Raw genomic sequence first — 41,267 nt, 5'->3', positions numbered from 1 at the left:
GGGGCTCACCTCTTCCCATTCCGAACAGAGAAGTTAAGCCCGTTAGCGCAGATGGTACTGCTATCTTGTGGGAGAGTATGTCGCCGCCTTTTTTTAAAGCCTCAACAGCAATGTTGAGGCTTTTTTTTTGGAGTAAATTTAAACCTGGAAACGGATCTCAGCTCCCTCCTTTGAAAGGGAGGGAAAGTCCGCAGGATAGGGAGGGTGTGGAGCCTCCCATCCCGATGCTTCGAAAATACTGCTATCTTGTGGAGTCCCGATAGCTATCGGGGAGGCCTGTCCTGAGCAAAGTCGAAGGAACGCCGCCCCTGAAGAGGGGTGTCCGGAGGTCGGGGTGGGTCTTACTCTGCATACTTTATATAAGATCTGGAAAGAATATTCAGCTAAGGTCCTTAATGAGGAGATTTTAGAAGCTTTAAGTTCCGGAAATTCTCTATTAATTAAACTTCCTGGCAAGTCTCTCAGCCTTTCAACCTCTGGATTACAACCAAGGTATAGGTAATTTAAACCTGCCAAAAGGGTTTACTCTTTTGAATTTATTCGACAGTGTAAGTCAAGAAATCCGTTTCCGATAACCGGAAATATCCAAAAGCATAATTCTCAGGATTCGTGGTGTTGACAATATTGCCTCTTACAATTGTAGGCTGAGTCTGGAAGGGCCCGCCCGCAGTGCCAGATTGAGACCTAAGGATAAACAGGTATTCGTAAAACCTTTGTGATATACCCTGAATCTCAAAACCCACCTTGTCTCCAGGTTCAATGTCCTCTTCACTAAAAAAGGCAAAAGTACGATTGCCGTCGGTGAATTCATCATCATAGATCTGTAATACCAGGTCATCATGGAAAAAACGGAAGAGGTAAAAATTCTCTTCCCCGGCAGGATCTGTATAAAACAACCTGAATTCAGTTTCATCTCCTGAAAAGCCCCGGTCATTTAATTGAACTACCTCTTCGATCCCCGGCGTTTGGACGAATTCCTCAGTCGCCCGATATTCCTGATCATTATAAATCACTAGCAGTTCAAAAACTCCTTCCGCAGAGGGAGAAATTTCGTCATTGATATAAATCCCGGGGTCTGATTCCTCAAAAGAATATTCCCTGCCGTCCGGACCAAAGACAGATACCAAAGCACCTTCTGCGGGTGGTACCTCTTCTTCGAAATATGGAGCTGTAGTAGTTAGCCGTATATACTGAGTGTCATTTTCTTCCTCTTTGGTCCAGAGCAGCGATGCTTCGATCACTAACCTTGGAGCTGACTGTTCAAGTTCAACTTCTACTACCTCCTCACAGGACAACAGGGGTAAAAAAAGGAATATAAAAAACAGCTTTTTCATACCTTAAAATTTGAAGTTATAGGTTACCGATGGAACAATTCCGAAAAGAGAAAGTCTTAAAGCTTCATTTCTTCCTGTATCCTCATTATTTCTGAAAGACATGGAAACGGCATTCTTTCTAGCGTATAAATTATAGATCCCAAAATTCCAGGAAGATTGGTAGTTCCTGTTATTATTTTTCCCAGGAGTATATGTAGCTGAAATATCCAGCCTGTGATAATCTGGTAGCCGATTGCTATTGCGGCGCGAGTAAACCGGGATGGTAAGATTTTCAAATTTATATTGCGCTGTAGGAAAAGTGGTGGGCAGCCCGGTTTGATAAACAAAATTGGCGCTAAATTCCCATTTCTCATTGAGTTCATAATTTCCGGTCAATGAAAAGTCGTGAGGTTTGTCATACGCAGTGGAATACCATTTTGAATTATTGATGCCTGGTTCGGTTTTTGTTCTTCCGGGTGTTCGTTGTTCAGAAGTAGAGAGGGTGTAGGCCAGCCAACCGGTCAAGCGACCGTTATTTTTCCGAAGTAAAATTTCCAGACCATATGCTCGCGCTTCGCCGGTAAGGATCACCTGCTCAATGGCGTTGTTCGCGATAAGGTTTGCGCCGTCTATATAGTCAAGCCTGTTGGTTATATCTTTGTAAAAGGTTTCTACTTCAAGAGAATAGTTTTGCGAAAATGTTTGAAAATACCCTGCTGCCACCTGGTCCAGTTGCTGTGGCTCAATGTATCTTCCGCTTGGTGTCCAGACATCCAGGGGAGTTGGAGAACTTGTGTTAGTGATCAAATGAAGATACTGGGTCATTCTGTTATAACTTAGCTTCACAGATTGCTTCTCATTAAATGAATATGCAAGGGCTAAGCGAGGCTCGAGATTGTCAAATGACTTTTCAACTTTTCCGTGGCTCAGTCTTTTTGTGCCTGTGGGTTCTGCTTTTTCATAAATGCCAAAGGTGTCGTTGTAATTGACAGCCTGTTCATTGGGGTAAAGATTCAGTTCGTCCTGACCTAATCTTAAGAAATTGCTGTATCTGATGCCGTATTCTGCTGAAAATGCTTCTGAAAAAGTGTGTTCCATTGAAAAATAGATGGCATTTTCAAAAGCATATTTTTTTGTCAGTTCAGACGGGCTGATGCCGGAACTTTCCGAATTCGGTTCGATCTCCCCAGGATTAAATTCATACCAGGTGCTTTGAAGGCCGTAGTCAAGGTTTATCTTTTCATTTATGAAATGGTCAATATCATATTTGAAATTGAGATTTTTGATGCCGCTGTTCCAGTTGAAACCTACAAAATCCAAAGTAAGACCGTAGTAATAACCACTGTAGATCATGGAAAGGTTGCTAAAGATATTATCCTTCAGGATCTTATTCCATCTTAAGTTGAAAACCGCGTTTCCGTAGACGTTGTTGAAACTTTCACTGATCTTAAATACATCTCTTCCAAAATATCCTGAGAAAAGCAGGGTATTCCTGTCGTTAAGCTTAAAGGTGAGCTTCGTGTTTAAATCGTAAAAGTAAGCTGTGTTTTCGTTGTCTGTAAGCTTCAAAAAGAGATGTGCATAAGAACTTCTTCCACCTACGAGAAAGGAACTTTTATTTTTTTGGATTGGGCCCTGTGCAAGAAGCCTGCTGGAGATCAGGCCTATCCCGCCATTAACTTCAAAATTCCTGCTGTTGCCGTCCTTTTGGTAAATGTCCAGCACAGAGGATACCCTTCCCCCGTAATTAGCCGGAATTCCTCCCTTGTATAGCTTGAGGTTCTTAATGGCGTCCGGATTGAATACAGAAAATAGTCCGAACAAATGACTCGAATTATAGAGCGTTGCTTCATCAAGCAGGATAAGGTTCTGGTCCACAGCCCCACCCCGAACATTGAAACCCGAAGAAGCCTCCCCGGCATTGGATACCCCAGGCAGTAAAAGAAGGGATTTGATCACATCCACTTCTCCAAACACGACCGGCAACTTCTGTATCGTTTCTATTTCCAGCTTGTTTACGCTCATTTCAGGCTTCCGGATATTCAGGCGTTCCAGGTCTTCAGAAATAACTATCTCCTCCAGGTCTTCGGCAGCAGCGATGAGTTCAAAATCCATGTGCAGGTCACTGTTGATATCCACTTCCGTAGAGATCGTGGCAAAACCCAGGTAGGAGATCAGAATCCGGTGCTTTCCTTGGGGTAGCTTGATAGAATAAAATCCATATTCGTTGGTGACGGTGCCCCTTTGCAGCTCGGGAAACAGGATGTTTACCCCGTTAAGAGTTTCATTGTTTTCTGCCTCTTTTACCACTCCATTCAGTACATAAAATTCTTCCTGAGCATGGAGAAAGGAAAAAACAAAGAGAAAAAATACAAGAAGGATCTTTCTCATTATACCCTGATTAAATGGTTCGATTTGCAAATGTTGGATACGAGAGGTAATCAGTCTTTGTCGAACATGGACTTCATAACCGTATTGATCCCCTTGAACATAAGGAAGATCGCTGCGGCCATGGCCAGGAGTGAGAAAATCAAAACCGGGATGAACCAAAAATGCTCCTGATTTTTAAAAGAACTGAACATGACTACCGGTCCAATAAAGGATAAGGGTAAAGCGCCGGCAAGGTATTTCAGTCCGGTCATGAGCTGTGATCTGTTCGTGTGTTTCATTCTGTCGATTAAAACCCAAAGATACTGATTCTTCTGTTGTTTTTGTTTGTTTAAGAATTACTGGTATTTCCTAAAATTTACTTTAATGCATTTTATCTAAATAAAAATCTTTATCTTCAAAAGACCTGCCTAATTTATTGTATACTAATATGATAAAATATAATAATGCAAAATTAAAATGAAATTAACAGTTAGTAAATAAATTTATGTTTAAGTTTGAATAAAAAGAATTAAACAGTGGATCAGTTTTCTATCAGCCAGCTTTCTCAATTTTCCGGTATAAAGCCGCATACCATTCGCATTTGGGAACAGCGGTACAATGCTCTACAGCCTAAACGCAGTGAAGGCAATACCCGCTATTATGATGGCGCCCAACTTCGCAGGCTCTTGAATATTGTAAGCCTTAGCAAAGCACGGTTAAAGATCTCTCAGCTTTGTACCAGGACCGATGAAGAACTTTTTACTCTTTTAAAGGAATACTATCCTACTGCAGACGAACAAAATGATTACGATTATTTTGTGAACCGGCTTGTCTCAAGCGGAATGAGTTATGATGAAATTGCTTTTACCAGGCTCTTCTCCCATTGCCTTTTAAGGTTTGGTCTTGAAACAACTTATATAAAGATCATTTACCCTATGCTCAATCGGGTGGGGCTAATGTGGTCCAGTAATACCATGCCTCCATCCCAGGAGCATTACATTACCAACCTTGTAAGGCAAAAACTTTTTACCTCTATAGACTCTATCACTGCGGAAAGTGGGGAGTCGGAGAAATGGTTGCTCTTTCTTCCTGAAAATGAATTCCATGAGATCGGGTTATTGTTCGCGGCATATTTACTGAAGAGCAAAGGAAAGCAAGTGGTATACCTGGGGAGTAATGTTCCCCTTAATTCTGTAAATGACTGCCTGAAGGATACAGGCGCAGATAACCTTTTGCTGTTTCTGGTTCATAAAGATCTTCCCGAGAATATTTCTGCCTACCTGGAAGAACTTTCAGAATTAGTAAAACCTGGAAGAACGTATATCGCCTGCAATAAGGAACTTACAGGTAGTGTTGTTCCAAAAACATCATTTAAATTTTTACACTCAGTTGACGATCTTGAACAGGAGATCGAGAGGCAGAAGAGATTGAATTCAACCGCTTAAAATGGCAAGAATTGCAGTAATAGGATCAGGGTTTTCCGGCATAAGTGCAGCGGCATATTTAGGTGCGGCAGGACATGAAGTTCAGGTTTATGAAAAGAACGCAACTCCCGGAGGGCGGGCGAGGCAACTCCATACCCATAACGGATATACTTTTGACATGGGCCCCAGCTGGTACTGGATGCCCGATGTTTTTGAGAAGTTCTTCGGGGATTTCGGTTTTAAAGTGAAAGATCTTTACGATTTACAGCTTTTGGATCCATCGTTTGATGTGGTTTTTGGGAGGAACGATAAAGTGAGTGTGCCTGAAAATTATGGAGAACTGAAAAGGCTTTTTGAAAGAATTGAACCCGGAAGCGGAGTCCAGCTGGACAGGTTCATGGAAGAGGCGCGCTATAAATATGAACAGGGAATGCAAAAGCTGGTTTACATGCCCGGTTTATCCCTGAATGAATTCATTGATATTGATCTTGTAAAAGGGGCTTTACGACTGCAGGTATTCTCTTCTTTCAGCAAACACGTAAGGAAATTTTTCAAACATCCCAAGCTGATCGCTCTTATGGAATTTCCCGTGCTTTTTCTTGGGGCAATGCCGCAGGATACGCCCGCTCTCTACAGTTTAATGAACTACGCCGGATTAAAACTGGGAACCTGGTATCCGCAGGGTGGCTTTGGCAGTGTCATTCAGGCTATGGTAAAGGTTGCTGAAAAGCAGGGCGTAAGATTCCATTTTCAAGCCCCGGTAGAAAAGATCGCAATTGCGGAGAAGGAAGTAAAGGGGCTGATGTTTTCTGATGGGCAGTTTCAGGAATTTGATGCAGTGGTGGGCGCAGCCGATTATCAACATATCGAAGAAAGGTTGTTGCCACCTGATTTCAGGAATTACCAGGAGGCATATTGGCAAAAGAAGACTTTCGCTCCTTCCTGTCTTATCTATTACCTGGGTTTTTCTGAAAAGATCCCTGAGCTGGAACATCATACCCTGTTTTTTGACGAGGATCTTTATGAACATTCTGTAGAGATCTATAAAGATCCAAAGTGGCCTGAAAAACCTTTGTTTTACGCATGTTGTCCTTCCAGGACCGATGCTATGGTTGCTCCAGAAGGCCATGAGAACCTGTTCCTGTTGATGCCGCTGGCTCCCGGCCTTGAGGATGCTGAAGAGATAAGGGAAAAATTTTTCGGTGTTATGATGGACCGTCTCGAAAACCAGATTGGTAGAAAGATAAGGCGCTATATTGATTATAAACAAAGTTATTGTGTTTCAGACTTTGTTGCCGATTATAATTCTTACAATGGAAACGCTTATGGCCTTGCCAATACCCTACAGCAAACCGCCATATTAAAACCCAAGATCAGGAATAAAAAATTGTCAAATCTCTTTTATGCGGGTCAGCTTACCGTGCCCGGCCCGGGAGTGCCGCCTTCCCTGATCTCGGGGAAGATCGCTGCTGAACAGGTTGTGAAAGAACTTAAAAAGAAGAAGCATGAAGTCAATTTATGACAAATTATCTATTGAGGTGAGCCGGAACACCACCCGCTCCTACAGTACCAGTTTTTCTCTTGGGATTTACTTTCTGCACGACCGCCTGCGAGATCCTATCTATTCAATATATGGATTTGTGAGAGTAGCCGATGAGATAGTGGACTCCTTTGAAGGTTACGACCAGGCTTTCCTGCTTGAGAAATTCAAGAAGGATACTTACGAGGCCATTGAGCAGGGAATTTCCACTAATCCGGTTCTCAATTCCTTTCAGCAGGTGGTAAGGGATTATAATATAGATCTTGAACTGGTCGAGACTTTTTTAGAGAGCATGAAAATGGATCTTGAAAAAGTTGATTATACCGATGAGAAATACCAGAAGTACATTTTAGGATCGGCGGAAGTGGTAGGGCTTATGTGCCTCCATGTTTTTACCGAAGGTGACCTTGAAGAATTTCAAAAGTTGAAACCATATGCCATGAAACTGGGTGCAGCCTTTCAAAAAGTCAATTTCTTGAGAGATCTTAAAGATGATTATCAGGTGCTGGGGAGAACCTATTTCCCGGGGGTAGATGTGAGTAATTTTTCGGCTGCAGCCAAAAAACAGATCGAAAAAGACATTGAAGAGGATTTCAGAATAGCATTAAAGGGGATCAAGATGCTGCCGGCATCTTCAAAAGGCGGAGTTTACCTCGCCTATGTTTACTATCAGTCTCTTTTCAAAAAGATCAAAAAGTTACCTGCTCAACGCATCCTCTCCGGAAGGATAAGGATCAATAACGGCCGAAAATTCGGACTCATGATCAACAGCCTGGTGGAATGCAAAATGAACCTGGTATGATGAAAATTTTGCTGATATTTTTATTACTACTCCCTTTTCCGCAGAATGAAGAGCTTTTCGAGATCAGGAATTTATATCAAATGGCTGCTGAAGAAGAGTCGGCTGCAAAAAAGTTGCTGAAGATGACTGATGAGGGTTCAGTAGAACAACCGGTCTTTTTCGGTTATAAAGGGGCAGGACATATGATGATGGCTAAACATGTGATCAATCCTATTTCCAAAATGTCGCATTTCAACAAAGGCAAAAAGATCTTCACAGCTGCCATTGAAAAAGCTCCGTCTAATCTGGAGCTGCGGTTTCTAAGGTTTGCAGTGCAATCTGAAGCTCCCGGATTCCTGGGCTATAAAGAGAATATTGAAGAAGACAAAGCACTTTTATTAAAAGGTGTATGGAATATAAAAGATGGTCAGCTTCAAAAAATGATCGCAGACTATTTAATGTCTTCAGAAGAGGTAAGCGCTATTGAAAAAGCAGGCTTACGTGAAAAAAATCATTGAAATTCAGTAAATTACTAAGCGAGAATTAGAAAAACAGGAAGATGGAAAGCGTAGTTTTGAATATACTTATTGTTTTGGCCACTTTTCTGGCCATGGAAGGCGTGGCGTGGTTCACCCACAAATATGTAATGCACGGGCTGCTTTGGACCCTTCACAAAGACCATCACAAAAAAGAATCTTCGGGGTTCTTTGAGCACAATGACTTTTTCTTTCTCATTTTCGCTATACCCGGCATCACTACGTTGTACTTCGGGATGCAGGCAGGATATAATTTTTTGTTTTTCATTGGCCTGGGCATCACCCTGTACGGGATGGCTTACTTTTTTGTGCATGATATCTTCATACACCAGCGGTTCAAATTTCTGCGGAAGACCGATAATTTCTACTTCAGGGCAATAAGGCGGGCTCATAAAATGCATCATAAGCATCTGGGGCCTGAGGACGGGGAATGCTTCGGGATGCTGTGGGTGCCGTTAAAGTATTTCAAGGATCAAAGAAAAAGAGTCTGATGCAGTATACCTATCTCCTGGTGAATTTTTTCACCATCCTCATTCCGTTCCTGTTCTCCTTTCATCCAAAACTGCAATTTCATAAAACCTGGAAAGCTTTCTTCCCTGCTGTATTTCTAACGGGGCTTATCTTCATTTTGTGGGACATGTATTTTACACATTTGGAAGTGTGGGGCTTCAATGACCGCTACCTTACCGGAATTGAAATAGGAAACCTGCCCCTGGAAGAGGTGTTGTTCTTTTTTTGTATTCCTTACGCCTGTGTTTTTACCTTTCACTGCCTTAGTTTGTTCATGTCAAAGAGAACCAATTACAGGAAACAGAAGAATTTTACTGTTTTTCTGGTGACCGTGCTGCTGGTGGTGGGCATCATGAACATAAGATATCTGTATACTTCCACAACTTTTATCAGCCTGGCCATTTTGTTGCTGCTTTCCCATTTTGTCTGGAAGCTGCGGTGGCTTAACAGGTTCTATATTGTCTACGGCGTGCTTCTTATTCCATTTTTTATTGTGAACGGTGTATTGACAGGAACCGGCCTTGAAGAAGAAGTGGTGTGGTATAACTCTACCGAATTTCTGAACATTCGTTTGAATACCATCCCCATTGAAGACATTTTCTACGGAATGGAACTCATCCTTGCCAACCTTTTGATCTACAAGTTCCTGTTGAGCAGGAAAAAGGTGGCACGTCCTACCTTTAATAATGAACTTCATGAAAAAGTGATGAGATGAAAAAGATCCTGCAGGTGCTTAACATTGTTGCATTCCTGGTGGTGTTGGCGGTGAACTATATTTCCAATACAGGAGCCATAGCCGGGGAGACCATGGCTACGGTCTCTGCCAAATATGAGAACCTTTTTACTCCTGCCGGTTACGCTTTTTCTATCTGGGGTGTGATCTACCTTTTACTTTTGGGTTTTGTGGTATATCAGGCGCGCGATCTTTTCAGCAAAAAAGATAAGGAGAACGTGGCTTTAAAGATTGGGTGGTGGTTTGTTATTTCCTGTGTGGCCAATGTGTTCTGGATATTCGCCTGGCTGAATGAATACCTGTTGACCTCTGTGCTGATCATGCTGGTGCTGCTGTTTTCCCTGATCAAGATCGTATTAAATACCCGGATGGAACTGGACGATGAGCCGCTACGGGTGATCGCCTTTGTTTGGTGGCCTTTTTGTTTTTATTCCGGATGGATAAGTGTTGCCGTTATTGCCAATATGGCGGCCTATCTCACTTCTTTGAACTGGAACGCCTTCGGAATTTCGGAAGTTACCTGGACCATCATCATGATCCTAGTAGCAGGAACTATTAGCCTAATCATCACCTGGACCAGGAACATGCGGGAATTTGCTTTGGTCGGAGTTTGGGCGCTGGTAGCTATTGCGGTGGCTAACTGGAATGAACATTCCGAAGTAGTATTTACCGCTCTGGCGGTAGCGGCAGTACTTTTTGTTAGCAGCAGCATACACGGGTACCAAAACCGGGAATACAGTCCATGGAAAAAATTATAGATAAGAAAATATCGATTTGTTGGCTGCGGAGGGATTTGCGGTTGTTTGATAATGCCGCACTGAAAGAGGCTATAAAAAGCCCTTTTCGGGTGCTTGTTATCTTTATTTTTGACCGGAATATCCTGGATCAACTTCCGGACTCCAAAGACAAAAGGCTTGTCTTTATTCACCGGCAGCTAGAAAAGATCAACAGGGAGCTTCAGGAAAAAGGCTCAGAACTAATGGTTTTTAATGCCACTCCAAAAAAGGCATTTCAGCAGCTATTTTCAGAATACGATGTTCAGGGCATTTATACAAATCGCGATTATGAACCTTACGCGATCTCCAGAGATCGCGAGATCGCAAAAATGGCTGAAGAAAACAGCGTGGAATTCCACATTTTTAAAGATCAGGTGATCTTTGAGAAGGATGAGATCCTAAAACCCGATGGAGATCCATACACGGTTTTTACGCCGTATTCAAAAAGGTGGAAGGAGAACTTTTTTAAGGAATCCAGAGAAGAGTTTGATATTGCTCTGAGATCAAAGGGATTTTTTCCGCTTCCGAAGAAAAAGATCCCTTCGTTACAGGAAATAGGATTTGAAGACCTGGATTTTCAGATTCCTCCAGCGGATATTTCCGAAGAAATGCTCAGGAACTATAAAAAGACGCGAGACCTTCCGGCAGTAGACGGCACCAGCCATTTGGGTATCCACCTCAGGTTTGGAACAGTGAGTATAAGACAGGTGGTGGAAAAAGCTTTGAGATTCAGCGAAACCTTTCTGAACGAGCTGATCTGGAGGGAATTCTTTATGATGATCCTGTATCATTTTCCTCATGTGGTAGATCACAATTTCAGAAGCAAATATGACCGGCTGCACTGGCGCAACAATGAAAAGGAATTCGAATTGTGGTGCAGGGGAGAGACCGGTTATCCTATGGTAGATGCAGGGATGAGGCAACTGAATGAAACAGGCTGGATGCACAACCGTGTGCGGATGATCACCGCCGGTTTTCTTACCAAACATCTGTTGATTGACTGGAGGTGGGGAGAAGCTTATTTTGCCGAAAAGCTGTTGGATTATGAGCTGGCTTCCAATAACGGCAATTGGCAATGGGCAGCCGGCACGGGTTGTGATGCAGCTCCATATTTCAGAATTTTTAATCCGGAGACCCAGCTTAAAAAATTTGACCCAAGGCTGGAATATGTGAAAACCTGGATCAAAGATTATAAGCCCGGATATCTGGAGCCTCTGGTGGAACATAAATTCGCCCGTGAACGAGCTCTGGAGGCTTACAAAAAGGCGGTAAATTCTTAATTATTCGATGATTTCCACATCAAGGTAGATGTTCTGCAACGGCCATTCTCCCTGGTCAACTTTCACCTGCGCGATACTGTCAACAACATCCATCCCATCGGTCACGCGGCCAAAAACGGTGTGCTCATTATCAAGATGGTGAGCGCCTGTTTCGCTTTGCACGATGAAAAATTCATAAGGAGAGGAGGCCTTGCTCACGTTTTGTTCGGCATATTTTGCTGCGGAAAACGCGCCCCGAACATGCTTGTGGCCGGCATCAAACTCACTGGGAATAAGGTAATCTCCTATGTAGTGGCGTTTTTTGTTGGTGGAAGGAAGATCAGAGTTTCCACCCTGCACCACAAAGCCTTCTGCTACGCGGTGAAAGAAGGTGTAGTCAAAATAATCGTGTTTCACCAGAAAGATAAAATTGGCGCGGTGAAGCGGGGTGTCGTGAAACAGCTCTACTTCAATATTTCCAAAGCGGGTTTTGATCCTCACCTTATCCTCGGGATTTTCCTTGCCGTATTGTGTTAGGTCGGGGATAAGTTCTTCCTGTACTAAAAGTGGACCTTCAGGCCTCTTTTTTCGTTGCTCAGCTTCCTTTTCTTTTGCGGTTTTTTCTTTTACAGGTTCTTTTTTTTCTGTTACTTCAGGAGTTGGAGTCTCAGCATTTTCTGAGGCAGATTTCCTATCTTCACAGGAGGTAAAGATCAGAACGGTGAAAAGGATAAAAAGGTGACGTGTCATGGATTTTGAACAATTTCTGAATAGAAGTCCGAAATTAAGAAAAATTAAACTTCCGGGAGAGGAGGCCCACACTAAATTGGCCCCTTTGCTGCGCCTTCGCGAGCTGGAAAATCTTGACATTGAACAAAAAAAACCGAAACAGGCGGCTGTCATGGCCGTATTTTATCCAGGCTTGCAGGAAGAAACTCGCTTTGTGCTTATTCTTCGAAAAACGTATCGGGGCGTACATTCTAACCAGATAGGATTTCCCGGCGGCAGGGTAGAGGAGCATGATGAGGACCTAATGCAAACTGCGCTTCGGGAGACCGAGGAGGAGGTAGGCATCCCCAGAAGCGAAGTGACCGTGCTAAGGGAATTGACGCGGCTCTACATTCCGCCGAGCAACTTTTGGGTACAGCCTTACATGGGCCTAATGCAGCGCACCCCCCAACTGGTACCGCAAGAAGAAGAAGTTGAGTCGGTACTGGAGATAGATCTCGATGAATTCATGAGCGAATCCTGTTTGACCACCCAGACTCTTAGTACCTCATATGCCAAAGACATCAGCGTTCCCGCTTTTCTGCTTAGCGGCCACGTGGTTTGGGGCGCTACCGCCATGATGTTAAGTGAAATGAAAGATATCCTAAAGCAGACGCTGTAACCGCAGAAATAAGTATCTTTGCAGCCTTGAATAAAATGTAAGGGAAATATGGGATTGCTGAAGAAGAATCCTTTTGGACATTATCTTTTTTTTAAAAAATGGCTCATTCGTCTTTTTGGTGTGCTGTCGCACAGGCGATACAGGGGCTTCAACGAACTGAAAATTGAAGGCTCAGAGATCATTAAGAACCTGCCGGATACCAATGTGCTCTTTGTTTCCAACCATCAAACCTATTTTGCCGATGTTACCGCCATGTTCCACGTCTTTAATGCAGCCCTTAGCGGCCGGGTAGACAACATCAGGAATGTGGGCTACCTATGGCAGCCCAAGCTCAACATGTATTACGTAGCCGCAAAAGAGACTATGAGGGCGGGCTTACTCACACGATTAATGGCTTATGCCGGGGCGGTTTCTGTGGAAAGGACCTGGCGAGAGAAAGGAAAGGAAGTGCAGCGGGAAGTGAACCCGGGAGATACAAAGAATATAGGGATCGCTTTAAAGGATGGCTGGGTGATCACCTTTCCGCAAGGAACAACTAAACCCTTCAAACCCATTAGAAAAGGAACTGCGCACATCATTAAGCAATATAAACCCATAGTAATTCCCATTGTCATTGACGGTTTCCGAAGGTCTTTTGACAAAAAAGGTTTGCGCATCAAGAAAAGAGGAATTTTACAGTCGTTCCAGATAAAGGAGCCGCTTGTTATTGACTATGAGAACGAGACGGTAGAAGAGATCGTTGAGAAACTGGAATATGCCATCGAACAACATCCGTCATTTTTAAAGGTGATCCCGCAGGAAGAACTGCAGGCGATGGAAGAATTGAACCGCACCCGAAAATGGGATATTGAGGGAGAGGTCTAAACCTGTTCTTTTTGTCAGTACTTTAAGATCTGTTTATTTTTCTGCTTTTTTATCAAGGTATACCCCGTAGAAAGAACCTATCGCCATTCCCAAAGGCAGGCCTATGCCAATGAAGGAGATTTTGCCCGTAAGTGCTGAGATTGCTACCCTGATAGGCAGTCCAAAAACCGACATTCCCAGGGGCATCCAAAGGGTGGCGTAGTATTTTTCGGGCACCAGCTTTTGTTTTTCTGAAGGATCTCCAAAACCTCTTTTTTTAACCTTCTTTAGTTCCTTGACGAAACTTTTTGAAGAACCTTCCCAGGCATTCAAATGATTTACTTTATTCTGAACCTTTTCGGCAGTTTCCGAAGAAAGAGCTTTGGAATTGATGGCATTGATCAATTCCTGAAAATCCCGGATGTTTCCCTTTTCCTTTTCAGGAAGAATGAGTTTAGGCTTTGAGCCGGAAATTTCCATTTATACCTCAAGTTTTTTCAGTTCCCGGTAATTAGCTCTTAACCTTCTAAGGAGAATTCCGTAGATAAGCTTATAGAACAACCACAGGGCGCATAAAAAAGCTCCAAGGATCACCAACCCACCCACGACAAGTTTGACCCAATCCAGCATATCAAAGGCGTATTTTGAGGTATCTTCGGCTGTCGCGAACATTTGATGATTTCTTAACGTGAAGACAGCGATGATCACTGCAGTAAGTCCCGAAGAAATAAGGACGAACGCGATGTAGGTTTTCACGGTTCTGCGGGTCTTAAGGATGTTCCTCATCAATGTGGCCGCATCATCGGTCGCAGAGATCTTTCTGTAATTCCTGTAGAACCTGTAAATGAAATAGAAGGTCACACTATAGCTGACGATGTATAGGCCAATAGTAAAATTCTTCAGGTGGATCTGCTCCATTTCTGCCCAGTATTCGGCATCGGCAAGGCCAATGCTTAACAGGGTAGAAAGCAAAAGCTCCAGTATGCTGATCACAAAGATCCATTTGACGATGGATGAGGATTTCTTCCAAAGCATTTTGTAGATCTGGTCGTAGGATAGCCTTGGAAGATCTTCTTCCTGCTTTTTCCAGTTCTGTTTTAAAATATCCAGTTCATCCATTCCGGTTACGGATTAATTATACTTTTTAATGCCTTTTTTATCCTGTTCATTTTTACTCTGGCATTGACTTCTGTGATACCCAGGGTCTCTGAAATATCCCTGTAAGATTGATCCTCCAAATATAAAAAGACCAGCGCCTTGTCAATATCATTTAACTCTTTTACTGCTTTATACATAAGTTTAAGCTGCTGTTCTGTTTCATCGTCATAATCATGAGCCTTTATTTTAAAGCTAACCTCGTCATAATTCTGCGTCTTTATATCTCTTTTGGACTTCCGGTAAAGAGTGATGGCCGTGTTCAATGCCACCCGGTACATCCAGGTGCTGAACTTGGCATCTCCCCTGAACTTGGGATACGCCTTCCACAGCTGAATTGTGATCTCCTGGAAAAGATCATTGTGCGAATCCTGGTCATTGGTGTACATACGACATATCTTATGCACAATGTTCTGGTGCTTTTCCAGATTCGACACGAATTGATGTTCCAGTTCTTTCTTCACAATGATAGTTAGCCCCTATAGGTAGAAGATCTAAGATACTTGTTACAAAAAGGCTAAAATTATTTTCTTTTCCCTCACTTGGTTTTAAAACTATAACTTTGGAAAAATAAGCTTTTTAACATGAATATTCCAATATCTGAAAATCCGAGGGTGGTGATCGTTGGCGGTGGGTTTGCAGGAATTTCATTGGCCAAGCACCTGCTAAAGGAAAAACTGCAGGTGGTATTGCTTGACCGTAATAATTACCATACATTTCAGCCCTTGCTGTACCAGGTCTCAACCTCTGGGTTGGAGCCCGATTCTATTGCCTATCCGCTCCGGAAGATCACCCGGCACAGCAAAGACGGGTATTTTCGCCTGGCCGAAGTGCAGCAGATCGTTCCTGAGGAGAACCTGATCAAAACCTCAATTGGTGACCTTTCCTATGACTATCTTGTGCTGGCCACGGGTTCCAAGACGAATTTCTTCGGAAATGAGAGCATTGAAGAACACGGCATGTGGATGAAGACCATTCCGCAGGCGCTAAACATACGTAGCCTTATCCTGGAAAACCTGGAGCAGGCGGTGATCACCGAAGACCCCGTAAAACGGAAGGCGCTCTTAAATTTTGTCGTTGCCGGTGCAGGCCCTACGGGGGTAGAGCTGTGCGGAGCCATAGCTGAAGTAAGGAATCATATCGTTCCGCGCGATTTTCGGGATCTTGATACCAATGAAATACAAATTCATCTTATTGAGGGGCTTGACAGGGTTTTACCACCTATGAGTGAAAAAGCCTCTGAAAAAGCCTATAAATTTTTGAAAGAGCTGGGGGTGGAGATCCACCTTAATACCATGGTGCAGGAATATAACGGAGAAACCGTCACCACAAATAAGGAAGGATTGAACTTCAAGACCGCTACCTTTATCTGGGCCGCGGGAGTGGCAGGCGCACCTGTTGAAGGATTGAATGCCTCAGCAGTGGTGGACAAGGCAGATCGCTATGAAGTGAATGTTTTTAACCAGGTTACCGGTTACGAAAATATATTTGCCATAGGCGATATCGCGCTCATGAGAAACGAGAAATATCCCAAAGGACACCCTATGGTAGCTCAGCCAGCCATACAACAAGGAAGGAACCTGGCAAAGAATATCAAGCGCCTGCTTAAAAAGGAAGAACTTGTGCCTTTTGAATATAACGATAAAGGAACCATGGCTACAGTGGGAAGAAATAAAGCCGTGGTGGATCTTGGAAAAATGCGGTTCGGTGGCTTTTTTGCCTGGTTCCTCTGGATGTTCATCCACTTGTATTTCCTTGTAGGCTTTAGAAACCGTATCGTTACATTTTTCAACTGGATCTATAATTACGTGAACTACGACAAAGCTTCAAGGCTCATCATAAGGCCTTTTAAAAGCAACAAGAAGAACCTGGAGGTAGATCAAAAGAAGGTGTAACCGAAAATTGCATTTTTGTCCAAAGAAAAAGTCCCAAAAGTATGAGCTTTTGGGACTTTTAATTTTAATTGGTTATAGGTATTACTGCTTGATCACTCCGCAGCCTACTCTTGTACCTGCGGCACCGCTTGGCTGTGAAGTAAAGTCATCGGCTCCGTCATGAACGATAACTGCTTTATTCAGAATGTTCTTTTTCTCATCGTCACATCCTATACACCACTGGTCGGTGGTGAAAGTGATGCTTCCTTTTCCTTCGGCATTCACATCAAAGTTCCCAATGTCTCCACGGTGGTAGCCTTTTTCGCTGCCCCATTCCCCGTGATCTTCAAAAGTAGGGTTCCAGTGACCTCCGGCTGAAGTTCCGTCCTCAGCAGAACAATCAGCTTTCTCATGCAGGTGAATGGCATGCATACCTTCTTTTAAACCTGTGAATTCTGCCGTCATGGTAACTTCCCCGTTCTCTTCAGTAAAGGTTACGGTTCCGGTAAGGTCACTCTTGCTCTTTGGTTCCATTTGAACAGTGATTTCCTTCATTTCTTCCTCCATCTCCATATCTTCCGCGGCAGTTTCCTGGGTAGCATCCACGTTCTCTTCCACTCTGTCTTCAGCAGTGGTGTTTTCATTTTTACAACCTGTGAAGAAGATTGCGGCGGAGAATAATAGTGATAAATAGATACGTTTCATAGTATGTGTAAAATTAGTTAGTGCGACTAAAGTATAGAGAATGCCTGCATTTGCCAAATTATTAAGCTTAGCTTAACAAAGGAAAGCGGTTTCTTTATTTCTTGCCAAGCCTGGTGTTAATTTCTATTTTGTTGTGCAAGGTTCGGTGTACCGGACATTTATTGGCGATCTCCAGCACCTTTTGTTGCTGTTCCTCATCCAAATTACCCTCCAGAATTATTTCCCTCTCAAAAACATCGATCTTGGAAGTATTTCTTTCGCAGTTGTTACAGTCATCCACATGTGTCTTGTTGTGATTTACATGCGTTTCAATATTCACAAGAGGCCATTTCTTCCGGCGCACATACATTTGTACTGTCATTGAAGTACAGGCAGCAAGAGCGGCCGAAAGAAAATCGTACGGAGTAGGACCAAAATCACTGCCGCCCACACTTTTGGGTTCGTCAGAGGTGAAGTAATGTTTGCCGGCCCGCAATTGTGTGGTAAAACCTTCCTCGCCCAGGTTTGCTACCACCTGATGGTCTGTTGAAAGTATCTTTTGTTCCGGGATGCTTAGATACCTCGAAGCCCAGGCAGCGATCACTTCTCCGGCATATGTAGAGTCTTTAGTGTTTGTAAGCAGATGGTCTGCCCCGTTAAGCGTTACGAAGCTCTTTGGATGCCGGGCAGCCACATAGAGCTCTTCGGCATTCTTGATCTCTACCACAGGATCTTGAGGCGAATGTAAAATGAGCAGTGCGGCATCAAGTTCTGCGACCATTTTTTGAACTTCCCTGCCGTTAAGGTCATTCAGGAACTCTTCTTTTATCTTGAAATTTCTGCCTCCTACATTCACTTCAGCAATTCCTTTTTCTTTGATCTCTTCAATTTCTGAACGCATGATGTGGGTAACGTGCTGCGGAGTAGAGGGAGCGCCAATAGTAGCTACCGCTTTCACCGAAGGCAACTGTTTGGCTGCCAGTATCACTGCTGCGCCACCTAAAGAATGGCCTACGAGCAGGGAAGGAGCAGCATGTTCTTTTTCCAGAAAGTCTGCTGCAGAGAGTAGATCTTCAACATTCCCTGAAAAAGTGGTGTCAGAGAAATCTCCTTCACTTTCACCCAGTCCCGTAAAATCGAATCTAAGGACTCCGTAGCCTTTGGCCGAAAGAGCCCTGGCCACATTTTTGACAGCGAAGAAATTCTTATTGCAGGTAAAACAGTGGGCGAACAGCACAAAACTGTGCGGCTCTTTATTGAGCGGCAACTCCAGGTATCCTGAAAGTTCATTTCCCTTTTTGTTCCTAAAAAATACTTTTTTATAGTTCATGATAGCATTTTAAAATTGAAAAAAGGGAAACCCTTTGGTTTCCCTTCTATTCTCTAGATGAGGTCACTACCTGCGATACTTATCGCGATCAAATTCACCCCTGTCATAAAAAGAGTCATCATCGGGGATTCGTCCTCTTTGTCTTCTTTCTTCGTAAGTTCCGCTGTCATCGTCTAAAAGCTCATCTTTGTCGCTCATGCGGCTTCTTTCATACTCATCAAGATCCCTTTTTGGGTTAGCAGTGGTTTCACGGTCACGATAATCACTGTCCCCAGTTCTTTCGCCACGATCCAGATCTCTGTTGTAAGATTCTAAAACCACAACTTCATAATCCCGGTCAATGTCTGCACCGGCTTCCATTCTTTTGGTTTCGGCAAAAGTTCGGTGATTGATCTTGTCCGTATAGACATATTTTTCATCTCGATTAAGCCGGGCCAATCCAATAGGAATGATGAGGTGGTTCTCCCCATCCTTATTGATGAATTCATGAACATCGGCACTGGCAGGTTTGCCGTAGGGATCGTGATTGGCGTCGATGATAGAGCTGTCAACCTCTACATCAAGGTATACCACTCTTTTCCGGGCTTTGCTTACCAGTAAGTTATCGACTTTTCCTATAACCCGGTTGTCGACGTCCTTGACCTTCCAGCCTCTTACATCTGGATCGTCACTGTCAACTTTATAGTCTGATAATTCGTTTAAATAATATAAATGCTTTTCCTTGTCTTTCATAGTCTTGGTTTTTTATTAGCTCATTTTTCTTAGAACGTCTGCTGCTTCATTAAAGAACTTATTGATCTGGTCTTTCTGTTGCAGGGTTTGCACAGAACCGTCAATATTGTTCGCAGCTGTTTTCATTTCTTCAACATCGGTGGCCAGGTCAGGATAATTTTGTTGCTGCATCTTTTGAAGAATGTTAGCCAGTTTTGTTCCTGCCTGCTTGATCTTGTTGGCATGGTTCATACTGGAAGGATCATCTTGGATGGCTTTAGCATCCTGTCTCACTGCCTGCATATCTGCCTCTATGTTGAAGTTTATTTCACGGGCTTTGGCCTGCACTGCGTTCATCAACTCTATGAGCGCATTATTGGTGTAGGTATGATCAACTCCCATTTTTGAAGCATCAGAAATGTAGGTGAGATAACCAGAAACCCCTGCAGCGCCAAGAGTGTCACTTTCTGTAGCCCAATCGGTCGTATCGGTTTCATTTTCCCAGGAAGTGGTGTCTTCATCTTCCCAACCCATTTCGTCCTCAATTTGTTCTGTGTCATCCATATCATCCATCTCGTCTCTGTCGTCATCATCTGCGAAAACCAGGAAGTACAAGATGGCAAGGATAATCAGGACCAAAATGATCCAGGGCCAAATCGGTTTTTTCTTTTCAATCTTAATCTCTGCCATAATTGTTCTTTTTAGTTAGTTTTTAGTTAGACTGATTTACACTAAATTACTGATTTCAAGAGGGTTTTCAATTAAAGTATTGTTAATTAAGGATTAAAAAGCATCTATGTTTAAAAAAGCTTCAGGGCTTTAACTTTATTTCCGCTTTTTTTTGAGGAACAGCAATTTTGATCTTTACCGGAGAAATTACAGCATGTACTTTTTTTACCTCACCGCGATACTCCCCGTCTATTTGGAACGGCACTTTCCTGGTACATTCTATGATCACTTCGGAAGCTGAAAAGATCTCCAGAAAGTCCTTGCTTAATTCCACTTTTTCCCTGAAGGTTTTTAGGATCTCCGGAATATTGAATTCCTTAAAGACAAGAACCTCAAAAAGCCCATCGTCATATTTTCCTTTGGGGTTGATGGTAGAACCGGTACCGTATTTACGGGCATTCGCAATGGCCAGAAGTACGGCATTACGGTGCAGGGTCCTGCCCTCAACTTCGATCTTAAAATGGAATGGAAAATCACTTTTTATTAGAGTAGGTATGGACTGAATGATATAACCCAATTTTCCTCTTATGTTCCCTTCCTGGTAATTTTTGATCAAAGCTGCATTAAGGCCCACATCACTAATATGCAGACAAAGTTCATTATTGATGGAGATGGTATCAAGCTCTACGAAATTATCGCTTAACGCGATCTGGGTTAATTCGGAATTATTGGTAGGCAGGTTGAGGTTTTCTGCCAGCCCGTTGGCAGAACCTGCAGGAAAGATTCCCAATGGCACCTTGTCGTCTTTCAGAATCTCGGCCATTAGCTTAATGGTTCCGTCACCACCCACGATCAGAACCCTGGTAGGTTGGTAATCATTTACCACCTTGTAGAGGTTTTCCTTATCATGCTCTCCTCTTGTCTCATAGATGTGCAGATCATCGCCTCTTTGCATAATGGTTTTCCGTACCTCATCTATGATAGGAGTTTTATCCTTACCGCCTGAAATTGGGTTGACTACCAGTAAGACCCTTTTATTTGTGGACATTCTGCTTGAGCTTGTTGCTAAAAATAAGTATTTTGGGAAGGAATCTCAGTTAACGAAATGTAAAGATGAGGCTAGATATTAAACTGTACAGGGGGTATGTGAATGACCAGGAATTGATCGTTTTCGGACATGTTTTCAGCTCCCTTGCCCCCGATAAATATGAAATAGACAGGCGTGGCTATCGTCATGCCAAGTCAGTTATCAAGATGTTCACCATCAGCCCCATCAAAAACGCCGAAGTCACCTTGCATTTTAGAGAGCTTGAGGTAAGGACCCGCACCCTGAACGACGGTTATTTCAGGTTCACCATTCCCTATAATGAATTCCTGGAGAGCGGGTGGCATAAATATTCAGTTTCCTGTAAAGTGGGTGATAAGGGAATAGTGGAGCAAGGAGAGCTGTTGAAACCCTTCAAGAGCAGGCTGGGGATCATCTCAGATATTGACGATACTTTTCTCATTTCTCACACCCACAACTTCTTTAAAAAATTGTATGTGATCCTTACCAGGAATATCGACAACCGAGAGGTTTTTGATGATGTGGTACCTCATTACCAGGCGCTGAGCCGGGCAGGACAGGAAGGAGAGGGGACATTTAATTCCTTTTTTTATGTTTCGAGCAGTGAATGGAACCTGTACCAGTTCATTTTGCAATTTGCCAGGATGCATGACCTTCCAAAAGCCATTATCAAATTGAAAAAGATCAAGACAGGCCTGGCTGATTTTCTTTTTACGGGCAGGGGAGGGCATGACCACAAGTTCATAAAGATCAAGGATATCATTTCTTTTTATCCGCAATTGCAGTATGTGTTAATGGGAGACGATTCCCAGCACGATCCGCAGTTATATGAACGGATCTGTAAAGTATTTCCCGTCAATGTGAAAGCTGTTTATATACGGCAGACCAAGAGCCGACAAAAAGAGAAGGTCCTCAAAATTCTTCGGAATCTCGAGGACCTTGGTGTTGCTACTTGTTATTTCAAGGACAGCGGGAAAGCGATCGACCATTCCCGAAAGATCGGGATCGTTTAATCCCTGAAGGTTTCAGAAGGGAAAACCACCACGCTTTCGTTGCCGTTCTTTCCTACCGCGGCTACTCCAAAAAAGTAATTGTCTATCACTATTCCTTCCAGGGTGAAATTGTCAACATTACCCACATAGCGGGAATATTGCCATTGAGGTGCCGTAGTATCTCGCCAGTAGATCTTGTATCCTGCGACATTTTCGTCGTCAGACTTTTCCCAACGAAGTTTTGCAGAGGCTTCTACGATCCCGCCAATCGAAACCTTTTTGGGAGCAGGCGGAGCCCACGCCAGACTGGCCATTGAAATGGCGTTCACTGCTGTAAGTTTCTTTGCATAATCAAAATTAACATGTTCTACTACATCGCCGTATTCAATGCCATCTTCGGTGCGGATGTCCTGGTGTTGCTGAGTGTAGTTCTCATGGGCTTCCATGATCCTGATTCCTGGGAAGCCAAGGTCATTGAACGGCCGGTGGTGACCGCCACGTCCAAACCTGTCCAGGCGATAAACCATCATAGGGTTCATTTCGGGCATGTAAGTTTCTGTGGTTTCATGGACGTACCTTGCCAGTTGTCGGGAAATACCATCAACCTCTCCGCCATAAAATCTTCTCATCATCCTCTCCCTTTCAGTTTCGGTAGGAGGAACAGGTTCGGAAAAGATCCTGAAGGTGCGGTTGTCGATGACCCCGTCAACGCCTTTGATATTTCCTATCATGTCATTGTTCAATACTCCGATGATCTCCCAGCCTTTTTCCTTGGCCATTTCGGCGAAGCCTTTGCCCCCAAAAAGGCCCTGTTCTTCTCCTGAAAGGCCCAGGTAGATGATGCTGCTGTCAAATTCATACTTAGAAAGCACCCTGGCCGCTTCCATGGTTCCCGCCATGCCGCTGGCATTGTCGTTGGCTCCCGGGGCATCTGTGGTAAAGTCCATGGTATTGCTGGCGCGGGAATCAATATCCCCGCTCATTATGACATAACGGTTAGGGTATTTTTTACCTTTTTGAACCGCTACCACGTTCACTACCCAGGCATCTTTTGGTACCCGGTCATTGCCTTCTTTGGTCACAAAATCCTTCTGGTAGAAAACATCAAGACAATTGCCGCAATTCTTAGAGATCTTGTCAAAATCAGCTTTTATGAAGCGCCGGGCTGCGCCAATTCCACGAGTGTCTGAAATGGTATCGCTAAAGGTATTTCTTGTGCCAAAACCCGCAAGTCTTCGGATATCGGCCTCAATGCTATCGGCTGAGACGGCTTCAATGATGTCATAAATTCTAAGGTCGACCTGGGGAGGTGCCTGTTCCTGGGAAATTCCGCTAAGGGAAGTTAACAATAAGGAGGAAAAAAGCAGTTTTTTCAGCATGTTCCGGATATATTTTTGGTTAAAAGCCCAAAGTACTAAAATTCCACAAAAAAAGCTGCTCAATGGAGCAGCTCTTGATTTTGTCAACGAGAAAAGAACCTAATAGATGATCTTGTCATCACCATCCATTTTGGCCTCCATTCTCTTGCCTTTTCCTCTGACCTTTGATTTCACTGAATCATAGCGGTGAGAGATATTGTCGGCAAGATCGTTGAACTTGCTTTTGGTTTCATACATATATTCATTGCTTCTGTCGGCAATGCTTTTTCGGGTATCCTTTCCTTTTTTGGGAGCGAACAATATTCCGGCTGCAGCGCCAAGAGCAGCTCCGGAAAGAACACCAAGTAAGATTTTTCCTGCTTTCATTTGTTAGAATTTTGGGTTGTTTTTATTTCTGTTTCCTAAATTTAAATATACCTCGTTTTTCACTACCTCCCGGTCTACTTGTAGTTAACTTTGAATTAAAATTTGTAGCAAATTAGCTGATTTTTAACACAAAAAACTTTCAATGCGTCAGGCTCAGGAATTGGGATAGCAGTTCCCTTACATCCCGTGAATTCCTGATGAAGTATTTGGCATTAGTGGCCGTGGTCCCTACTTTAAAGGTCATGGTCTTGCGCGGAAGTTCCGTGAACAGGTACTCGTCAGTATAATCATCGCCGATAGCCATAATGAGGTCATACTTTTCTTCCAGCAGCTTGTTTGCTGCCTTGCCTTTGGTCACGCCGCTGTTCTTTATCTCCAGCACTTTATTGCCCTGCAGTACGGTGAGTCCGTGGTTGGAGATGAGATCTCGTAAAACGGTAGAAAGCTCGTTGGCTCTGACCTCTCCCAATTCGGGATTGGCCTTGCGGTAATGCCAGGCGAGGGAATAATTCTTTTCTTCGATAAAAGTTCCGGGGGTGCGATCCACAAAGGTTTCCAATACCGGCCTTATCTTTTCCATCCAGCTGCAATCGAGATTCTCGGTTAGTTCCCATTCTCCGGAAGAATTTCTTACCCATACTCCATGTTCGGCAATAAGTTCGACAGAGTGGTTCTTCCACCAGTCTCCTATGGTTTCTTTATCTCTACCGCTGATGAGGATCACCCTGGTATTTTTCTGCTTTGCGAGGTTTTCTACCAGGTGTAGCAGTTCAGGTGAGGGTTCGGCATCTTCGGGTTTGTCTACATAATTGACCAAAGTGCCGTCATAATCCAGGAACAGGATCCTTCTGCGGGCCGAACTATACCGCTCGAAAAGGTCTTTTTTGATGTTCTGTGTCACCTCAAGGGTCTTGATCTCATTGCGGGTAATAGTGGTTTGCTTCAGACTCTTCATGAACTCTCTTGCCCATTTCTCGACATTATAGCGTTTTAGTCTTTTTTGCATCACCTTGTTGCGTCTAACCTGCTCTTCTTTAGACATTTCAAGCGCCTGCTTTATAGAGTCTACGATCTGATCAAAATTGTTGGGGTTGATGAGCAGGGCTTCGTTGAGTTCATGAGCCGAGCCGGCCATCTCACTTAAAATGAGGACTCCCGTGTGATCTGTGCGGGTAGCGATATATTCCTTGGCCACCAAATTCATCCCGTCCCTGATGGGCGTGATCAATGCCACATCACTGGCAGAATACAGGTCGATAAGATTATCAAAAGGCATGGAGCGGTAGAAATACCAAATGGGTGTCCAGTTCACGGTGGCGAACCTCCCGTTAATACGGCCAACCAGTTCATCGATCTCCTTTTTCAGTAACTGGTACTGCGGAACATTGGTCCTTGAAGGTACGGCCAGCATGACAAGCCGTACTTTTTCCTGATACTCGGGGTATTTTTCCAAAAAGTAGCCATAAGCCCTTATTCGATTGGCGATCCCTTTTGTGTAATCTAGCCGGTCAATGGACAGGATAAGGGGAGTACCCCTGGAAACATATTTATGATAATCCAGTTTTTTCTGAATTTCGGTATTTTCACTGCTGGGCTGGCGCTGGTGTTCGAGCGCGGCATTCCGGAATTTATTATAGTCGATTCCCATTGGAAAAGAGCCGGCCTTCACGATACGGTCCCCCAGGTTAACTGCGTTGAAATTTATATCGTAGTAAAGTATCCTGTTTACAGACCTTAAAAAATGCCTTTCATAATCGTAAGTATGAAAGCCTATGAGATCTGCCCCCAGCATCCCGGTGAGGATCTCTTCCCGCCAGGGAAGCGTTCTGAAAACCTCGTAAGAAGGAAAAGGGATATGATTGAAAAATCCGATGGTTACGTTAGGGTTTTTGTCCCTTATCATCTGCGGCAGTAGCAACAGCTGGTAATCATGAACCCAAATAGTATCCCCGTCTTCTACTCGCTCCAGGACAGCATCGGCATATTTTTGATTTACCTGCTTGTAAGCTTCCCAATGTTCAGGGTCAAATTCAGTGTATTCCATAAAGTAATGGAACAGCGGCCAAATGGTCCTGTTGCTGAAGCCGTAGTAGAATTTTTCAATTTCTTCAGTAGTAAGAGAAACTGCAACACATCTTTGTTCTTTGGCTTTTTCTGCCACCTGTGGTTCCAGTTCATCGGGGATCTCTTCCGCCGCAAGTCCGGTCCAGCCAATCCATATACTGTCCCCTTCCTGATGAAAGGACTTTAATCCGGTGGCCAGGCCTCCAACACTGGGGGAAACTTCAAGATCATTTTCAGAAATATGTATTTGCAAGGGTAGTCTGTTGGAAATAATTATCGTTTTCCCCATAACATTTTTTCAGCACGTGTATCTAATTGATTTTGCTTAAATTTCCGAAATTTTACAGAGGGAGACCACCACTTTAAAAGAACTTTAAGACTATATGGATTCGTTAGATTACGGGATAATTGGGAACTGTAAAAGCTCAGCTTTGGTGTCGAAGAATGGCTCGATTGACTGGTGTTGCCTACCCAATTTCAACTCTGCTTCGGTATTCGCGAAATTGCTGGATGAGCACAAAGGAGGACACTTCTCTTTTGAGGTAGATGATAGTTACTCGATCTCTCAAAAATACCTTTGGAAGACCAATATTTTATGTACCACATATTCCAATGAGAATGCCGCCTTTCAGGTGATAGATTTTATGCCTCGCTACCCAAAGGAGAACGGGAATGGCGGCTTTTATTCCCCGCCAGATATTATAAGATACATATATCTTTTACATGGAAATCCTACCATGAGGGTAAATTATAATCCTAAACTGGATTATGCCAAGGAGAAGACCTATACAGAAAACCACCGGTATTACCTGAAGAGCTTTACCAAAGAAGGAAAATACGATTCCCTTTACCTCTATACCAGTCTTGATCTCGACATGGTCATGAACGGGGAAGAGATCACCCTTACCGGGAATGAATATTTCTTGATGGGGTATCATGAAAAACTGGTGGAGCAGAACCTGGAGAGGGCTTATCTTAAATTTCAGCGTACCAAGACCTACTGGATGAACTGGGTTGAAAAGACCACCAAATTTCCGCATTATAACGAGGAGATCACCAGAAGTGCTTTGGTTCTTAAAGCGCTCACCTTTGAAAAAACCGGCGCGGTTCTGGCCGCGGCTACAACTTCTTTACCGGAAACCATAGGAGAGGTGCGCAACTGGGACTACCGTTTCTGCTGGATTCGGGATGCCTCCATGGTTATAAAGGTCATGGCCGGCCTGGGACATTTAGGATCGGCTCATAATTTCCTGCAGTTCATCATTGACATTATCCCTAATAAGGATGAAAAAATGCAGATCATGTATGGCATCAGCGGCGAAAAGGAGCTTACCGAGCACATTCTTGACCATCTTGACGGCTACAAAGGTTCAAAACCGGTAAGGATAGGAAACGCGGCTTATGTTCAAAAGCAGAATGATATTTACGGGATCCTAATGGAAGTGATCTTCCAGCAGTTCCTGCAGTTCGAAACCACCCTGGAAAACAGTGAGGAACTTTGGACCATCGTTCGGGGAATCGTTCGAATCGTGGAAGAACACTGGAAACAACCCGATAAAGGCATCTGGGAATTCAGGACAGAGGAGCGGCATTTCACCTTTTCAAAATTGCTTTGCTGGGTCGCTGTTGATCGGGCGGTGAAGATCGGTGAGATCCTTAGAAAAGGAATAAAAGACCAGAAATGGAAGGCGCTGCGCCAGGAGATCTACGAAGATATTTACAAGAATGCATGGAACGAAGAAAAACAGGCTTACACCCAGTCCTATGGTTCCAGCGATCTTGACGCTTCCACTTTGCTGATGGAAACCTACGGTTTTATCAAGGCCAAGGATCCACGCTTTATAAGTACCGTACAGGCGACGGAAAGAGAATTGTGTTATAACGGACTCATGTTCCGCTATAAGAATAAAGATGATTTCGGAATTCCTTCTTCCTCTTTCACCATTTGTACCTTCTGGCTTATCAATAGTCTGTATAAGATCGGAGAAAAGGACCGGGCGATCGGCATGTTCAATGAGTTGCTTTCGTACAGCAACCACCTGGGGCTGTTCAGTGAGGATATAGATTTTGAATCGAAGAGGTTGCTGGGGAATTTTCCGCAGGCCTATTCCCACCTGGCCTTAATTGAAACAGCCATGAATTTCTCTCATAGCCTTACTTCTGAAGAGGATCTTCTGAAGATGTTGCAGACCGAGGATTTTCTTTAAGAATAACCCTTGACCTGGGAAGACTGTTTGGATAATTTTCTTTGATGAAGTCCACCAGTTTTTCCCTGATGTAGACCCGAAGGTCCCAGGCAGTGGGGGAGTCTTTGGCGCTCACCAGCGCCCGCAGTTCCATGGTCTTTTCGCTGAGATCTGTCACCTGTATCACATTGACTTTCCCGTCCCAGAGATCGGTTGATTTTAAGAGGCGGGTAAGTTCTTCGCGCAGGGCGTCTACAGGAAGGTCATAGTCGGTGTAGATGAAGACCGTTCCCAAAATATCTGAAGAGCTGCGGGTCCAGTTCTGAAAAGGTTTCTCAATGAAGTAGGTGGTAGGCAGTACCAGTCGCCTTTTGTCCCAGATGTTGATCACCACATAAGTGAGTTTGATCTCTTCCACACGGCCCCATTCGCCTTCCACAATGACCACATCATCTATTCTGATAGGTTGCGCTATAGCGATCTGTATTCCGGCAAAGATGGTTCCGAAAACTTTTTGGGCAGAAAGACCCAGAATAATTCCCGCGATCCCGGCTGAAGTCAAAATGCTCACACCAATTTCCTGAACTCCTTCAAAGGTCAGCAATGAAATTCCCACTGCCACAAGGATGACGATGAAAATTGCAATCCTCTCAATAATATTGAACTGCGTGTAGAATTTCCGGGCCCGGAGATTATCTTTTGTGGTCACATCAAATCTGCGTAAAAGTTGTTTTTTGGTGATGTGTATGGCGACAATGACAAACCAGGTAACGCTAAAGATCAACAGCAGCGATCGTACCTGTTGAAAAAAATGGACATAGGTCTCATCTGTAATGATCTCCTCTTTAATCAGTCCTGCCTGGATGCCAACGGCCAGCAAAAGAGCAATAACAGGGATCTTTAATCTGGAGGCTATGTTCCGCGGAAGGATATTATGAGGATCTTTTCCCAGCTTTTTCAGTAACAGGAATACTATGAAATAAGCTGTCAAAAGGATACCTACCGTTATAAGAACGTATTGTTGTAGAGTGTTCATGAGAACTCGTGCCGTTTCGGTTCCCTGAAAGCTAAAAAAACTCCCCCGCTTTTCCTGTTAAAGGAATATGAAAAAGGCCACCTTTACAGGTGGCCCGACAGATTTAATCCTTGCGAATTAAGATCTTTAAAATGGATATTTATTCTCACTAATCACTTTCTCTGCAATCGTGTTTCTTAATTCAACCACATTGGGGTGGTTCTGGTATTTGGTAAAACGTTTCAAGCCCATAAGCATCATTCGCTGCTCATCACCTTCGGCAAAGGATATGATTCCCTCTTTAGCGCGGGAATTGATAGTGTCTACGGCATGGTAGAGGTAAAGTTTTGCCATGGCGATCTGCTCTTTTTGACTGTCTTCTCCAAAACGCTTCGCATTCTTTTCGGTTCTCAGAATGGCAGATTCAGCCATATATATCTCGATAAGAATATCTGCTGAAGCCAATAACAGCTGCTGATGATCTTCCAGCTGAGGTCCATACTTCTGAACAGCACTTCCGGCAACCATAAGGAAAACCTTTTTCAGCTTCGCGATCATTTCCTTTTCTTCAGCGAAAAGTTCAGAATAATCGGGAGTTTCGAAAGATGGAATTCCTGTAAGTTCGTCGGCTACCTTTGTGGCAGGGCCTAACAGGTCAACATGGCCCTTCATGGCCTTTTTGATCAGCATTCCCACGCAGAGCATGCGGTTGATCTCGTTGGTACCTTCATAGATACGGGTAATTCGGGCGTCTCTCCAGGCAGATTCCATAGGAGCGTCGGCTGAGAAGCCCATTCCCCCGTAGATCTGGATCCCTTCATCTGTACAATTCTGAAGGTCTTCAGAAACAGCCACTTTTAAAATGGAACATTCAATGGCATATTCTTCCACTCCTTTTAGTTCTGCCTCCTGGTGAGAAGCTCCTGCCTCCTGGCGAATGTTGATCCTGTCCTCAATATCTTTGGCCGCACGGTAAGATGCAGATTCGCCAACATAAGCTGAAGTAGCCATTTCTGCGATTTTTGATTTGATCGCTCCGAACTTAGCGATTGGTGTTTTAAACTGCACACGGTCATTGGCATAGTTCACGGCCGAAGTGATCACTCTTCGCTGTGCATCAAGACAGGCACCTGCTAGTTTTATGCGGCCTACGTTCAAAGCGTTCATGGCGATCTTAAAGCCATTCCCTCTTTCTGAAAGCATATTTTCTACCGGTACCTTTGTTTCATTAAAAAAGACCTGGCGGGTAGAAGAGGAGTGGATCCCAAGTTTCTTTTCTTCCTCACCCATGGAGATTCCATTTTCGGGATCGTTCTCCACAATAAATCCTGTGATGTTCTTGTCGTCTTCAATCCGGGCGAAAACGATCATAAGGTCACAGAAACCTGCGTTGGAGATCCACATTTTTTGTCCGTTGATGCTGTAGTACTTTCCGTCATCCGAAAGTACAGCTTTTGTTTTTCCGGAGTTGGCATCACTACCTGCACCCGGTTCGGTAAGGGCATAAGCGCCAAACCATTCTCCGGTTGCCAGTTTAGGAACGTACTTTTGTTTTTGTTCTTCGGTTCCGTAGAGAGTGATGGGTAAAGTTCCTATCCCGGTATGGGCACCAAAAGCCGTGGAAAATGAACCGGTGGCTCCAGAGATATGGTCCACTACCAGCATAGTGGTCACGAATCCCATTCCGAGCCCATCATATTCTTCAGGGACAGAAACACCTAAAAGCCCCAGTTCAGCTGCCTTTTTCATCAGCTCTTCGGTAAGTTCATAATTCTTTTTCTCGAATTCCTCTTTTCTTGGCCAGATCTCTCGATCTACGAATTCTCTTACCGAATCGCGCATCATTTTTTGCTCCTCGTTGAAATCTTCAGGAGTAAATACATTTTCAGCACTGGTTTCCTTTACCAGGAACTGCCCTCCGCGAAGGAGGTCTTTTTGGGTTTTAGTTTCGTCATTCATTGTGTTATTCTTTAGTTGATTTTTGTGAAAGAACAGACAAGAGAGAAGAGAAAAGAGAAAAAAGAAATTTTATAGGCCATTTTGGAATCCCATGGTCATTTTTTGAAACTCTTCAATTTTTTCTTCCAGTTTTTCCAGCTCTTGCTGATCAATATATTTTCTGTGTCGCGCTACCAATAATTGGGTTCCAAGCTCAAAAGAGGAACCTAAAGAAACATCGAGAAAGTGGCTAAAAGATTTGTCTGATCTTGCTGAGCCTTCGGCAATGTTGCTCGGCATTGAAACCGAACACTTGCTCATTTGTGAGCTCAGATCATAAACTTCATGTTTCGGAAATTTCACAAGAAGATCTGACACATCATTCGCAATCTCTAGCCCCAGTTTCCAAATTTTTAGATTTTTATAATTATGTCTTTTTCTGGAACTCATCGTTTATTTCTCGTTGTCTCTGCTCTATAGTCTCTTTTCTTTATTCTTTATTCTCTTCTCTGTAATTTCTATGAGAGGAACTCATAAACCCCCGCAGCCCCTTGGCCTGTTCCCACACACATGGTGACCATGGCATATTTGTTCTTTAGGTCGCGCTTGCGCATCTCGTCAAAGATCTGGACAGAAAGCTTAGCCCCGGTACAACCCAGCGGGTGCCCCATGGAGATCGCGCCTCCGTTTGGATTTACCCTATCGGGATCAAGTCCCAGTTCTCTTATCACTGCCAAGGACTGAGAAGCGAATGCTTCATTCAATTCAATTAATTCGATATCGTTCAATTGTAAGCCGGCCTGTTTTACTGCCTTTGGGATAGCATCTACCGGTCCAATACCCATAATGCGTGGCTCCACTCCAACTGCGGAATAGCTCACCAGTCTTGCGATAGGCTCAACATTCAGTTCTTTGACCATCTCTTCGCTCATTACCATAACAAAGGCAGCTCCGTCACTCATTTGGGAAGAGTTTCCTGCAGTTACACTTCCGCCTTCAGCAAAGACAGGGCGAAGTTTGCCAAGCACCTCTTTAGAAGTATCGGCACGAGGCCCTTCATCCTTGTTCACGGTGTAAGAGCGGGTTTGTTTTTTCCCGTTTTCATCCACGTAGGTCTGATCGATCTTGATAGGCACGATCTGATCCTGAAAACGGTCTTCTTTTTGCGCTTTTAGAGACTTCTGGTGTGAATTAAACGCAAATTCATCCTGGTCTTCGCGGCTTACTTTATACTTGTTGGCTACGGCTTCCGCAGTTAATCCCATTCCCCAGTAATAATCTTCATGGCCTTCTTTAGCCAGTTTATAATCGGGTACGGGTTTGTATCCACCCATTGGAATGTAGCTCATGCTTTCTGCACCTCCTGCAATGATACAATCTGCCATTCCGCTCTGGATCTTGGAAGTCGCGATGGCGATGGTTTCCAAACCTGATGCACAGTATCTGTTAACGGTCATTCCCGGCACGTCTTTGATGTTAAGACCCATCAGGGAGATAAATCGCCCCATATTAAGACCTTGTTCAGCTTCGGGCATCGCGTTTCCAACGATCACGTCGTCGATTCGCTTTTTGTCAAATTCCGGCAGTTTATCCATCATATACTGGATAGTTTCCGCAGCAAGCTCATCAGGCCTTTTAAATCTGAAAACTCCTCGTGGTGCTTTTCCCACTGCGGTTCTGTATGCTTTTACTATGTATGCTGTTTTATTCATTGTATGTTGTATTTTGTATAATGTATATTGTCTTTTTGTTGGTTACAATGTAGATTGCAGTTTAATGATCATGTTCTGAATATGATGAACTTCTTTCTCGAGATATTCAAAATCCTGCTCCGAAAGAAACTGAAGATTTCTGCAAATGATCAATTGAGTTTCAAATTCAAATGCAGATCCTAAAGCGACTCCGAGAAAATTAGCAAAGTCCTTATTGGTTTTGCGCCCACAACCTTCAGCAATGTTAGAAGGAATGGAGACTGCAGATCTCCTAATTTGTGATGTTAGACCATATAACTCCTCTTTTGGAAAAGCAGCACTCTTTAGGTAGGTTTTTGTTACCAGATCAATTGCTTTTTGCCAAACCTTTAATTCTTTGAAATAGTTCATAATCTTTTTCAGTTTTACAGTATACAATCTACACTATACACTATACGATTAGTTCCTAAGCGGCTTCCCTTTCTTCAACATGTGCTGCAACCTTTCCAAAGTCTTTCTTTCACCGGTGAGGGAAAGGAAAGCTTCACGTTCCAGGTCAAGCAGGTATTGTTCACTTACATAAGAGTTTTCTGAAAGATCTCCTCCGGCCATTACATAAGCCAGTTTATTGGCGATCTTTTTGTCGTGTTCGCTGATGTATTTTCCGGCCATCATCTGGTCAGTGCCCACGTAGAAAGCACCCAATGCCTGTTTTCCGAGTACTTTAATATCTGTTCTGTGAATAGGTTTGGTGTAGCCATTCTCAGCCATCAATAAAGCGTGCTTTTTAGCGATGGCTATCTGACGGTCCGGATTTACAACAACGATGTCCTTTCCTTTCTGAAGGATATTCGTATCAAAAGCTTCGTATGCTGAGGTGGATACCTTCGCCATTCCAATTGTTAAGAAGTGTTCGCGCAGGCGGTTCAGTTCCACATCGTCTTTTTGGAAAGTATCAGAAGCTCTTACCGTCATCTCCTTGGAGCCACCCCCGCCGGGGATCACTCCGACACCGAATTCTACAAGTCCGATGTAAGTTTCGGCGGCGGCTACCACTTTGTCGGCATGAAGCGAAAGTTCACATCCGCCTCCAAGGGTCATGGCATGAGGCGCAGCTACTGTTGGAATAGAAGAGTAGCGCATTCTCATCATGGTGTCCTGGAAATACTTTACGGCCATGTTGAGCTCGTCATATTCCTGCTCAACCGCCATCATGAAGATCATCCCGATATTGGCACCTACAGAGAAGTTCTTTCCATTATTGGCTACTACCAGTCCCTGGTATTCTTTTTCGGCAAGATCAATGGCTTTATTGAGGCCATCCAACACGTCACCACCAATGGTGTTCATCTTGCTGCGGAATTCCACGTTAAGGATCCCGTCACCAAGATCTTCCACAACTACTCCGCTGTTCTTAAAAACTTCCTTGCTTTCCCTGATGTTGTCAAGGATGATAAAGGTATCCTGTCCTGGGATCTTCTTGTAATCTTTCTCTGGTATGTCATAATACCAGGTGTTTCCTTCTTTTACTTTATAGAAGCTTTTGTTGCCCTTTTCGAGCATCTCGTTCACCCAGGCTGCAGGCTCTTTGCCTTCGGCCTTCATCATTTCGATACCTTTTTCGACTCCAATGGCATCCCAGATCTGGAATGGTCCATGCTCCCAGCCAAAACCGGCTTTCATGGCGTCATCTATCTTGTAGAGCTCATCAGTGATCTCCGGAATTCTGTTAGAAACATATGCGAAAAGAGCAGCGAAATTCTTTCGGTAGAATTCCCCGGCTTTGTCTTTTCCGCCAATTAATACTTTGAACCTGTCTTCTACCTTGTCTATGGTCTTGGTAAGCTCAAGAGTGGCAAAAGAAGCTTTTTTCTGGTCGCGGTATTCCAGCGTGTTCAGGTCAAGAGATTTGATCTGGCTGGAACCATCGTCAGATTTGATCTTTTTATAGAACCCTTGTCCGCTTTTGCTTCCAAACCACTCGTTCTCCACCATGGTGTTGATGTAATCGGGCATGGCGAATAGGTCATGGGCCTCGTCTGTTGGAACTCCTTTATGAAGTCCATTGGCCACGTGAACCAGGGTATCCAATCCTACTACGTCTACGGTGCGGAACGTGGCTGATTTTTGCCTGCCTATTACCGGTCCGGTAAGCTTGTCCACTTCTTCAATGGTCATATCCAGTTCCTTTACCATATGGAAAAGGCTCATTATGCTGAAGATCCCTACGCGGTTCCCAATGAACGCCGGAGTGTCCTTGGCGACAACCGATTTCTTTCCGAGAAATTTTTCTCCGTATTCATTCAGGAATTGCAGTACTTCTTCTGAAGTTTCCGGCCCCGGAATGATCTCGAATAACCTGAGGTATCGTGGCGGATTGAAAAAGTGGGTTCCGCAGAAATGTTTTTTGAAGTCCTCACTTCGGCCTTCGCTCATTTGCTGTATAGGAATTCCCGAAGTATTGGAAGTAATAAGGGTACCTTTCTTTCTGTGTTTTTCAAGGTTGTCAAAAACCTGTTTTTTGATGTCCAGCCTTTCCACGACCACCTCAATGATCCAGTCTGCTTCAGAAACTTTGGAAATGTCGTCCTCAAGATTTCCTGTTTTAATACGCTTTGCGAAATCCTGGTGGTAAATGGGTGAAGGTTTGGACTTTAAAGAAGCCTGCAGGGAGTCAATGACGATCCTGTTCCTAACCGCTTTATCTTCCAGGCTTAGACCTTTGTTTTTTTCTTTGTCAGTTAATTCTCTGGGAACAATGTCAAGCAGCAACACCTCCACGCCAATATTGGCGAAATGGCAGGCAATACCGCTTCCCATGATTCCGGAGCCTATTACTGCAACTTTATTAATTCTTCGTTTCATGTTGTTTGGTCATTTTAATGATCGAGTACAGATGTCTTTTTATTGATTGTATATTTTTTTTGATGCGATAAGTTCCATGATCTTATAAGCCACTTCATGGAACTTCTCCAGGTCTTCTGCCGGGATCTCCTTTTTTACTGCCTCATCAAAGGTGAGTACCACCTTTTTGGAGTAGTCCCTCATTTCCTTCCCAAAATCTGTGAGGTGAATGAGGACACTTCGGCCGTCAACGGGGTTCTTTTTTCGCACAATAAGGCCTTTTTCTTCCATGGTCTTTAAAGTGCGGGAAAGGCTTGTGGCCTCCATTCCCATTTTTGGCCCCAGTGAGGTAGAGGGGGTACCTTTTTCAGGATCAATGCTCAACAGGGCAAAACCCGTTGCCATCGTGCTTCCTTCTTTACCGGCCTCCTCGTTGTACATTTTGGCAATTGAGATCCAGGTGGCCCGAAGCACATAATCAATGGTCTTTTCTTTCATACGATCTCAAAGTTAAAAAAATATGTTATGCATGCATAATAAAATTATAAAATTTTTCAACTTTTCGTATGCTCTCCTAAATTTATAGGATTTATGTATTGAACCGAATGAGCGAGAGTGGAGTTTAACAGAGAATTAAGGAAAAAATGGAGAGAAGGAAAACTTCCATTTTGAAACTATCTTCGTTTAAGCCTGAAGGCGGGGAAATTCTTATCTTTGCTTTTCCTAAAACTCAACCTTCATGCTCGATTATCCCATAAAATTTGTTCCTATTTTAAAAGAGAAGATCTGGGGAGGAAATAAGTTAAGGGAGGTGTTGCATAAGTCCTCTCAAGAGAGAAAACTAGGAGAAAGCTGGGAAATTTCTGGAATTGAGAATGATCTTTCTGTTGTTGAGAAGGGCGATCTGAAAGGGAGAACCCTTGAGCAGCTTCTGAAGGATCACGGTAAAGAACTCGTGGGTGAAAAGATCTACAAAACCTTCGGAAATAAATTCCCCCTACTGATCAAATTTATCGATGCCCGTGAGGCGCTTTCGGTGCAGCTGCATCCAAACGACCGGCTGGCCCTGGAACGTCATGATTCCTTCGGAAAGACCGAAATGTGGTACATTCTGCAGGCTGATGAAGGGGCAGAGATTAATATCGGGTTTAACCGCGCCCTCAGCAAAAGTGAATACCTGGAGTATCTAAATTCAAATAAACTCCCCGAAATCCTGAATTTTGAAAAGGTGAAAAAGGGAGATGCTTTTTTCATAAATCCGGGTACCGTGCACGCCATTGGCGGAGGAGTGTTGTTGGCTGAGATCCAGCAAACTTCAGATGTTACCTATCGCCTCTATGACTGGGACCGGATCGATGGCAGCGGAAAGGGCCGCGAATTGCATACAGATCTGGCGCTGGAGGCTATTGATTTTGATCTTAAAAAGGATTTCAACAGAAGTTATTCTAAAACCTTAAATATCTCGAACAATATCGCCGGCTGTGAATATTTCACCACGAATTTTCTTCCGGTGAATGGGGAGATAAATAAGGATTATTCAGAGTTGGATTCTTTTGTGATCTACATGTGTGTCTCCGGAGAGGCTGCGATATCAGTAAATGATAATTCCGAAGCGATCAAAATGGGGGAGACTCTCCTGATCCCTGCCAAAAATAAAGAAGTCCGGATCACCTCTGAAGGAGCCGAACTTCTTGAAGTTTACATTTCTTAGAAATCACTACTCCTTTAGGATGGCATCTATTTCCTTTAGCTCTTTTTCTGAAAAGTCCATTTTGTGCAGGGCACTGATATTGTCCTCCAATTGGGAAACACGGCTCACCCCGGCAAGGACCGAGGTTACCCTTTCATCTTTCAGCAGCCAGGCGATAGACATCTGGGCCAGGGTCTGGCCCCTTTCTGTTGCCAGTTCATTCAGTTTTTGAATTTTCACCAACAGCTCATCTGTGATCAAAGCCCGGTCCAGGTAACCACCTTCAATAGCTGCTCTCGAATCTGCAGGAATTCCATTGAGATATTTATTGGTGAGCAGCCCCTGGGCAAGAGGCGAAAAGGCGATACTGCCAATTCCTTTTTTATCGAGGGTGTCTAACAGGCCATTTTCCACCCATCTTTCCAACAAGCTGTAGCGCGGCTGGTGTATAAGAAGGGGAGTGCCCATTTCTTTTAGGATCTTTTCAGCTTTTTCGGTTTCTTCAGCGGAATATTGAGAAATCCCGATATACAGCGCTTTTCCCTGTCTCACGATATGGTCAAGAGCCCCCATAGTTTCTTCAAGAGGGGTATCAGGGTCGGGGCGATGATGGTAAAAGATATCCACATAATCCAGTCCTATTCTTTTTAAGGATTGATCAAGACTGGCTATCAGGTATTTCCTGGAACCAAAATTTCCATATGGCCCCGGCCACATGTCCCAGCCGGCTTTGGTAGAAATGATCAGCTCATCACGGTATTCCTTAAAATCTTCTTTGAAGATCTTTCCGAAGTTCTTTTCTGCGGAGCCATAAGGTGGTCCGTAATTATTGGCCAGGTCAAAATGGGTGATCCCGTTATCGAATGCAGTTCTAAGGATCTTCCTGGCTGTGTCAAAGTCGTCTTTGTCGCCGAAGTTGTGCCAAAGCCCCAGTGAAAGCATGGGCAGCTGAATTCCGCTTCTGCCGCAGCGGCGGTATTTCATTCTTTTATAGCGATCTGGGGAGGCGATGTATTTATACATGTAAAATTATATTTAGAGGTAAAAAAATATCCGGAAGGTCTTTCCGGATATTGAGTTGAATTATCTTTCGTAGATCTCGTCGTAGAGATTCTGGTATAATTTGATGATATTCCTTCTTTTGAGTTTCATGGTTGGAGTAAGATGGTCGCCTTCAATGCTCCAAACATCGGGTGTCAGTTCAAAGCGCTTCACTTTTTCCCAGCTTCCGAATTTCTGATTATAGAAATCCACCTCTTCCTGTATGCGGGCAACCACTTCAGGATTAGCGATAAGCTCCTCGTTGGTTTCTCCCACTTCAATGTGTTTGCGCTGCGCCCACTCTCTTAGGAATTCAAAGTTCGGTTGAATGAAAGCGGCCGGCATTTTTTCACCTTCCCCAATCACCATGATCTCATCGATGAACCTGGATTGTTTCATCTGGTTCTCTATAAGCTGCGGCGCGACATATTTTCCGCCAGAGGTTTTGAACATCTCCTTCTTACGATCTGTGATCTTAAGGAAGCCGTCTTTGTCAAGCTCACCAATGTCCCCGGTATGGAAATAACCTTCTTTATTGATGGCTTCATCTGTCTTCTCCTTGTCCTTATAATAACCCTGCATCACGTTAGGACCTTTGCACAGGATCTCTCCATCTTCAGCGATCTTTACATCAACATCTTTTAAGACCTTTCCGACGGTACCAATTCTGAACCCGTAGTTCCTTTGGTCATTGACGGCGATCACAGGGGAAGTTTCGGTCAAACCGTAGCCTTCCATCACGGGAATTCCCGCAGCGGCAAAGACCCTGGCAAGCCTTGGCTGTAAAGCGGCACTACCTGAAACGATGAGTTCGATATTGCCTCCAAGACCCTCCTTCCATTTAGAAAATACCAGTTTGCGAGCAAGGCTGAGCTTGGTCTCATACCACCAGCCGTTGGCGCCGTATGGTTCATATTCAAGACCGAGCTCTACGGCCCAGAAGAACAGCTTCTGCTTGATACCGCCAACAGTTGAACCTTTGGCGATGATCTTGTCGTATACTTTTTCAAGCAATCGCGGCACGGCCGAGATCACATGAGGTTTTACCTCTTTTAGGTTATCACTGATCTTCTCAATTGATTCGGCGAAATATATCGAAACGCTGAAGTACTGATAAAGGTACAAGATCATTCTTTCAAAAATGTGGCAAACCGGCAAAAAGCTCAGGGAGACATAAGTGCCAAAATCAAAAGGCACTCTCTCCGCGCTCAGCAGTACATCGCTCACAATGTTCTTATGGCTGAGCATAACGCCCTTTGGCCTTCCGGTAGTTCCCGATGTGTAAATAAGCGTTGCCAGGTCATCTTCCTGTACGGCATCCTTTCGGGCCTCGACCTCTTCCTGGTTGGAAGCGTTTTCTCCCATTTTCAGGATCTCTTCCCAGTTCTCACAGCCGGCGATCTGGTCAAAAGAATATATTCCTTTAAGAGAGGTATTGTTCTTTACCAGGTTCAGCTTGTTGAGGATCTCTTCATCTGATACAAAACAGTAAATAGCCTCACTGTGGTTGATCACATATTCGTAATCTTCTTCAGAGACAGTTGGGTAGATAGGAACATTCTGGGCCCCTACCTGCAGGATCCCAATGTCCAGTACATTCCACTCGGTCCTGTTGGTGGTGGAGATCACTGCAATTTTATCATTAGGCTGAATGCCAAGACGCAGAAGTCCGCGGCTTATCTGGTTGGCCTTATCGATGTATTCCCGGGTAGAAAGGGATTCCCATGTGCCGTTTCTTTTGGTGGAAAGGGACTTTTCAAGGGGTGCATTTTCCAGCTGAAAGTAAGGAAAATCGAACAGTCGTTTAATTTCGGTCATTTACTCTTTGGTTACAATAGACCTTGCAAAATAGGAAAAGGAGCATCGATTTCAAATTGAATTTAAAAAATAGTTAATTCAGATGCATTTTTTTAGCAATTCTATTCCTTCTCTGGCAGTTTGTTCCTTCATGAGAAAATTCGGTAAAAAAAGAAGGGCAGAGCCTTCAGTGTTCATCAACAGGCCCTCCTTCAGTGCTTTAGCTTTTACTTTTGAAGCATAATCGGCATCGTGCAGATCTATGCCAATAGCCAGTCCTTTGATCCTCAGTTCAGGTTTGTTCCTGAAATTCAGTTTTGCAAGTTCTTTCTGAAACAGCGAACTCAACTGCCTGATGTTCTCAAAAATACCTTTTCTGTTCTCCTGTAGGTAGTTTATGGTGGCAATGGAGGCATCAACACTCAGGGGGTGCCAGCCATAAGAAGAATACAACCCAATCTTACCTTCAATTTTTGAAGCTATTTCTCGCGTGGTGATCACAGCGCCCATGCCTGCATGTCCTGCAGTGATGGCCTTGGCCATGCACAGGATATCGGGTTCAATATCATAATGTTCGGTAGCGAACATTTTACCGGTACGGCCAAAGCCGGTGATGGCTTCGTCCATGATGAGCACCGTTCCGTATTTTTTGCACAGCCTGTCCAGACCTGCCATGAACTCTGCTTCAGGGATCACCACTCCCAGGTTGATGATGATGGGTTCCATGATCACTGCGGAAAATTCTTCCGTAGAAAGCATTTTCTCCACCTCTTCCAGGCGATCTTCATTTAACGGCGGTTCGATCTTCTCACACCCGGACAACAGGTTGGGGAAATTCTCCTGTTTTGAAGTAGCACCAATGCTCAGGGCTCCCAGGGTATTTCCGTGATAGCTGCCTTCCATCGAAACTATCTTTTTACGGCCGGTATACATCATGGCCATTTCCAGGGCCGCTTCCACAGCTTCTGACCCTCCGGTCATCCTGAAGCTTTTTTCCAGTTTTCCCGGAGTGATCCCGGCCAGCAGTTCTGCGAGTTCGTTCCAGCCTTTATAATGGAAATTAGGATACACATAAGTTGGTCGTTGCTGATGTCTTATGGCTTCTTCTATTTTGGGGTGATCCCAGCCAAGGCTCCCGACTCCCGCGCCACCAAGGAAATCTATGTACCTCTTTCCGGAGGCATCATATACAAAGCTTCCTTCAGCTTTTACGATCTCCAGGTCGAAAGATTCATTGCCGCGGCCAAAATATTTTTCTGCATTCTCCTTCATCGTTTCTTTTTCTAGAAGATAAATAAAA

The 41,267-nt window shown here is 43.9% G+C and carries 38 protein-coding genes, 1 rRNA gene and 1 pseudogene; 15 read left to right on the top strand and 25 right to left on the bottom strand.

The annotated features are described in order from the left end of the window. Nucleotides 1-92 (top strand): 5S ribosomal RNA (gene rrf, locus BLS64_RS12965); the annotation flags it as partial. A 444-nt stretch (nucleotides 93-536) separates the two neighbouring features. Here rrf and BLS64_RS12960 read toward each other — a convergent pair. From BLS64_RS12960 to BLS64_RS12950, 3 genes are read right to left on the bottom strand one after another with little or no spacing between them, the layout of a single operon-like run. Next, on the bottom strand, nucleotides 537-1,334 hold the full coding sequence (locus BLS64_RS12960; protein ID WP_093113902.1) for a DUF4249 family protein: 798 nt from the start codon (nucleotides 1,332-1,334) through the stop codon (nucleotides 537-539). 3 nt (nucleotides 1,335-1,337) lie between these two features. Then, entirely contained in the window at nucleotides 1,338-3,704 is a 2,367-nt protein-coding gene (locus BLS64_RS12955) for a TonB-dependent receptor (RefSeq protein WP_093113903.1), read from the bottom strand. A 50-nt stretch (nucleotides 3,705-3,754) separates the two neighbouring features. Continuing rightward, entirely contained in the window at nucleotides 3,755-3,982 is a 228-nt protein-coding gene (locus tag BLS64_RS12950; protein WP_093113905.1) for a DUF6095 family protein, read from the bottom strand. A gap of 237 nt (nucleotides 3,983-4,219) precedes the next feature. Here BLS64_RS12950 and BLS64_RS12945 point away from each other — a divergent pair, with 237 nt between their 5' ends. The 8 genes and pseudogenes from BLS64_RS12945 (at nucleotide 4,220) to BLS64_RS12910 (ending at nucleotide 11,263) form a co-directional block, all read left to right on the top strand. Further along, a complete protein-coding gene (locus BLS64_RS12945) occupies nucleotides 4,220-5,128 on the top strand; it encodes a MerR family transcriptional regulator (RefSeq protein WP_093113906.1) in 909 nt (302 codons plus the stop codon). Between the two features lies 1 nt (nucleotide 5,129). After that, nucleotides 5,130-6,629, top strand: coding sequence for a phytoene desaturase family protein (locus BLS64_RS12940; protein WP_093113908.1), 1,500 nt, complete (start codon nucleotides 5,130-5,132; stop codon nucleotides 6,627-6,629). Then, complete coding sequence (locus tag BLS64_RS12935) at nucleotides 6,613-7,449, top strand: phytoene/squalene synthase family protein (RefSeq protein ID WP_093113909.1); 837 nt, start codon at nucleotides 6,613-6,615, stop codon at nucleotides 7,447-7,449. Before BLS64_RS12940 ends, BLS64_RS12935 begins: the two co-directional genes overlap by 17 nt. Then, nucleotides 7,446-7,946, top strand: a complete 501-nt coding sequence (locus tag BLS64_RS12930; RefSeq protein ID WP_143019321.1) for a hypothetical protein — start codon at nucleotides 7,446-7,448, stop codon at nucleotides 7,944-7,946. Before BLS64_RS12935 ends, BLS64_RS12930 begins: the two co-directional genes overlap by 4 nt. Before the next feature lie 41 nt (nucleotides 7,947-7,987). Next, nucleotides 7,988-8,368 (top strand): annotated as a pseudogene (locus tag BLS64_RS12925) (sterol desaturase family protein); the annotation flags it as partial. 86 nt (nucleotides 8,369-8,454) lie between these two features. Beyond that, on the top strand, nucleotides 8,455-9,189 hold the full coding sequence (locus BLS64_RS12920; RefSeq protein ID WP_093113913.1) for a lycopene cyclase domain-containing protein: 735 nt from the start codon (nucleotides 8,455-8,457) through the stop codon (nucleotides 9,187-9,189). Beyond that, nucleotides 9,186-9,965, top strand: a complete 780-nt coding sequence (locus tag BLS64_RS12915) for a hypothetical protein (protein WP_093113914.1) — start codon at nucleotides 9,186-9,188, stop codon at nucleotides 9,963-9,965. Before BLS64_RS12920 ends, BLS64_RS12915 begins: the two co-directional genes overlap by 4 nt. Continuing rightward, complete coding sequence (locus tag BLS64_RS12910) at nucleotides 9,950-11,263, top strand: cryptochrome/photolyase family protein (RefSeq protein WP_093113915.1); 1,314 nt, start codon at nucleotides 9,950-9,952, stop codon at nucleotides 11,261-11,263. Before BLS64_RS12915 ends, BLS64_RS12910 begins: the two co-directional genes overlap by 16 nt. Here the strand turns inward: BLS64_RS12910 and BLS64_RS12905 are convergent, their stop codons facing one another. Then, nucleotides 11,264-11,992: a peptidylprolyl isomerase gene (locus tag BLS64_RS12905; protein ID WP_093113917.1), complete on the bottom strand. Its 729-nt coding sequence runs from the start codon at nucleotides 11,990-11,992 to the stop codon at nucleotides 11,264-11,266. Here BLS64_RS12905 and BLS64_RS12900 point away from each other — a divergent pair. After that, on the top strand, nucleotides 11,991-12,632 hold the full coding sequence (locus BLS64_RS12900) for an NUDIX hydrolase (RefSeq protein ID WP_093113918.1): 642 nt from the start codon (nucleotides 11,991-11,993) through the stop codon (nucleotides 12,630-12,632). The genes BLS64_RS12905 and BLS64_RS12900 overlap by 2 nt on opposite strands. A gap of 48 nt (nucleotides 12,633-12,680) precedes the next feature. Then, nucleotides 12,681-13,496 (top strand): lysophospholipid acyltransferase family protein, encoded by an 816-nt coding sequence (locus BLS64_RS12895; RefSeq protein WP_093113920.1) that lies wholly within the window; start codon nucleotides 12,681-12,683, stop codon nucleotides 13,494-13,496. A gap of 33 nt (nucleotides 13,497-13,529) precedes the next feature. Here the strand turns inward: BLS64_RS12895 and BLS64_RS12890 are convergent, their stop codons facing one another. Genes BLS64_RS12890 through BLS64_RS12880 form a run of 3 tightly spaced genes read right to left on the bottom strand, consistent with a single transcriptional unit; the run spans nucleotide 13,530 to nucleotide 15,094 of the window. Then, a complete protein-coding gene (locus BLS64_RS12890) occupies nucleotides 13,530-13,955 on the bottom strand; it encodes a hypothetical protein (protein WP_093113921.1) in 426 nt (141 codons plus the stop codon). Further along, nucleotides 13,956-14,594 carry a hypothetical protein gene (locus BLS64_RS12885; RefSeq protein WP_093113923.1) on the bottom strand — a complete coding sequence of 213 codons (639 nt, stop codon included), beginning with the start codon at nucleotides 14,592-14,594 and terminating at the stop codon, nucleotides 13,956-13,958. It abuts the gene before it with no gap. A 5-nt stretch (nucleotides 14,595-14,599) separates the two neighbouring features. Further along, nucleotides 14,600-15,094, bottom strand: a complete 495-nt coding sequence (locus BLS64_RS12880) for an RNA polymerase sigma factor (protein ID WP_093113924.1) — start codon at nucleotides 15,092-15,094, stop codon at nucleotides 14,600-14,602. A gap of 120 nt (nucleotides 15,095-15,214) precedes the next feature. Between BLS64_RS12880 and BLS64_RS12875 the strand changes: the two genes are divergently transcribed. Beyond that, nucleotides 15,215-16,525: an NAD(P)/FAD-dependent oxidoreductase gene (locus tag BLS64_RS12875; protein WP_093113925.1), complete on the top strand. Its 1,311-nt coding sequence runs from the start codon at nucleotides 15,215-15,217 to the stop codon at nucleotides 16,523-16,525. Between the two features lie 81 nt (nucleotides 16,526-16,606). Here BLS64_RS12875 and BLS64_RS12870 read toward each other — a convergent pair whose 3' ends face one another. From BLS64_RS12870 to BLS64_RS12850, 5 genes are all read right to left on the bottom strand, one after another. Further along, entirely contained in the window at nucleotides 16,607-17,209 is a 603-nt protein-coding gene (locus BLS64_RS12870; RefSeq protein ID WP_093113926.1) for a superoxide dismutase family protein, read from the bottom strand. Between the two features lie 94 nt (nucleotides 17,210-17,303). After that, nucleotides 17,304-18,518 carry a bifunctional alpha/beta hydrolase/OsmC family protein gene (locus tag BLS64_RS12865; protein ID WP_093113927.1) on the bottom strand — a complete coding sequence of 405 codons (1,215 nt, stop codon included), beginning with the start codon at nucleotides 18,516-18,518 and terminating at the stop codon, nucleotides 17,304-17,306. A 66-nt stretch (nucleotides 18,519-18,584) separates the two neighbouring features. Beyond that, a complete protein-coding gene (locus BLS64_RS12860) occupies nucleotides 18,585-19,250 on the bottom strand; it encodes a photosystem reaction center subunit H (protein ID WP_176763481.1) in 666 nt (221 codons plus the stop codon). Nucleotides 19,251-19,265: 15 nt separating this feature from the next. After that, a complete protein-coding gene (locus BLS64_RS12855; protein ID WP_093113929.1) occupies nucleotides 19,266-19,919 on the bottom strand; it encodes a hypothetical protein in 654 nt (217 codons plus the stop codon). 121 nt (nucleotides 19,920-20,040) lie between these two features. After that, nucleotides 20,041-20,946 (bottom strand): diacylglycerol/lipid kinase family protein, encoded by a 906-nt coding sequence (locus tag BLS64_RS12850; RefSeq protein WP_093113930.1) that lies wholly within the window; start codon nucleotides 20,944-20,946, stop codon nucleotides 20,041-20,043. Between the two features lie 65 nt (nucleotides 20,947-21,011). Here BLS64_RS12850 and BLS64_RS12845 point away from each other — a divergent pair, with 65 nt between their 5' ends. Next, a complete protein-coding gene (locus BLS64_RS12845; RefSeq protein WP_093113931.1) occupies nucleotides 21,012-21,977 on the top strand; it encodes an App1 family protein in 966 nt (321 codons plus the stop codon). Here the strand turns inward: BLS64_RS12845 and BLS64_RS12840 are convergent. The 3 genes from BLS64_RS12840 to BLS64_RS12830 all read right to left on the bottom strand — a co-directional run bounded on the left by BLS64_RS12840 (nucleotide 21,974) and on the right by BLS64_RS12830 (nucleotide 26,054). Then, entirely contained in the window at nucleotides 21,974-23,335 is a 1,362-nt protein-coding gene (locus BLS64_RS12840; RefSeq protein WP_093113933.1) for a M28 family peptidase, read from the bottom strand. The genes BLS64_RS12845 and BLS64_RS12840 overlap by 4 nt on opposite strands. A 99-nt stretch (nucleotides 23,336-23,434) precedes the next feature. After that, nucleotides 23,435-23,701 (bottom strand): YtxH domain-containing protein, encoded by a 267-nt coding sequence (locus BLS64_RS12835; RefSeq protein WP_093113934.1) that lies wholly within the window; start codon nucleotides 23,699-23,701, stop codon nucleotides 23,435-23,437. A 139-nt stretch (nucleotides 23,702-23,840) separates the two neighbouring features. Continuing rightward, nucleotides 23,841-26,054, bottom strand: a complete 2,214-nt coding sequence (locus BLS64_RS12830) for a bifunctional alpha,alpha-trehalose-phosphate synthase (UDP-forming)/trehalose-phosphatase (RefSeq protein WP_093113935.1) — start codon at nucleotides 26,052-26,054, stop codon at nucleotides 23,841-23,843. Between the two features lie 94 nt (nucleotides 26,055-26,148). Here BLS64_RS12830 and BLS64_RS12825 point away from each other — a divergent pair, with 94 nt between their 5' ends. Further along, nucleotides 26,149-27,972 carry a glycoside hydrolase family 15 protein gene (locus tag BLS64_RS12825; protein WP_093113936.1) on the top strand — a complete coding sequence of 608 codons (1,824 nt, stop codon included), beginning with the start codon at nucleotides 26,149-26,151 and terminating at the stop codon, nucleotides 27,970-27,972. Here BLS64_RS12825 and BLS64_RS12820 read toward each other — a convergent pair. The 7 genes from BLS64_RS12820 to BLS64_RS12790 form a co-directional block, all read right to left on the bottom strand. Beyond that, nucleotides 27,920-28,987: a mechanosensitive ion channel family protein gene (locus BLS64_RS12820; RefSeq protein ID WP_093113938.1), complete on the bottom strand. Its 1,068-nt coding sequence runs from the start codon at nucleotides 28,985-28,987 to the stop codon at nucleotides 27,920-27,922. The two genes, BLS64_RS12825 and BLS64_RS12820, sit on opposite strands and share 53 nt — an antisense overlap. A 126-nt stretch (nucleotides 28,988-29,113) precedes the next feature. Beyond that, entirely contained in the window at nucleotides 29,114-30,925 is a 1,812-nt protein-coding gene (locus tag BLS64_RS12815; protein WP_093113940.1) for an acyl-CoA dehydrogenase family protein, read from the bottom strand. Between the two features lie 69 nt (nucleotides 30,926-30,994). Continuing rightward, nucleotides 30,995-31,354, bottom strand: a complete 360-nt coding sequence (locus tag BLS64_RS12810; RefSeq protein ID WP_093113941.1) for a four helix bundle protein — start codon at nucleotides 31,352-31,354, stop codon at nucleotides 30,995-30,997. 68 nt (nucleotides 31,355-31,422) lie between these two features. Further along, nucleotides 31,423-32,616, bottom strand: coding sequence for an acetyl-CoA C-acyltransferase (locus BLS64_RS12805; protein ID WP_093113943.1), 1,194 nt, complete (start codon nucleotides 32,614-32,616; stop codon nucleotides 31,423-31,425). Between the two features lie 42 nt (nucleotides 32,617-32,658). Then, nucleotides 32,659-33,006, bottom strand: coding sequence for a four helix bundle protein (locus BLS64_RS12800; protein WP_093113944.1), 348 nt, complete (start codon nucleotides 33,004-33,006; stop codon nucleotides 32,659-32,661). Nucleotides 33,007-33,054: 48 nt separating this feature from the next. Beyond that, nucleotides 33,055-35,460 (bottom strand): 3-hydroxyacyl-CoA dehydrogenase/enoyl-CoA hydratase family protein, encoded by a 2,406-nt coding sequence (locus BLS64_RS12795; RefSeq protein ID WP_093113945.1) that lies wholly within the window; start codon nucleotides 35,458-35,460, stop codon nucleotides 33,055-33,057. A gap of 39 nt (nucleotides 35,461-35,499) precedes the next feature. After that, entirely contained in the window at nucleotides 35,500-35,937 is a 438-nt protein-coding gene (locus BLS64_RS12790) for a MarR family winged helix-turn-helix transcriptional regulator (protein ID WP_093113947.1), read from the bottom strand. 241 nt (nucleotides 35,938-36,178) lie between these two features. Between BLS64_RS12790 and BLS64_RS12785 the strand changes: the two genes are divergently transcribed. Further along, complete coding sequence (locus tag BLS64_RS12785; RefSeq protein ID WP_093113949.1) at nucleotides 36,179-37,150, top strand: type I phosphomannose isomerase catalytic subunit; 972 nt, start codon at nucleotides 36,179-36,181, stop codon at nucleotides 37,148-37,150. A 6-nt stretch (nucleotides 37,151-37,156) separates the two neighbouring features. Here BLS64_RS12785 and mgrA read toward each other — a convergent pair whose 3' ends face one another. The 3 genes from mgrA to BLS64_RS12770 all read right to left on the bottom strand — a co-directional run bounded on the left by mgrA (nucleotide 37,157) and on the right by BLS64_RS12770 (nucleotide 41,239). Beyond that, nucleotides 37,157-38,152, bottom strand: coding sequence for an L-glyceraldehyde 3-phosphate reductase (mgrA, locus tag BLS64_RS12780; RefSeq protein ID WP_093113950.1), 996 nt, complete (start codon nucleotides 38,150-38,152; stop codon nucleotides 37,157-37,159). A gap of 60 nt (nucleotides 38,153-38,212) precedes the next feature. After that, nucleotides 38,213-39,988, bottom strand: coding sequence for an AMP-dependent synthetase/ligase (locus BLS64_RS12775; RefSeq protein WP_093113952.1), 1,776 nt, complete (start codon nucleotides 39,986-39,988; stop codon nucleotides 38,213-38,215). A 78-nt stretch (nucleotides 39,989-40,066) separates the two neighbouring features. Continuing rightward, the gene (locus BLS64_RS12770) at nucleotides 40,067-41,239 is read right to left on the bottom strand and encodes a class-III pyridoxal-phosphate-dependent aminotransferase (protein WP_093113953.1); all 1,173 of its coding nucleotides are present in this window, start codon (nucleotides 41,237-41,239) and stop codon (nucleotides 40,067-40,069) included. Nucleotides 41,240-41,267 lie beyond the last annotated feature (28 nt).

Origin of the sequence: Salinimicrobium catena, from assembly GCF_900102915.1 — a bacterium.
Classification (GTDB): Bacteria; Bacteroidota; Bacteroidia; order Flavobacteriales; family Flavobacteriaceae; genus Salinimicrobium; species Salinimicrobium catena.
Note: the sequence above shows the minus strand (reverse complement) of the source record. Positions and strands in the feature narration are given on the sequence as shown.

What these genes read in the sequence shown, in the direction of transcription:
- BLS64_RS12960 (WP_093113902.1), bottom strand. Translation starts at nt 1,334, where the DNA reads ATGAAAAAGCTGTTTTTTATATTCCTTTTTTTACCCCTGTTGTCCTGT.
- BLS64_RS12955 (WP_093113903.1), bottom strand. Translation starts at nt 3,704, where the DNA reads ATGAGAAAGATCCTTCTTGTATTTTTTCTCTTTGTTTTTTCCTTTCTC.
- BLS64_RS12950 (WP_093113905.1), bottom strand. Translation starts at nt 3,982, where the DNA reads ATGAAACACACGAACAGATCACAGCTCATGACCGGACTGAAATACCTT.
- BLS64_RS12940 (WP_093113908.1), top strand. Translation starts at nt 5,130, where the DNA reads ATGGCAAGAATTGCAGTAATAGGATCAGGGTTTTCCGGCATAAGTGCA.
- BLS64_RS12935 (WP_093113909.1), top strand. Translation starts at nt 6,613, where the DNA reads ATGAAGTCAATTTATGACAAATTATCTATTGAGGTGAGCCGGAACACC.
- BLS64_RS12930 (WP_143019321.1), top strand. Translation starts at nt 7,446, where the DNA reads ATGATGAAAATTTTGCTGATATTTTTATTACTACTCCCTTTTCCGCAG.
- BLS64_RS12920 (WP_093113913.1), top strand. Translation starts at nt 8,455, where the DNA reads ATGCAGTATACCTATCTCCTGGTGAATTTTTTCACCATCCTCATTCCG.
- BLS64_RS12915 (WP_093113914.1), top strand. Translation starts at nt 9,186, where the DNA reads ATGAAAAAGATCCTGCAGGTGCTTAACATTGTTGCATTCCTGGTGGTG.
- BLS64_RS12910 (WP_093113915.1), top strand. Translation starts at nt 9,950, where the DNA reads ATGGAAAAAATTATAGATAAGAAAATATCGATTTGTTGGCTGCGGAGG.
- BLS64_RS12900 (WP_093113918.1), top strand. Translation starts at nt 11,991, where the DNA reads ATGGATTTTGAACAATTTCTGAATAGAAGTCCGAAATTAAGAAAAATT.
- BLS64_RS12905 (WP_093113917.1), bottom strand. Translation starts at nt 11,992, where the DNA reads ATGACACGTCACCTTTTTATCCTTTTCACCGTTCTGATCTTTACCTCC.
- BLS64_RS12895 (WP_093113920.1), top strand. Translation starts at nt 12,681, where the DNA reads ATGGGATTGCTGAAGAAGAATCCTTTTGGACATTATCTTTTTTTTAAA.
- BLS64_RS12890 (WP_093113921.1), bottom strand. Translation starts at nt 13,955, where the DNA reads ATGGAAATTTCCGGCTCAAAGCCTAAACTCATTCTTCCTGAAAAGGAA.
- BLS64_RS12885 (WP_093113923.1), bottom strand. Translation starts at nt 14,594, where the DNA reads ATGGATGAACTGGATATTTTAAAACAGAACTGGAAAAAGCAGGAAGAA.
- BLS64_RS12875 (WP_093113925.1), top strand. Translation starts at nt 15,215, where the DNA reads ATGAATATTCCAATATCTGAAAATCCGAGGGTGGTGATCGTTGGCGGT.
- BLS64_RS12870 (WP_093113926.1), bottom strand. Translation starts at nt 17,209, where the DNA reads ATGAAACGTATCTATTTATCACTATTATTCTCCGCCGCAATCTTCTTC.
- BLS64_RS12865 (WP_093113927.1), bottom strand. Translation starts at nt 18,518, where the DNA reads ATGAACTATAAAAAAGTATTTTTTAGGAACAAAAAGGGAAATGAACTT.
- BLS64_RS12860 (WP_176763481.1), bottom strand. Translation starts at nt 19,250, where the DNA reads ATGAAAGACAAGGAAAAGCATTTATATTATTTAAACGAATTATCAGAC.
- BLS64_RS12855 (WP_093113929.1), bottom strand. Translation starts at nt 19,919, where the DNA reads ATGGCAGAGATTAAGATTGAAAAGAAAAAACCGATTTGGCCCTGGATC.
- BLS64_RS12850 (WP_093113930.1), bottom strand. Translation starts at nt 20,946, where the DNA reads ATGTCCACAAATAAAAGGGTCTTACTGGTAGTCAACCCAATTTCAGGC.
- BLS64_RS12845 (WP_093113931.1), top strand. Translation starts at nt 21,012, where the DNA reads ATGAGGCTAGATATTAAACTGTACAGGGGGTATGTGAATGACCAGGAA.
- BLS64_RS12840 (WP_093113933.1), bottom strand. Translation starts at nt 23,335, where the DNA reads ATGCTGAAAAAACTGCTTTTTTCCTCCTTATTGTTAACTTCCCTTAGC.
- BLS64_RS12835 (WP_093113934.1), bottom strand. Translation starts at nt 23,701, where the DNA reads ATGAAAGCAGGAAAAATCTTACTTGGTGTTCTTTCCGGAGCTGCTCTT.
- BLS64_RS12830 (WP_093113935.1), bottom strand. Translation starts at nt 26,054, where the DNA reads ATGGGGAAAACGATAATTATTTCCAACAGACTACCCTTGCAAATACAT.
- BLS64_RS12825 (WP_093113936.1), top strand. Translation starts at nt 26,149, where the DNA reads ATGGATTCGTTAGATTACGGGATAATTGGGAACTGTAAAAGCTCAGCT.
- BLS64_RS12820 (WP_093113938.1), bottom strand. Translation starts at nt 28,987, where the DNA reads ATGAACACTCTACAACAATACGTTCTTATAACGGTAGGTATCCTTTTG.
- BLS64_RS12815 (WP_093113940.1), bottom strand. Translation starts at nt 30,925, where the DNA reads ATGAATGACGAAACTAAAACCCAAAAAGACCTCCTTCGCGGAGGGCAG.
- BLS64_RS12810 (WP_093113941.1), bottom strand. Translation starts at nt 31,354, where the DNA reads ATGAGTTCCAGAAAAAGACATAATTATAAAAATCTAAAAATTTGGAAA.
- BLS64_RS12805 (WP_093113943.1), bottom strand. Translation starts at nt 32,616, where the DNA reads ATGAATAAAACAGCATACATAGTAAAAGCATACAGAACCGCAGTGGGA.
- BLS64_RS12800 (WP_093113944.1), bottom strand. Translation starts at nt 33,006, where the DNA reads ATGAACTATTTCAAAGAATTAAAGGTTTGGCAAAAAGCAATTGATCTG.
- BLS64_RS12795 (WP_093113945.1), bottom strand. Translation starts at nt 35,460, where the DNA reads ATGAAACGAAGAATTAATAAAGTTGCAGTAATAGGCTCCGGAATCATG.
- BLS64_RS12790 (WP_093113947.1), bottom strand. Translation starts at nt 35,937, where the DNA reads ATGAAAGAAAAGACCATTGATTATGTGCTTCGGGCCACCTGGATCTCA.
- BLS64_RS12785 (WP_093113949.1), top strand. Translation starts at nt 36,179, where the DNA reads ATGCTCGATTATCCCATAAAATTTGTTCCTATTTTAAAAGAGAAGATC.
- mgrA (WP_093113950.1), bottom strand. Translation starts at nt 38,152, where the DNA reads ATGTATAAATACATCGCCTCCCCAGATCGCTATAAAAGAATGAAATAC.
- BLS64_RS12775 (WP_093113952.1), bottom strand. Translation starts at nt 39,988, where the DNA reads ATGACCGAAATTAAACGACTGTTCGATTTTCCTTACTTTCAGCTGGAA.
- BLS64_RS12770 (WP_093113953.1), bottom strand. Translation starts at nt 41,239, where the DNA reads ATGAAGGAGAATGCAGAAAAATATTTTGGCCGCGGCAATGAATCTTTC.